This is a genomic window from Stenotrophomonas sp. STEN240 (genome assembly GCF_056756175.1).
Genome location: NZ_JBRRBO010000009.1, coordinates 57,162 through 114,593, shown reverse-complemented (window position 1 = coordinate 114,593; position 57,432 = coordinate 57,162). Strand labels below are relative to the sequence as shown.

Annotated in this window: 52 protein-coding genes and 1 tRNA gene (1 of these 53 cut by a window edge); 30 read left to right on the top strand and 23 right to left on the bottom strand. The window is 64.0% G+C overall.

The features are described from left to right. Positions 1-75 precede the first annotated feature (75 nt). The 6 genes from ACVOKO_RS06395 to ACVOKO_RS06370 all read right to left on the bottom strand — a co-directional run bounded on the left by ACVOKO_RS06395 (position 76) and on the right by ACVOKO_RS06370 (position 6,045). Positions 76-1,416: a sensor histidine kinase gene (locus tag ACVOKO_RS06395; RefSeq protein WP_346498100.1), complete on the bottom strand. Its 1,341-nt coding sequence runs from the start codon at positions 1,414-1,416 to the stop codon at positions 76-78. Further along, positions 1,409-2,086 carry a response regulator transcription factor gene (locus tag ACVOKO_RS06390; protein ID WP_057629745.1) on the bottom strand — a complete coding sequence of 226 codons (678 nt, stop codon included), beginning with the start codon at positions 2,084-2,086 and terminating at the stop codon, positions 1,409-1,411. Before ACVOKO_RS06390 ends, ACVOKO_RS06395 begins: the two co-directional genes overlap by 8 nt. Positions 2,087-2,234: 148 nt before the next feature. After that, positions 2,235-2,699 carry a hypothetical protein gene (locus ACVOKO_RS06385; protein ID WP_346498099.1) on the bottom strand — a complete coding sequence of 155 codons (465 nt, stop codon included), beginning with the start codon at positions 2,697-2,699 and terminating at the stop codon, positions 2,235-2,237. Between the two features lie 220 nt (positions 2,700-2,919). Further along, positions 2,920-3,795: a 30S ribosomal protein S6--L-glutamate ligase gene (gene rimK / locus ACVOKO_RS06380; RefSeq protein WP_346498098.1), complete on the bottom strand. Its 876-nt coding sequence runs from the start codon at positions 3,793-3,795 to the stop codon at positions 2,920-2,922. A gap of 145 nt (positions 3,796-3,940) precedes the next feature. Then, positions 3,941-4,014, bottom strand: a tRNA-Gly gene (locus tag ACVOKO_RS06375). Positions 4,015-4,257: 243 nt separating this feature from the next. Then, positions 4,258-6,045 carry an autotransporter outer membrane beta-barrel domain-containing protein gene (locus ACVOKO_RS06370; RefSeq protein WP_346498117.1) on the bottom strand — a complete coding sequence of 596 codons (1,788 nt, stop codon included), beginning with the start codon at positions 6,043-6,045 and terminating at the stop codon, positions 4,258-4,260. A 178-nt stretch (positions 6,046-6,223) separates the two neighbouring features. Here ACVOKO_RS06370 and thiS point away from each other — a divergent pair, with 178 nt between their 5' ends. The 4 genes from thiS to ACVOKO_RS06350 all read left to right on the top strand — a co-directional run bounded on the left by thiS (position 6,224) and on the right by ACVOKO_RS06350 (position 10,205). Then, complete coding sequence (gene thiS / locus ACVOKO_RS06365; RefSeq protein WP_346498097.1) at positions 6,224-6,424, top strand: sulfur carrier protein ThiS; 201 nt, start codon at positions 6,224-6,226, stop codon at positions 6,422-6,424. A gap of 262 nt (positions 6,425-6,686) precedes the next feature. After that, a complete protein-coding gene (locus ACVOKO_RS06360) occupies positions 6,687-7,481 on the top strand; it encodes a thiazole synthase (protein ID WP_346498116.1) in 795 nt (264 codons plus the stop codon). Beyond that, the gene (gene trmB, locus ACVOKO_RS06355; protein ID WP_346498096.1) at positions 7,481-8,233 is read left to right on the top strand and encodes a tRNA (guanosine(46)-N7)-methyltransferase TrmB; all 753 of its coding nucleotides are present in this window, start codon (positions 7,481-7,483) and stop codon (positions 8,231-8,233) included. The genes ACVOKO_RS06360 and trmB overlap by 1 nt, the downstream gene beginning before the upstream one ends. 124 nt (positions 8,234-8,357) lie before the next feature. Then, positions 8,358-10,205: an SLC13 family permease gene (locus tag ACVOKO_RS06350; RefSeq protein WP_346498095.1), complete on the top strand. Its 1,848-nt coding sequence runs from the start codon at positions 8,358-8,360 to the stop codon at positions 10,203-10,205. A 174-nt stretch (positions 10,206-10,379) separates the two neighbouring features. Here the strand turns inward: ACVOKO_RS06350 and ACVOKO_RS06345 are convergent, their stop codons facing one another. Then, complete coding sequence (locus ACVOKO_RS06345) at positions 10,380-10,727, bottom strand: Rieske (2Fe-2S) protein (protein WP_346498094.1); 348 nt, start codon at positions 10,725-10,727, stop codon at positions 10,380-10,382. Positions 10,728-10,900: 173 nt separating this feature from the next. Here ACVOKO_RS06345 and ACVOKO_RS06340 point away from each other — a divergent pair, with 173 nt between their 5' ends. From ACVOKO_RS06340 to mscL, 3 genes are all read left to right on the top strand, one after another. Beyond that, a complete protein-coding gene (locus ACVOKO_RS06340; RefSeq protein WP_346498093.1) occupies positions 10,901-11,182 on the top strand; it encodes a hypothetical protein in 282 nt (93 codons plus the stop codon). Between the two features lie 354 nt (positions 11,183-11,536). After that, positions 11,537-12,238 carry a fumarylacetoacetate hydrolase family protein gene (locus ACVOKO_RS06335; protein WP_346498092.1) on the top strand — a complete coding sequence of 234 codons (702 nt, stop codon included), beginning with the start codon at positions 11,537-11,539 and terminating at the stop codon, positions 12,236-12,238. A gap of 58 nt (positions 12,239-12,296) precedes the next feature. Then, positions 12,297-12,713, top strand: a complete 417-nt coding sequence (gene mscL / locus ACVOKO_RS06330) for a large-conductance mechanosensitive channel protein MscL (protein WP_346498091.1) — start codon at positions 12,297-12,299, stop codon at positions 12,711-12,713. A gap of 64 nt (positions 12,714-12,777) precedes the next feature. Here mscL and ACVOKO_RS06325 read toward each other — a convergent pair whose 3' ends face one another. Next, entirely contained in the window at positions 12,778-13,758 is a 981-nt protein-coding gene (locus ACVOKO_RS06325; protein ID WP_346498090.1) for a hypothetical protein, read from the bottom strand. 250 nt (positions 13,759-14,008) lie between these two features. On the opposite strand from ACVOKO_RS06325, the gene ACVOKO_RS06320 reads away from it, so the two are divergent. Continuing rightward, complete coding sequence (locus ACVOKO_RS06320; protein ID WP_346498089.1) at positions 14,009-15,430, top strand: M28 family peptidase; 1,422 nt, start codon at positions 14,009-14,011, stop codon at positions 15,428-15,430. Between the two features lie 131 nt (positions 15,431-15,561). Here the strand turns inward: ACVOKO_RS06320 and ACVOKO_RS06315 are convergent, their stop codons facing one another. Further along, the gene (locus ACVOKO_RS06315; protein WP_346498088.1) at positions 15,562-16,665 is read right to left on the bottom strand and encodes an ABC transporter ATP-binding protein; all 1,104 of its coding nucleotides are present in this window, start codon (positions 16,663-16,665) and stop codon (positions 15,562-15,564) included. Positions 16,666-16,983: 318 nt separating this feature from the next. Between ACVOKO_RS06315 and zwf the strand changes: the two genes are divergently transcribed. The 5 genes from zwf to eda all read left to right on the top strand — a co-directional run bounded on the left by zwf (position 16,984) and on the right by eda (position 22,889). Further along, the gene (gene zwf, locus ACVOKO_RS06310; RefSeq protein ID WP_346498087.1) at positions 16,984-18,423 is read left to right on the top strand and encodes a glucose-6-phosphate dehydrogenase; all 1,440 of its coding nucleotides are present in this window, start codon (positions 16,984-16,986) and stop codon (positions 18,421-18,423) included. Continuing rightward, the gene (glk, locus tag ACVOKO_RS06305) at positions 18,420-19,427 is read left to right on the top strand and encodes a glucokinase (RefSeq protein ID WP_346498086.1); all 1,008 of its coding nucleotides are present in this window, start codon (positions 18,420-18,422) and stop codon (positions 19,425-19,427) included. The genes zwf and glk overlap by 4 nt, the downstream gene beginning before the upstream one ends. Further along, positions 19,424-20,143, top strand: coding sequence for a 6-phosphogluconolactonase (pgl, locus tag ACVOKO_RS06300; RefSeq protein ID WP_346498085.1), 720 nt, complete (start codon positions 19,424-19,426; stop codon positions 20,141-20,143). Before glk ends, pgl begins: the two co-directional genes overlap by 4 nt. A gap of 137 nt (positions 20,144-20,280) precedes the next feature. After that, positions 20,281-22,191 (top strand): phosphogluconate dehydratase, encoded by a 1,911-nt coding sequence (gene edd / locus ACVOKO_RS06295; RefSeq protein WP_346498084.1) that lies wholly within the window; start codon positions 20,281-20,283, stop codon positions 22,189-22,191. A 38-nt stretch (positions 22,192-22,229) separates the two neighbouring features. Beyond that, entirely contained in the window at positions 22,230-22,889 is a 660-nt protein-coding gene (gene eda, locus ACVOKO_RS06290; protein ID WP_346498083.1) for a bifunctional 4-hydroxy-2-oxoglutarate aldolase/2-dehydro-3-deoxy-phosphogluconate aldolase, read from the top strand. A 466-nt stretch (positions 22,890-23,355) separates the two neighbouring features. Here the strand turns inward: eda and ACVOKO_RS06285 are convergent, their stop codons facing one another. From ACVOKO_RS06285 to ACVOKO_RS06245, 9 genes are all read right to left on the bottom strand, one after another. Continuing rightward, the gene (locus ACVOKO_RS06285; protein ID WP_346498115.1) at positions 23,356-26,505 is read right to left on the bottom strand and encodes a discoidin domain-containing protein; all 3,150 of its coding nucleotides are present in this window, start codon (positions 26,503-26,505) and stop codon (positions 23,356-23,358) included. Between the two features lie 128 nt (positions 26,506-26,633). After that, positions 26,634-27,485 (bottom strand): carbohydrate ABC transporter permease, encoded by an 852-nt coding sequence (locus ACVOKO_RS06280; protein WP_346498082.1) that lies wholly within the window; start codon positions 27,483-27,485, stop codon positions 26,634-26,636. Continuing rightward, positions 27,482-28,363: a carbohydrate ABC transporter permease gene (locus ACVOKO_RS06275; protein WP_057626068.1), complete on the bottom strand. Its 882-nt coding sequence runs from the start codon at positions 28,361-28,363 to the stop codon at positions 27,482-27,484. The genes ACVOKO_RS06280 and ACVOKO_RS06275 overlap by 4 nt, the downstream gene beginning before the upstream one ends. After that, positions 28,360-29,631 carry a sugar ABC transporter substrate-binding protein gene (locus tag ACVOKO_RS06270; protein WP_481558681.1) on the bottom strand — a complete coding sequence of 424 codons (1,272 nt, stop codon included), beginning with the start codon at positions 29,629-29,631 and terminating at the stop codon, positions 28,360-28,362. Before ACVOKO_RS06270 ends, ACVOKO_RS06275 begins: the two co-directional genes overlap by 4 nt. A 13-nt stretch (positions 29,632-29,644) precedes the next feature. Then, positions 29,645-31,219, bottom strand: coding sequence for a glucoamylase family protein (locus tag ACVOKO_RS06265; protein ID WP_430980724.1), 1,575 nt, complete (start codon positions 31,217-31,219; stop codon positions 29,645-29,647). A gap of 160 nt (positions 31,220-31,379) precedes the next feature. After that, positions 31,380-34,340, bottom strand: coding sequence for a TonB-dependent receptor (locus ACVOKO_RS06260; RefSeq protein ID WP_346498080.1), 2,961 nt, complete (start codon positions 34,338-34,340; stop codon positions 31,380-31,382). 54 nt (positions 34,341-34,394) lie between these two features. After that, entirely contained in the window at positions 34,395-35,435 is a 1,041-nt protein-coding gene (locus tag ACVOKO_RS06255) for a LacI family DNA-binding transcriptional regulator (RefSeq protein WP_346498079.1), read from the bottom strand. A gap of 144 nt (positions 35,436-35,579) precedes the next feature. Beyond that, positions 35,580-35,858: a BolA family protein gene (locus ACVOKO_RS06250; RefSeq protein ID WP_346498078.1), complete on the bottom strand. Its 279-nt coding sequence runs from the start codon at positions 35,856-35,858 to the stop codon at positions 35,580-35,582. Beyond that, positions 35,855-36,154, bottom strand: a complete 300-nt coding sequence (locus ACVOKO_RS06245; RefSeq protein ID WP_346498077.1) for a YciI family protein — start codon at positions 36,152-36,154, stop codon at positions 35,855-35,857. Before ACVOKO_RS06245 ends, ACVOKO_RS06250 begins: the two co-directional genes overlap by 4 nt. A 353-nt stretch (positions 36,155-36,507) precedes the next feature. Here ACVOKO_RS06245 and ACVOKO_RS06240 point away from each other — a divergent pair, with 353 nt between their 5' ends. From ACVOKO_RS06240 to ACVOKO_RS06230, 3 genes are read left to right on the top strand one after another with little or no spacing between them, the layout of a single operon-like run. Next, positions 36,508-37,404, top strand: a complete 897-nt coding sequence (locus ACVOKO_RS06240) for a segregation and condensation protein A (RefSeq protein WP_346498076.1) — start codon at positions 36,508-36,510, stop codon at positions 37,402-37,404. Between the two features lie 16 nt (positions 37,405-37,420). Next, positions 37,421-38,272, top strand: coding sequence for an SMC-Scp complex subunit ScpB (scpB, locus tag ACVOKO_RS06235; RefSeq protein WP_346498075.1), 852 nt, complete (start codon positions 37,421-37,423; stop codon positions 38,270-38,272). Beyond that, complete coding sequence (locus tag ACVOKO_RS06230; protein WP_346498074.1) at positions 38,265-39,920, top strand: pseudouridine synthase; 1,656 nt, start codon at positions 38,265-38,267, stop codon at positions 39,918-39,920. Before scpB ends, ACVOKO_RS06230 begins: the two co-directional genes overlap by 8 nt. A gap of 123 nt (positions 39,921-40,043) precedes the next feature. Here the strand turns inward: ACVOKO_RS06230 and ACVOKO_RS06225 are convergent, their stop codons facing one another. Then, positions 40,044-41,924, bottom strand: a complete 1,881-nt coding sequence (locus ACVOKO_RS06225) for an Ig-like domain-containing protein (RefSeq protein ID WP_346498073.1) — start codon at positions 41,922-41,924, stop codon at positions 40,044-40,046. A 413-nt stretch (positions 41,925-42,337) separates the two neighbouring features. Between ACVOKO_RS06225 and ACVOKO_RS06220 the strand changes: the two genes are divergently transcribed. Together ACVOKO_RS06220 and ACVOKO_RS06215 are read left to right on the top strand one after the other, a co-directional pair. Further along, positions 42,338-42,682 carry a type II toxin-antitoxin system prevent-host-death family antitoxin gene (locus tag ACVOKO_RS06220; protein ID WP_346498072.1) on the top strand — a complete coding sequence of 115 codons (345 nt, stop codon included), beginning with the start codon at positions 42,338-42,340 and terminating at the stop codon, positions 42,680-42,682. A gap of 3 nt (positions 42,683-42,685) precedes the next feature. Further along, entirely contained in the window at positions 42,686-43,321 is a 636-nt protein-coding gene (locus tag ACVOKO_RS06215) for an ATPase (RefSeq protein ID WP_346498071.1), read from the top strand. Between the two features lie 107 nt (positions 43,322-43,428). Here the strand turns inward: ACVOKO_RS06215 and ACVOKO_RS06210 are convergent, their stop codons facing one another. From ACVOKO_RS06210 to ACVOKO_RS06195, 4 genes are all read right to left on the bottom strand, one after another. Next, entirely contained in the window at positions 43,429-43,860 is a 432-nt protein-coding gene (locus tag ACVOKO_RS06210; RefSeq protein WP_346498070.1) for a hypothetical protein, read from the bottom strand. Between the two features lie 91 nt (positions 43,861-43,951). After that, entirely contained in the window at positions 43,952-44,767 is an 816-nt protein-coding gene (locus ACVOKO_RS06205) for an amidohydrolase (protein ID WP_346498113.1), read from the bottom strand. Positions 44,768-44,772: 5 nt separating this feature from the next. Beyond that, entirely contained in the window at positions 44,773-45,084 is a 312-nt protein-coding gene (locus ACVOKO_RS06200; RefSeq protein ID WP_346498069.1) for a hypothetical protein, read from the bottom strand. 14 nt (positions 45,085-45,098) lie between these two features. Continuing rightward, a complete protein-coding gene (locus ACVOKO_RS06195) occupies positions 45,099-46,247 on the bottom strand; it encodes a pyridoxal phosphate-dependent aminotransferase (RefSeq protein WP_346498068.1) in 1,149 nt (382 codons plus the stop codon). Between the two features lie 170 nt (positions 46,248-46,417). On the opposite strand from ACVOKO_RS06195, the gene ccmA reads away from it, so the two are divergent. The 12 genes from ccmA to ACVOKO_RS06135 form a co-directional block, all read left to right on the top strand. After that, a complete protein-coding gene (gene ccmA / locus ACVOKO_RS06190) occupies positions 46,418-47,077 on the top strand; it encodes a heme ABC exporter ATP-binding protein CcmA (protein ID WP_346498067.1) in 660 nt (219 codons plus the stop codon). Beyond that, positions 47,074-47,769 (top strand): heme exporter protein CcmB, encoded by a 696-nt coding sequence (ccmB, locus tag ACVOKO_RS06185; protein ID WP_346498066.1) that lies wholly within the window; start codon positions 47,074-47,076, stop codon positions 47,767-47,769. The genes ccmA and ccmB overlap by 4 nt, the downstream gene beginning before the upstream one ends. Positions 47,770-47,821: 52 nt before the next feature. Next, entirely contained in the window at positions 47,822-48,502 is a 681-nt protein-coding gene (locus ACVOKO_RS06180; protein WP_346498065.1) for a TetR/AcrR family transcriptional regulator, read from the top strand. 130 nt (positions 48,503-48,632) lie between these two features. Beyond that, the gene (locus tag ACVOKO_RS06175; RefSeq protein ID WP_346498064.1) at positions 48,633-49,676 is read left to right on the top strand and encodes a DmsE family decaheme c-type cytochrome; all 1,044 of its coding nucleotides are present in this window, start codon (positions 48,633-48,635) and stop codon (positions 49,674-49,676) included. Positions 49,677-49,730: 54 nt separating this feature from the next. Continuing rightward, positions 49,731-52,220 carry an MtrB/PioB family outer membrane beta-barrel protein gene (locus tag ACVOKO_RS06170; protein WP_346498063.1) on the top strand — a complete coding sequence of 830 codons (2,490 nt, stop codon included), beginning with the start codon at positions 49,731-49,733 and terminating at the stop codon, positions 52,218-52,220. Continuing rightward, complete coding sequence (locus tag ACVOKO_RS06165) at positions 52,217-52,981, top strand: c-type cytochrome (RefSeq protein ID WP_346498062.1); 765 nt, start codon at positions 52,217-52,219, stop codon at positions 52,979-52,981. The genes ACVOKO_RS06170 and ACVOKO_RS06165 overlap by 4 nt, the downstream gene beginning before the upstream one ends. Positions 52,982-53,051: 70 nt before the next feature. Next, entirely contained in the window at positions 53,052-53,504 is a 453-nt protein-coding gene (gene azu / locus ACVOKO_RS06160) for an azurin (protein ID WP_346498061.1), read from the top strand. Positions 53,505-53,643: 139 nt separating this feature from the next. Continuing rightward, a complete protein-coding gene (gene ccmC, locus ACVOKO_RS06155; RefSeq protein ID WP_057626105.1) occupies positions 53,644-54,396 on the top strand; it encodes a heme ABC transporter permease CcmC in 753 nt (250 codons plus the stop codon). Beyond that, positions 54,393-54,566 (top strand): heme exporter protein CcmD, encoded by a 174-nt coding sequence (ccmD, locus tag ACVOKO_RS06150; RefSeq protein WP_346498060.1) that lies wholly within the window; start codon positions 54,393-54,395, stop codon positions 54,564-54,566. The genes ccmC and ccmD overlap by 4 nt, the downstream gene beginning before the upstream one ends. Further along, complete coding sequence (gene ccmE, locus ACVOKO_RS06145) at positions 54,563-55,030, top strand: cytochrome c maturation protein CcmE (RefSeq protein WP_346498059.1); 468 nt, start codon at positions 54,563-54,565, stop codon at positions 55,028-55,030. The genes ccmD and ccmE overlap by 4 nt, the downstream gene beginning before the upstream one ends. After that, positions 55,031-56,965: a heme lyase CcmF/NrfE family subunit gene (locus ACVOKO_RS06140; RefSeq protein ID WP_346498058.1), complete on the top strand. Its 1,935-nt coding sequence runs from the start codon at positions 55,031-55,033 to the stop codon at positions 56,963-56,965. After that, a protein-coding gene (locus ACVOKO_RS06135) for a DsbE family thiol:disulfide interchange protein (protein WP_346498057.1) crosses the window boundary here: on the top strand, positions 56,962-57,432 show its 5' portion. The gene runs 150 nt beyond the window's last position; 471 of the gene's 621 nt are visible here — the first part of the coding sequence; the start codon lies at positions 56,962-56,964; its stop codon lies beyond the right edge, outside the window. The genes ACVOKO_RS06140 and ACVOKO_RS06135 overlap by 4 nt, the downstream gene beginning before the upstream one ends.

Genomic DNA, 57,432 nt, shown 5'->3' with positions numbered 1-57,432 from the left:
CGCAGCTGTGGCTCGCAAACTGCTCCTCTCACCACGCACGCACGCAGGAGGCCAGCACCTCTGCGATCACCATGATCAGGGCAGTTCAGGCGCAAATGTCAGCGTCGCAATCACTCCGCGCTCCTTGCCCGGCCGGATATCCACCTGCCAGCCATATAGCGCGCACAGTCGGCTGACGATCGACAAACCGATCCCCCCGCCCTGCGAATGGCCAGCGTGGGTGCCGCGATAGCCGCGCTGGAACAAGCTTGCAGCATCTTTCTCGCTCAGCCCCGGGCCGTTGTCGATGACTTCCACCGCATTTGCCCCCACCCGCACCAGCACCCGACCTTCCTGCGAATACTTCACCGCATTGCCGATCAGGTTGCCCAGCGCCACCGACAACGCCGACTCTGGCGCATCGACTACCAGCTCGCGCGATCCTTCCAGCACCAGCTCCAAGGGCTTGCCACCGAGCTGGGCGCGGTGCGATTCCAGCAACTGCTCGGCAACCCGGGCGACATTGCTGCTGCCCTGCGCGCGCTCGTTGCGCGACAGCAGGAGCAATGAGCCAATCAAGTCACTGCACTGCTGTTCGGCGCGCTGGATGCGCTGCAGACGCTGCAACACTTTTTCATCCAGATTTGGCCGGGCCAGCAACAGCTCGGTAGCACCGCGGATCACAGCCAGCGGCGTACGCAGCTCATGGCTGACGTCGGCATTGAACTCGCGGTCGCGCTGGACCACTTCGGTCAGGCGCTCGGAATAGTCATCCAGCGCCTCAGCCAACTGGCCGACCTCGTCGTCCGGAAAACGCGGTGCCAAGGGCTCGGGGTGCTTGGCACCGCCACGGTAGGCGCGCAGCCGGGATGCCAAGTCGGACACCGGCCGCATCACCCGCGAGGCGGACCACCAGCCCAACACCCAGGACAGCAGACTGAAGATGATTACCGACAGGAACAGCGCGCGGTTGAGTTGCTGCTCACCACGAAGCGCCTGGCCCATGTCGTAAGCAATGAAGAACCACGCATCCGGTGTTTTACGCACACCTACCTTGTAGGAGAAAGGTTTGCCTTCGGCATCCTCGCCATTGATCGTATGAATGCCGTCCTGCAACCCTTCCCATTCGGGATAGTCACGGCGCAGCCCGTCGAGCTTGTCCGGCCGGAACAAAAAGGCCCGCATCTGCTGCACCGGAGCAACCACATCGGTGCCGCCACTGCGCATGTAGCTCTGCCAGGAAGCGTCGAGGTTGCGATTCATCACATCCTCTACCAGCTGGTTTTCCACACGCATCCGCGCCCAGTTCGTGGCGAAGGCGAACAGCGTGGTCAGGCAGAAGCCCAACAATACGAACGAAACGATGATGCGGCTGCGCAGACGCCGACGGTAGCGCCCACGCCTGCGCACGACCTCAGGCAGGACTGTTTCAGGCATCGGGTGCAGAGATACGGTAACCAATGCCATGACGGGTCTGGATCATCGGCACTTCGAAGGGCTTGTCCACCACCGCACGCAGGCCATGGATATGCACGCGTAGCGAATCCGAATCGGGCAGCTCCTCACCCCAGACGCGGGTTTCCAGCTCCTGACGGGTAACCACAGCAGGCGACGCTTCCATCAACGCCTGCAGGATCTTCAGTGCGGTCGGGTTGAGCTGCAGCAGCTTGCCCTGCCGGCGCACTTCCAGTGTATCCAGGTTGTATTCCAGGTCCCCCACTTCCAGCACGCGGGTATGTGCACCCTTGCCACGCCGCGACAATGCGTTGAGCCGCACTTCCACTTCCTGCAGCGCGAACGGCTTGATCAGGTAGTCATCGGCACCGGAATCAAAACCGGCCAGCTTGTTGTCCAGCGAGTCGCGGGCAGTGAGCATGAGCACCGGCGTCTGCTTGCGTGCATCGTTGCGCAGCTTGCGGCAGACCTCGATGCCATCCATGCCTGGCAGGTTGAGATCGAGCACGATCGCGTCGAACTCGTGCACCACGGCCAGATGCAGGCCGGTCACGCCATCAGCGGCGAAATCGACCGTATGCCCGCGATCCTCAAGGTAGTCACCAAGATTGGCGGCAATGTCACTGTTGTCTTCGATTACAAGAATGCGCACGTGGGCGATTACCTTATGTCTTGAAAAGTACAGGCGGACTCAAAAGTCCGCTTGCGAGGAATTACAGCACACCCATCGTTAACTTCTTACATCCGGATGACGGCCGGTAGCCACACATTTATGCAGCTACCCACCTGCCAATCAACACTCAGTTGCCGACTTTTACGTCCTTGCCACTCTGCATAGACCGCATATAGCTCTGAGAGTTCTGCTTCATGCGCTCACGCTCGGCGACTGTAAAACACTGGCTCGTTGCCATCTGCGAGCCAAGAGTCTTCTCACGGCGACAGATCAGCCGGCTGTCTTCCCGTGCCTGGGTAAGCAAATTATTGACAAGTTCCTGGTCGTTGAAGGCCGCGACTTTTTTCTCGGGTGAAAGCGACTCGACGCTACCTTCACCGACGAGTGAGGACATGCGCTCAAGCGCCTCGAGCACCCGGCCGCGGTTCTCGGCAGATATCTCGCTATAGACCTCCCCACCCCGCAGATCGGCTTGAACCTTCTGCTGCTGGACCTGGAAAGACTCGCCGGAGCGCAAGGGAAGCTCTGCAGGCTTCGCAAAAACCACTACAGGGGTAGCCAAAACCAATAAAAGCAATAACTTACGTGCCATACCGACTCTCTCAGTGGATTTGACTAACTCTAGCGCTGCCGTCGTCATACAACAACAGCAGGGCAATCGGGCAAAAACAAGGCCCTGGCGAGAACCGCCAGGGCCTTAAAAATTCCCGATCACCGGACCCACTGAGGAGGGCTGGGCACAGTGGAAACAGGCTAGGGCCAGCCGGATTAAAGGCTTGTTAAAACCATGCAAACAAATTGCATTCCCGGCCTCAACGCTTGAGGCTGGTCACGTATTCGATCATGCGCCCGGCAATATCGTCCCCCGACACCCCTTCGATGCCCTCCAGCCCAGGGGTCGAATTGACCTCCAGCACCAGCGGCCCGCGCTTGGAGCGGATCAGGTCGACGCCGGCAATCCCCAGGCCCAGCGCCTTGGCCGAGCGCACCGCCACCTGCTGTTCGGCCTTGCTGCACTGCACCCGTTCGGCACTGCCGCCGGCATGAAGATTGGAACGGAAGTCACCGTCCTGAGCCTGCCGGCGCATGGTTGCCACTACCTGGTCGCCCACAACAAGGCAGCGCAGGTCCGCGCCCTGGGCCTCGGCAATGAACTCCTGCACCAGAAAGTTGGCGTACAGCCCCCGCAGGGCTTCGACGGTGCCCTTGGACGCGCTGAGCTTTTCTGTGAGGATCACCCCCCTGCCCTGGGTACCTTCGCTGAGCTTCACCACATGCGGCGGCGGCCCCAGCATCGACAGCAGGTCGTCGGTATCGTCCGGGTTGTCGCCAAACACCGTCACCGGCATGTCGATACCCTTGGCGGCGAGCAGTTGGTGGGCACGCAACTTGTCGCGCGCGCGCAGGATCGCATCGGAAGGATTGGGGGTGCGTGCGCCCATCATCTCGAACTGCCGCAGAACGGCCGTGCCATAGCGGGTGATGGACGCACCGATACGCGGAATCACCACGTCTATCCCGGTCAGCGCCTTGCCCTTGTAGTGCATGCCAAAGCCGCTGGACGTGATGCGCATATAGCAGCGCAGCGGATCGAGTATGCGCACCGTATGGCCACGCGAACGGGCGGCTTCGACCAGGCGGCGGGTCGAGTACAGCTTGGTATTACGGGAAAGAATGGCCAGTTTCATCGCGGCGGGAGTGGTCTGTAGGCGCGCAGCATATCGCGGCGTTACCGGTTCCGGATGATCTGAAACGAGGAGTTTGCAGCAGGACTTCAGCGCACGGTTGGCAAGCCTGTTGCTGCCCCCGACCCCTTCGATAATCGGCCAAGCATGGAGCGGGCGAAGGGAATCGAACCCTCGTCAGTAGCTTGGGAAGCTACAGCTCTACCATTGAGCTACGCCCGCGTTGGCGAGCGTGAAGTCTATGCGCCACGCTGGGACAAAGCAACGCCCGCAACTGTCCGTTTCCGCCGCTCCCAGGCCGCCTTGCGCGCCTGATCGGGTACCACTGGCGTTGCCCGGAAAGGCGGCACCAGCACCCGTCCTGCAGGCACATCAGCTGTTACCCCACATGCAAAAAGAGGCGATGCCGCAGATGCGGCACCGCCTCCCACACACAACGTCGTAGTCAATTGCTACTACGGCAACTCAGAAGCTGCCGCCGAAACTGGCGAACACGGTCGCATCACGTGCGGACTTCTGCATCGTGGTGGTGCTCAGGCCGATATTGCTGTCCAGGCCCCACAACTTGAGGCGGGCGCCAAGCACGGCGGTGGCGTAGTTGCGGTCGAACTCCAGCCCCGGCACCTTGTACATGCCCACGTCGGCCAGGGTCTGCAACCAGGCACCGGCCTGCTTGCCGTCCTCGAACTCGTGGTCATAGGTGACCTGCACGTACGGCTGCACGCTGGCGCCGTCGAAGCGGGCCTGCCAACCGATCCGGCCCACGGTCGAATCCAGGTCCTGGTCGCCATAGCCCAGCGCGGTGGCGCTGGCGTTGCTCTCCACATAGCCGTCCAGCTTCACCTTCTGCCAGATCACCGCCGCTACCGGACCGTGGCGGAAGCCACCGGCCTGGCCGAACTCGTAACCGGCATTGATGGCTGCGGTCAGGTTGCTGCCGTCCGGCGAGCCCTTGTGCTCACGGGTAGCCGGGCCCAGCTGCACTTTGCGGGTCACGTCATAGCCCAGCCAGCTGTAGCTCAACTGGCCGTTGACCCAGGCGCGCTCGCCGTACCAGCCAGCGAACAGGCCCAGGGTGGTGTCGTCCTGGGTGAAGTCACCCTTGCTGTTGCCGAAGTCGGCGTCCATGCGGCCGTAGCCGGCAAAGCCACCGAGCACCAGGCCGTCGCGCGTCCAATCCACACCGAACAAGCCAGCCGGGGCCATGCCGTCGTACAGGTCGGCATGTGCATAGCGCTGCATGTCGCCACGCAGGTTGCCCCACCAGCTCAAACCATCAGCGGGGCGCGGACCCACATGTGCACCCACCTGATCGGCGCGGGCGCGGCCGGTGGTCTGTGCCGAATGGCTCAGCACCTGCTGCAGGCGCGGTGCTTCCAGCACCGAGATGGCGTACTGGCCGAGGATCTGATGGGCAGCGGTGGTCGGGTGCACGCCATCGGCAAACACATAGGTGTTGTTTGCATTGGGTGCTGCCAGGCTCAGCGGCGAGCAGGTGACCGACGAGGCCGAGGTGCAGGCCATGTTGCTGACGTTGGTGAAGCCATAGGTGCCGGGGTTGCCGACGATTTCCTGCAGGATGGTGAAGGTATCCACCGGGATAACCTGCAGACCGGCCTGCTTCAGGCCACCAAACAAGGCATCGTTGTAAGCCTTGGCCAGCGCGGTGCCCTGCGCCATGCCCATGGCACCGCCGGCGCGCGAGGCCGGGGTCAAACCGATATCGGGCAGGTTCGGCACCATCACATACTCGGCACCCGCAGCCTTCAATGTGCCGACAATACCGATCTGGTCGGTCACGGCTGCACCGATGATGGCCTGCGCCTGCGCCGGTGCGGCCTGCACCGCAAACAGATCATTGGCACCGCCCCACACCGTGTACAGCGCATTGGCGTCGGCCTTGCCGCCATTGGCAGCCAGATAGGTCGCCATCTGCGTCTTCATCGATGGCGTCGCGCCCAGCGCACCCACCGAGTCCACACCCACGCGGGCACCACCGACGGCGTAGTTGTCACCGGTCTGGCCGTTGCCGTTGGGGCTGGCATTGGTGCCGTACTGGTCGGCCACATAGTCCGCCCACACCCAACCCGGGTTGGTGGTGAAGCGGCCAACAAGGGCGGCATTCGGGTCCAACTTCATCAGCACCGGGCGGAAGTAGCCGGTATCGGTCAGGCTGTCACCGAAGAACACCGTCTTGGAATACGGCGACTGCGCCATGGCCGGCGCTGCAGCCAAGGCGATGGCAACAGCCACGGCAGCGCGCAGCGGGCGAAGGGATAGGGACATGTTCAACTCCTGGGTGGGGAAAACCGGCGGACATACGCCGCCGCACGTTGTTATGTTTTCATTACTGCGTAAGACGCACACGCTGCGCTGCCGCAAACTGTGCCCGTGGCTGGGCTTTTGGGGCGGCGCTGGCGAGAATGGCGACATGAACATTCATCTGAATGGCGAACTCCGCCAAGTCGAACCTTCCCTGTCATTGATCGAGCTGCTGGCCGCCGAAGGGCTGGGCGAGCGCCGCGTGGCGGTGGAGATCAACGGCCAGATCGTGCCGCGCAGCCAGCATGCGGCCCACCCACTGCAGGACGGTGACGTGGTGGAAATCGTGCATGCGCTGGGTGGTGGTTGAGGGTCGCGCAGCGGTAGTGCCGAGCCATGCTCGGCAGAGGCGTTCCCAGCGATGTTTGAAATGCTTGTGGGAGCGGCGTAAGCCGCGAAGCTAGCAGCGTTGAAAGCCCCCTCCCCCTCGCTGCACGAAAGGCAGGGAGCGGTGGCTTGCTTGCTCGCTTCACCTGTAGAGCCCAGCCATGCTGCGCTGGGACATTGCCGGTCAGGCCTCTGCCGAGCATGGCTCGGCACTACGGGTCGGCGGGATGGGTGATAATTCGGGCATGAATGCACATGTCCCCACCGACTCGCTGGTCATCGCCGGCAAGACCTATTCCTCCCGGCTGCTGACCGGCACCGGCAAGTTCAAGGATCTGGAAGAAACCCGCCTGGCCACCGAGGCCGCCGGCGCGCAGATCGTCACTGTGGCCATCCGCCGCACCAATATCGGCCAGAACCCCGGCGAGCCCAACCTGCTCGACGTGCTGCCGCCGGACCGCTACGCCATCCTGCCCAATACCGCCGGCTGCTACACCACCGAGGACGCCGTGCGCACCTGCCGCCTGGCCCGTGAGCTGCTCGACGGCCACAACCTGACCAAGCTTGAAGTGCTCGGCGACCAGAAAACCCTGTACCCCGATGTGATGGCCACGCTCAAGGCCGCCGAACAGCTGGTCAAGGACGGCTTCGACGTCATGGTCTATACCTCCGATGACCCGATCCTGGCCAAGCGCCTGGAAGAAATCGGCTGCGCTGCGGTGATGCCGCTGGCCGCGCCGATTGGTTCGGGCCTGGGCATCCAGAACAAGTACAACCTGATCGAGATCATCGAGAACGCCAAAGTGCCGATCATTGTCGATGCCGGCGTCGGCACCGCGTCCGACGCGGCCATCGCGATGGAGCTGGGCTGCGACGGCGTGCTGATGAACACCGCCATTGCCGGTGCCCGTAACCCGGTGTTGATGGCCAGCGCCATGCGCAAGGCCGTCGAAGCCGGCCGCGAGGCCTTCCTCGCTGGCCGCATCCCGCGCAAGCGCTATGCCAGCGCCTCCTCCCCGCTAGATGGGCTGATCGGCTGATGACCAATCCTTTTGACAGCGCGGGCTCCAAAGCACCGCCCAAGCCCTTCACCGTGACCGAAGGCCGCCGCGAGATCCGCAGCTTCGTGCTGCGCCAGGGCCGCTTCACCCCGGCCCAGCAGCGTGCGTTTGACGACCGCTGGCCGCGCTTCGGCATCGACTTCAACGGCGAGCCGCGCGATCTGGACGCCACCTTTGGCCGCAACGCGCCCAAGGTGCTGGAAATTGGCTTCGGCAATGGCGCCGCGCTGCGCTACGCCGCACAGTTCGACACCAGCAAGGACTACATCGGCATCGAGGTGCACGCACCGGGCGTTGGCCGCCTGCTCAATGCGCTGGCCGATGACAATGCCGACAACGTCAAGCTCTACCACCACGATGCGGTCGAGGTGCTGGAGAAGGAAATCGCCGACGGCGCGCTTGATGAGATCCGCATCTATTTCCCCGATCCCTGGCACAAGAAGCGCCACAACAAGCGCCGCCTGGTGCAGCCGGGCTTCGCCGAGCTGCTGGTGCGCAAGCTGCGGCCGGGTGGTCGCCTGCACTGCGCCACCGATTGGGAGGACTATGCCGAGCAGATGTGGGACGTGCTTGATGCCACCGCTGGACTGGTCAACCGTGCCGGCCCACGTGGCGCGGTGCCGCGTCCGGACTGGCGCCCGCAGACCCACTTCGAGACCCGCGGGCAGAAGCTCGGCCACGGCGTCTGGGACCTGCTGTACGACAAGCCAGCCACCACCGACGCTGGCTGAGGACTGAGGGCGTGATGACAGTTGCAAGCCACAACCCGCTTGATCCACACGCTGGCCATGCAGCGTTGATGGCAGACTGCGTTGTCATCCCGTCCCTGCTCTCCTTCTCCAAGCACCTGCCCTGATGGATACCGCGCTGACGCTCACCACCGATATGAAGCTCGTGCTCGGGCTGGTGGGTTTCACGATGGCGATGTTCCTGTTCGAGCGCATCCGCGCCGACGTGGTGGCGCTGGTGGTGATGGTAGTGCTGGGCGTCACCGGCTTGATTGCACCGGAGGAAATCTTCGGTGGTTTCTCCGGTAACGCGGTGATGAGCATCATCGCCACCACCATTCTTGGCGCCGGCCTGGACCGCACCGGCGCCTTGAACCGGCTCGCGGGCTGGTTGCTGCGGCGCTCGCACGGGCTGGAACAACGGCTGTTGCTGTTGACCACCGCCACCGCCGGCTTGAACTCATCGTTCATGCAGAACCCGTCGGTGATGGCCTTGTATCTGCCGGTCGCCTCACGCCTGGCCTCCCGCACCGCACTCACCCTGAAGCGCCAGTTGTTGCCGATCTCGGCAGCGATCGTGATGGGCGGTGCGCTGACCATGGTCGGCAATTCGCCGCTGATCCTGCTCAACGACTTGTTGATGTCAGCCAACAACAACCTGCCCTCGGGCACTGCCACCATCGAGCCACTGCGCATGTTCGCGCCGCTGCCGATCGGTGTTGCCCTGCTGATCGCCTCGCTGGCTTATTTCCGTTTTTACGGCAGCCGCAAGCTCAAGGAAGAAGAGAGCGAGAACGAAGACGGCCAGGCACCGGCCCGCACCGAAAGCTATTTCGCCAAGTCCTATGGCATTGAAGGCGACGTCTTCGAACTGCTGGTGACCGCCGAAAGCCCGCTCGTCGGCATGACCGTCGGTGAAGCCGAGAACCTGTTCGACGCCCCGCTGCTGCTGGCACTGAAAACAGGCGATGACACCCGTTTGTCACCACCGGCTGACATGCGCATCTGGGTTGGCAGCGTGATCGGCGCCATGGGCCCGCGCCAGCAGGTGTCCGACTTCGCCCAGAACCAGTTCCTGCGCATGTCCTCACGGCTGAAGCCGCTGGGCGACCTGTTCAACCCTGCCCGCGCCGGTATTTCCGAGGCTGTGGTGCCGCCAACTTCGAAGGTGATAGGCAAGACCGCCGGCGAGCTGCGCCTACGCAAGGAACGTGGCATCAGCCTGCTGGCGATCAACCGCGACAAGCAGGTGATCCGCGAGGACGTGCGCAACACGCCGCTGCGCGCCGGCGACATGCTGGTCTTCCACAGCATCTGGCAGGACCTTGCCGCAGCGGCGGAAACCCGTGATTTCGTGGTGGTCACCGACTACCCGAAGGGCGAGCAGCGCCCGCACAAGTTCAAGATCGCGATGGCCATCTTCGCCATCACCATCATCATCGCGCTGACCTCGCACCTGCCGGTTGCGCTGACCCTGCTCACCGGCGTGGCCGGCATGCTGTTGACCGGCGTGCTGCGCATGGACGAGGCCTACGCAGCGATCAACTGGAAGACCATCTTCATGATGGCCGGCCTGATTCCACTGGGCTGGGCGATGGACAGCAGCGGCGCGGCGGCGTGGATTGCCGGCCATACCATCGACAAGCTGCCCAGCGGCATTCCAGTGTGGGTACTCGAAATCGCGCTGGCATTGTTGACTACCGCGTTCTCGCTGGTGATCAGCCATGTCGGCGCCACCATCGTGATGGTGCCCATTGCAGTCAATCTTGCGCTGGCCGCGGGCGGCAACCCCACCGCGTTCGCCCTGATCGTGGCCTTGTCGGCGTCCAACAATCTGATGACCGCCTCCAACCCGGTCATCTCGATGGCGATGGGCCCAGCCAAATACACCCCGCGCGAAATGTGGCGCGTCGGTGGGCCGCTATCGCTGCTTTACACCGCGATCGTGGTGATCATGATCAACATCATGTTCTGAGCAAGGGCCGGGGCATTTTGTGGGAACGGCGTAAGCCGCGAAACTGGCGATTCTTCCGGCGGTAATGACACAGCGCCATCCCCTGCGAATGCCGGCGTATCCTGGCATCAGGCATCTGTAGCTTCGCGGCTAACGCCGCTCCCACAAGGCTACAAGGGGGCGGTTGGATTCGGCTCAGCCCAGCAGCACCAATCCATCCTGCACCCGCACCGGCACAGCGCGCAGCGCATCGCCCTTGCACGGCCCCGCCACGCAGGTGCCGCCCTCAAGCTCGAACGAGGCCCCGTGCACCGCGCATACCAGATGCCCTTCGCGGCTCTTCAGGAACTGGCCCGGCGCCCAATCCAGCGCACGCCCGGCATGTGGACAGACGTTCAACCACGCCCGCACCTGATCCCCATCGCGATACAGCACCAGCGTTTCGGCGTCGCCCTCCATCACCGCCACCACCGAATGAAAACCTTGGTCAGGCACTGCGGCCAAGGGGCAAAGTTCGATTCCGGAAGCGATGGCGCTGGACATTGGAACACCAATACGAGAAAGCGAGCCATTGTCGCATGGGCGGCCAAGGCCGAGACAAAGCTGACTCATGGCCTTGTCGATGTCCCTATTCAGATACAAATTAACGACAACTTCACGCAATTGCCCCCCTCGCCCCTGATACTCCACGGCAGACTCAACGTCATACGACCTTCATGAATATCCGTTACGTCCAATTCGCCAAACTGCGCAACCTGTTTGAACCGCGCAAACCACGCAACCCCTTGGTGCGCATCGCCTTGGGCCTGCTCGGTATTGCGATACTCGCAGTGCTGGTGGTCGGCGGCGTGTTCATTGGCGCAGCGATGATCCTGGGCGGCATCGCCTGGAAGCTGCTGGCATCGCGCAAGGCCCGCGCGGTGCGCAAGGCCGACCCGACCGTGGTCGATGCCGAGTACCGCGTCGTGCGCAAAGCCGCGCTGCCGCACGCCCGCTGAGCCATCCGTAAGGACAGAAGCACCCTCATGTAGTGCCGAGCCATGCTCGGCAGAGGCTTTCCCCGTATAGCCCGTAGTGCCGAGCCATGCTCGGCAGAGGCTTTCCCCGTATAGCCCTGAGCCCAGCTCGGCAGCAGCCTCACCGGTGCGCGCCCAGCTTGTGGGAGCGGCGTAAGCCGCGAAGCCGGCCCAGCTGAACTACCGGGTTGCCTGCAATCTGACCGGCTATCTGCTTCGCGGCTTACGCCGCTCCTACAAAAGCTCGACCGGCCACACCCAAACGCGGCCAGCCAGCGCTCCACACAAGCACGCTCCGTCCGCTAGACTTTTGCGTCGTTTCACCTGGACGCAAACATGACCGATCTGATCCCCGCACTGCCCCAGCCCCGCATCCCGGTCGCCGGTGGCGGCACGTTCCCGGTGCACCGCATTTACTGCGTAGGCCGCAATTTTGCCGACCATGCCCGCGAAATGGGCGCTGCCGTGCCCGCAGCGACCGAACGCGGCCAGCCGATGTTCTTCATGAAGCCGGCCGACGCCATTGTGGTCGGCGATGCACCGGTGCCGTATCCCAGCGCCACCGCCGACCTGCACCACGAAGTGGAGCTGGTAGTCGCCCTGGGCAAGGACGCGCCTGCCGGCGTGCTCGCCACCGACCAAGCGATGGCACTGGTGCTGGCTTATGGCGTCGGCCTGGACCTCACCCGACGTGACCTGCAGGCGGCCGCCAAGGCCAAGGGCGGCCCCTGGGATATCGCCAAGGGCTTTGACCACTCCGCGCCGGTCAGCACGCTGGTACTGGCCTCGGAAGTCCCCGACCTTGCATCACTGGAGCTGTCGCTGGAGATCAATGGCCAGCTGCGGCAGAAGTCCACCCTGGACCAGATGATCTGGAACGTCGCCGATATTCTGCACGAGCTCTCCAAGCTGTATGCCCTGCGCGCTGGCGACCTGATTTTCATGGGCACCCCTGCCGGCGTGGCCGCGCTGCAGCCGGGCGACCGCTTCAGCGCCCGCTTGGGAAAAATCGCAGAACGCGCCGGCTTGATCGCCTGATGACATCCACTGGAGTAGGCTGCGCCAGCTCCCTTTCATGCACAGCTAGGACAAACACATGGGAATGATCAGCGAATTCAAGGAATTTGCGATGCGCGGCAACGTCATCGACCTGGCGGTCGGTGTCGTCATCGGCGGCGCGTTCGGCAAAATCGTCACCTCCCTGGTAGACAAGGTGATCATGCCGCCGATCGGCATGCTGATCGGCAACGTGGATTTCTCCAGCCTTGCCTGGACCTTGGCACCGGCCAAGATCGGCGCCGATGGCAAGGAAATCCCGGCCGTGGTGCTGGGCTACGGCGATTTCATCAATACCTTGATCCAGTTCATCATCGTCGCCTTCGCGATCTTCATGTTGGTCAAGGTAGTCAACCGCCTGTCACGCAAGAAGGAAGAGGCACCCGCTGCACCGGCCGAGCCGAGCGAAGAAGTGCTGTTGCTGCGGCAGATCCGCGACAGCCTCAACAAGCAGTAAGCGCTCACGCCTTGGCTGCTCATCAACGGCCGGGCCTTTGCCCGGCCGTTGACGTTTGGGCCGTCTAGAACGATACCGTCATCGAGGCCTGCGGGCTGACATAGCTGGCACTGTTGCGCCCGCCAGGCAGCGAGGCCTGCACGCCGACCAGGAACCCGATATGGTCGCTGAGGTTGTATTCCAACGCCGGTGCGACGCTGAAGCTGCGGCTCGCCCCGTCATGGCGTTCGACGTGCCCGCGCTGCCCGTCGGGATCCAGCGCGGTGCCATCGAGCACAGCACCTGATTGGCGGCTTGCGCTCAGGTCCATGGCGAGCGCCCAGTTCGCATTGATGCTGTATTCCAGTCCCAAGGCCGCGCTGAGCGCAGCGCCCGGGCTCAGATGCCCGCGAAAACTGCGGTCGGTACCATGGACGCTGCGGCCATGGACCGAAACATCCCGCGGTGACGGGCTCCAACGCGCCTGCCAACGCCAGCGCAGTGGCCGGCCATTCGGCAGCCAGTGATAGTTCTGCCCCAGCAACGACACGTGACTGCGCCAGGCGCCCTCGCCCTGGCCGTTGAGCAGGTTTTCTCCCAGCCCGTCAAAGCGCCCGGTAGGCAGGGACTGGCCAAGCATCACCGCAATGGCCGGCTTGCGGGTCAGTGCATCACCTTCGTGCAGCAGATACCGCAGGCGCACCGCACTGTCTGCCAGTCGGAAGCCATCACTATGCTGCCTGCCCTGCGTGGTCCTGGCACTGTCCAGCACCAGTTCACTGGCCAGGCGGTCGGTAAGGCCGGCGCTCAGCAGTACGCTCAACAACGAAGTATCAACCGAATTGTCCAACGCATGCCGATCACCATTGCCGTCATAGCGGCCGGTGGTATGCGTCTGGATCCAATAGGGCTGGGCATAGAAACTTCCCTGCGGCAGGGTCGACGGCGAAGGCGTCAACAGCGGTCCGGTGAAGCGCACATCCTCCAGCGAATGTGCCTGTGCCCCTGCAGCGGGTGCCAACATCACCATCAACAGCGTCCCTGCAGCCCTGTTTCCCAATGTCATCAAAACGTCCTGGTTCATCCACCCCATCGGTGGAAAACTCAGGCTCGCCCGCGAGCGACATGAGGAACACAGGAAAACTCCTGTTTACGTCGTAGCGATTTTCACCGCACTTATGCTCTAGCCGACGCGGAAAAGCAGCGCCATGAGGAAATCACCTGCATCAATTCAGCATTTCCCCCATACCAACTGGCACATTCCCCGAACGCGACTCACTGTTACTCTGATACCTCAATCCACCGTGGAACCGAACATGCGCCGCCGTGCTCTTGCTCTTGCCATCGTGCTGCTCTGCACTTCCGCTACAGCTGCCGCCGCTCCTACCCATATTTCCGACCAAGCGCTGGCCAAGGCTGCCGAACTGCGCGCGCAGGCGCTGGCCGACAATACCGGCTGGCAGGTAGTCGAATCGCTGACCACCGAGGTGGGCCCGCGCATGGCCGGCAGCGAGGCCGATGCACGCGCGGTGGAATGGGCCAAGGCCAAGTTCAAGGCACTGGGCTTCGACAAGGTATGGACCGAGCCGGTGACGTTCCCGAAGTGGGAGCGCCGCAGTGAGCACGCTTCAGTCGTCGGCAGCCACCCGCAGCCGCTGACCATTACCGCGCTGGGCGGCAGCCCGGCCGGCACCGTCGAGGCCGAAGTCGTGCGCTTCGAGGGCCTGGACGCACTGAAGGCGGCACCGGAAGGTTCACTGGCCGGCAAGATCGCCTATGTCGACTTCACCATGACCCGCAAGCGCGATGGCGCCGACTACGGCATTGGCGGAACGGTACGCAGCCGCGGCCCGTCCGAGGCGATCCGCAAGGGCGCGATTGGCTACATCATGCGTTCGGCCGGTACCGACTCGCACCGCATGCCGCATACCGGCATCACCCGTTTTGACGAAGGCCTGACGCCGGTGCCGGCAGCGGCCCTGTCCGGGCCGGATGCCGACCAGCTCAACCGTCTGGTCGCGCGAGGCCCAACCCGCATCCGCATCTCGCTCGATTGCGGTTGGGATGGCAGCTATACCTCGCAGAACGTGATCGGCGAAATCACCGGCCGCAGCCTGCCCAAGGAAGTGGTGGTGATCGGTGGTCATCTCGATTCCTGGGATCTGGGCACCGGCGCCATCGATGACGGCGCTGGCGTGGGCATCACCATGGCAGCCGGCCACCTGATCGGCCAGCTCAAGCAGGCGCCCAAGCGCACCATCCGGGTCATCGCCTTCGCCAATGAAGAGCAGGGCCTGCATGGCGGCAAGGCCTATGCCGCTGCGCGCGTGGCTGCCGGCGAAATCGTGCAGCAGCACATTGCTGCTGAAAGTGATTTTGGTGCCGGTCGCATCTATGCCTTCAACACCGGTTCGGGCAATCCAGCTGAATCACGCGAAGCGACCCGCCAGATTGGCGAGGCGCTGGCACCGCTGGGCATCGAGTACCGCGCCAACGAAGGCGGCCCCGGCCCCGACGTAGGCCCGCTGGCTGCCAAGGGCGGTGCCTGGGCATGGCTGGCGCAGGACGGAACCGACTATTTCGATCTGCACCACACGCCGGACGACACCCTGGACAAGATCGACCCGAAGGCGCTGGCGCAGAACGTAGCCGCCTACACGGTATTCGCCTACCTGGCTGCGGAGTCGGACGGCAGCTTCGGCAGCGAAGCCAAGGATGTGGTGCCGCCGCGGGAGTGATTCCCCCGCAGGTGGCAACAAAGGCGCCGCAAGGCGCCTTTGTTGATTTTGATTCCTGTAGTGCCGAGCCATGCTCGGCAGGGGCCTCACCGGTAAGGCCTCTGCCGAGCATGGCTAGGCACTACAACAGCTCAGCCCTCAATACGCCCACCACTGCTCGCATCAAAGAAATGCAACGCAGCCGGCGTAACTTCCACCGATATCTCCTGCCCGACCTGCGGCAGCTGCTGTGGTGCAACCCGCATGATCAGCGCCTGCTGGCCGTAGCGCAGGTTGACGAAGATCTCGTTGCCTACCGGCTCCAGGCCTTCGATACGCGCATTGAACGCCGAAGCCCCGGTGCCGGGCTGCAGATGCTCAGGGCGCACGCCAACCACCAGCGGCTTGCCAAACCATTCCGCAGCCAGCGATACAGCACCCAGCACCACGTCGGCAGCTCCATCCTGACCCGGCTCATCCAGCTGCAACACAGCCATACCGTCCGCACCACGGCGTAATTGGCCGCGCAGCATGTTCATCGCTGGGCTGCCAAGGAAGCCTGCGACAAACAGATTGACCGGCTTCTCGTACAGCGCCATCGGCGTGTCTATCTGCTGGATCACACCTTCGTTGAGCACCACGATGCGCTGCCCCAACGTCATCGCCTCGACCTGATCGTGGGTGACGTAGATCATCGTCGTACCCAGCTTGCGATGCAGCTGGGCGATCTCGGTGCGCACCGAGTGACGCAGTTTTGCATCCAGGTTGGACAGCGGCTCATCCAGCAGGAATACCTCCGGCTCACGCACCAGCGCCCTGCCCAGTGCCACGCGCTGGCGCTGGCCACCGGACATGGCGCGCGGCAACTTGTCCAGCATCGCCGTCAACCCCAAGGCCTCGGCTGCGGCCTGCACGCGGCGCTGCACTTCCGCCTTGTCATGGCCACGCAGCTTCAAACCAAAGCCCAGGTTCTCGGCCACGGTCATGTGCGGATAAAGCGCGTAGTTCTGGAACACCATGGCAATGTCCCGGTCCTTCGGCGCGACGTCGTTGACCACGCGCTCGCCGATCCACAGCTTGCCGGCGCTGATCTCCTCCAGCCCCGCCACCATTCGCAGCAGTGTGGACTTGCCGCAACCCGAAGGGCCCACCAGCACCATCAACTCGCCATCGGCGATATCGAAACTGGCCCCGGCAACGGCGACCTGCCCGTTGTCATACACCTTGCGCACACTGTCGAATTGAACCTTGGCCATCACCACCTCGTTGCGAGTCGAAACCTGGAGCAGCGGAACACTTGCGTTACAACAAGAGAACAGTTTCCTGCAATCGTATACATCCGAAACATTGTGCACGGTAAGCATATTCATATGGCACCATCGCTACTGCCCTTACATGGCACCTGCGCTGCGCTGCACGGACCTGTTTCCGCCCTCGCGACATGCTGCATTGCACAAGCCCAGGTTGCCCCACGCCCGCCCCCTCGCGCCGAAGGACGCGGGCGTCCCAATCGCGGCGCAGGCCTTGAAGACGAACAATTGACAACGATGTCATCAGCACCCGAAACTCGCGCAATGCACGACACCCTTTTCCTGTTCGGTGCCACAGGCGACCTGGCCCAGCGTTATTTGTTCCCGTCCCTGCTGCGCCTGCTCGGCGACGGTCTACTTCCCGAAGATTTCCGCGTCCGTGCGCTGGCCCTGTCGCCGCATGACACCGAAAAATTCCGCGACATCCTGCGCCCGCGCCTGGAAGCAGCAATGCCCCATGCCAGCCAGGAGGACATCGGCAACCTGCTCAGCCGCATCGACTACCGCTCGGTGGACCTGCGCAATGCCGAGTCGGTGGCCGAGTCGGTCAAGGATCTGGTGCACCGCACCTGCGTCAGCTACCTGGCGATTCCGCCGGGCCTGTACATCTCCACCTGCGAAGGCCTGGCCCTGGGCGGCGCATTGGCCGCGCCACACCGGCTGATGCTGGAAAAGCCGATCGGCTCGGACAGCGACAGCGCCGAGGAAATCCTGCAGTCGATCGGCAAGCTGATCGACGAAGACCGGGTGTTCCGTCTGGACCACTACCTGGGCAAGGCCGCCGTACAGAACCTGATGGCGCTGCGCTTCGGCAACACCCTGCTTGAAGCGGTGTGGAACCGTAACTACATCGCTTCGGTACACATCCTGGTCGCTGAAAGCGATGGCGTGGATGGCCGTGACTCCTATTACTCGCGCTCCGGCGCACTGCGCGACATGGTGCAGAGCCATATCCTGCAGCTGCTGTGCCTGGTGGCGATGGAACCACCGGCATCGCTGGAAGCGGACCGCATCCGCGACGAGAAGGTCAAGGTGCTGCGCGCCCTGCGCCCGCTCGACGCCAAGCACGCGGCCAAGGACAGCGTGCGCGGCCGCTATACCGCTGGCAGCATCAATGGCCAGCCGGCGCAGGCCTACCAGCCGCCGGAAGGCAGCGAAGCGGAAACCTTTGTCGGCGTCACCGCGCATATCGACAACTGGCGCTGGGCTGGCGTGCCGTTCCATCTGGTCACCGGCAAGCGCCTGCCGGAGCGCACCACCCGCATCGAGGTCAACCTCAAGCCGGTGACGCATTGGTTGTTCGAACGCCCGGACCGCAAGAGCGCCACGCCCAATCGCCTGACCTTCCAGTTGCAGCCGCAGGAGAACATCCAGCTCGGCCTGATGAGCTCCCTGGCCGGCCCGGAATGGGGCGCGCTGGAACTGCAGCCGCTGGAACTGGAACTGTCCGTACCCACCGGCCTGCATCGCCGCATCGCCTACGAACGCCTGTTCCTGGATGCCTTCAACGGCAACCACGCGCTGTTCGTGCGCGATGACGAAGTGCGCGCCGCCTGGGCCTGGATCGACAGCATCAGCGATGCCTGGAAGGCCGCCGACCTGCCGATGGAACCCTACCCGGCCGGTGGCTGGGGCCCGCAGCTGGCGCAGGACTTCCTGCCCGAATCCATCGCTGCCGATGCCGGTCCGGAGCAGGGGCTGTGAGCCCCAGCGCGGAGCTGGTACTGGTAGCGGATATTGGTGGCACCAACGCACGCTTCGCGCTGGCCGACTGCTCCACCAGCAGCCCGTTGGATCAAACCAGCATCGATGAATACCCGGTGGCGCAGTTCGCATCACTGGCCGATGCGGCCGCGCACTACCTGCAGCAGCGCGGCGCCAGTGCCGGCAGCGGCGTATTCGCGGTAGCCGGCCGGGTCGACGGCGACGAGGCGCGCATCACCAATCATCCGTGGGTGATCTCGCGCTCGCGCACCGCCGAACAACTCGGCTTCGAGCAGCTCTACCTGATCAACGATTTCGTTGCCCAGGCCATGTCGATCGCCTTGCTTGGCGTTGACGATGTGGTGCAGGTTGGCGGCGCCGGCTGGCAGCCTGCAGCCGCAGGCGAGCCGCGTAACTATTGCGTGCTCGGGCCGGGCACCGGTCTGGGCGTCGGCGGGCTGGTGGTACGCGATGGCCGCAACTACCCGCTGGCCACCGAAGGCGGCCACGCCGGTTTTGCCCCCAATTCGCCCGAGCAGATCCGCATCCTGGAAATCCTCTCGGCGCAGTTCGGCCGCGTTTCCAATGAGCGCCTGGTCTGCGGACCCGGTCTGGTCAATATCCATCGCGCCATCTGCGAGATCGCCGGTACCGATCCGGGCCTGCTGCAACCGGCCGAGGTCAGCGCCCGCGCCGCCGAAGGTGATGTGCTGGCAAGCCGTGCGGTCGAGGTTTTTCTTGAGATCTTCGGCGCCGTGGCCGGCGACGCGGTACTGGTGCAGGGCGCCTGGGACGGCGTATTCCTCACCGGCGGGCTGGTCCCGCGCCTGCTGCAGCAGCTGCAGCATTCCGGCTTCCGCCAGCGCTTTGAAAGCAAGGGCCGGTTTGCCGCGACCATGTCGCAGATCCCTTCAATGGCCATCACCCATCCCTGCCCCGGCCTGCTCGGTGCCGCCGCCTATGCGGTCGACATGCAGCGCGCCAACTCTGGAGTCACCGCATGAACGCCGCTGTTTCCGACCGCATCACCCTTGTCCGGCATGCCGACGAAGAGGCCTGGACCGAAGGTGTCGCCAAGGAAATGGCAGCGCTGTTGAGTGCGGAAATCGCACAGCGCGGACGCGCCCGCATGCTGCTGTCCGGCGGCACCACGCCGGCACCGATCTACGAACTGCTGTCTGACCAGGGCCTGGAGTGGGCGCGGGTGGAAGTCGGCCTGGCCGACGAGCGCTGGCTGTCGCCGCAGGACAAGGACAGCAACGCCTGGCTGGTACGCGACAGTTTCCTGCGCCATGCCGAAGGTGCGCATTTCGATCCGCTGGTGCGGGTTGGCCTGCCGATCGCCGAGTGCGTGCATACCGCCAACCTGCTTGCCACCCATTCGCAGCCGGCCTGTCTGGTGGTGCTGGGCATGGGCAATGACGGCCATACCGCTTCGTTGTTCCCGGGCTCGGCCGATCTGCCGCAGGCACTGCAGAGCAAACACCCATACGCCGCGCTGGACGCCACCGGCTGCCCGGTCGCCAAGAACTGGCCGCTGCGCATCACCCTGACCCCCCATGGTCTGGCCCTGGCTGGCCAGCGCCTGCTGCTGCTGCGCGGCAACCAGAAGCTGGAGGTGCTCAACGCCGCAATTGCTTCCGGCGACGTGCTTACCTACCCGATCCTTGCTGCGATCAATGCGCCCGGCAATCCGCTGCGCGTGCATTGGTGCCCTTGAACCGGCCATTGGAAAAGGCAACAGACCACCCCGCGCAGCTGCCCGTCACCTGCAGGCCAATCCACCTTTGATGCACCCAACCGACGCCTGCAAGAAACCCGTTCTGCCGCCCCCACCTCCTTTCCAGCCATAAAGCCATGCATCCGAAAATCCACGCCATCACCGAACGCATCCGCCAGCGCAGCGCCCCGTCGCGCGCGGCCTACCTGGCGGGTATCGATGCCGCATTGCGCGAAGGCCCGTTCCGCACGCGCCTGAGCTGCGGCAACCTGGCCCACGCCTTTGCTGCTTGTGGCCCGACCGACAAGGACCGCCTGCGCGGCGACGTGACGCCCAACCTGGGCATCATCACCTCGTACAACGACATGCTCTCGGCCCACCAGCCGTTCGAGCACTACCCGGAACTGATCCGCAATGCCGCGCGCGAGCTGGGCGCCACCGCCCAGGTTGCAGGTGCGGTACCGGCCATGTGCGATGGCGTCACCCAGGGCCGTGGCGGCATGGAGCTGTCGCTGTTCTCGCGCGACATCATTGCCCAGGCCACCGCGATCGGCCTCAGCCATGACATGTTCGATGCCACCATCTATCTGGGCGTCTGCGACAAGATCGTGCCGGGCCTTCTGATCGGCGCGTTGGCCTTTGGCCACCTGCCAGCGGTATTCGTGCCGGCCGGGCCGATGACCCCGGGCATCCCGAACAAGAAGAAGGCCGAGGTCCGCGAGCGTTACGCCGCTGGCGAAGCCACCCGCGAGGAACTGCTGGAAGCCGAGTCCGCCTCGTATCACGGCGCCGGCACCTGCACCTTCTACGGCACCGCCAATTCCAACCAGGTATTGCTGGAAGCGATGGGCGTGCAGCTGCCCGGCGCCTCCTTCGTCAACCCGGAGCTGCCGCTGCGCGATGCATTGACCCGCGCCGCCACCGCACGCGCACTGGAAATCAGCGCCCTGGGAAGCGATTTCCGCCCGCTCGGCCATCTGATCGACGAACGCGCCATCGTCAATGCCGTGGTTGCCTTGATGGCCACCGGCGGCTCCACCAACCACACCATCCACTGGATCGCGGTGGCACGTGCTGCTGGCGTCGTGCTGACCTGGGACGACATGGATGAGCTGTCGCAGATCGTGCCGCTGCTGGCGCGCGTCTATCCCAATGGCGAAGCCGACGTGAACCGGTTTGCCGCAGCCGGCGGCCCCGGTTTCGTGTTCCGCGAACTGATGGACGCCGGCCTGATGCACGCCGATGCCACCACTATTGTCGAGGGCGGCATGCGCGCCTTTGCGCAGGAGCCGCGCCTTACCGACGGCAAGGTCAGCTATGTGCCAGCCGCTGCGGTCAGCGGCGATGAAGAAGTGGTACGCCCAGCCGCCAACCCGTTCGAGGCCCAGGGTGGCCTGCGCCTGCTGCGCGGCAATATCGGCCGCTCGCTGATCAAGCTGTCGGCAGTGAAGCCGCAATACCGCACCATCGAAGCGCCAGCGGTGGTGGTCGATGCGCCGCAGATCCTCAACAAACTGCATGCCGCCGGTGCATTGCCGCAGGACTTCATTGCGGTGGTGCGTTACCAGGGCCCGCGTTCCAATGGCATGCCGGAACTGCACTCGTTGGCGCCACTGCTGGGCCTGCTGCAGAACCAGGGCCGACGCGTTGCCTTGGTCACCGATGGCCGCCTGTCCGGCGCCTCCGGCAAGATCCCGGCCGCCATCCACGTCACCCCGGAAGCGGCACGCGGCGGCCCCATCGCACGCATCCGCGAAGGCGACATCATCCGCCTGGACGGCGAAGCCGGAACGCTGGAAGTACTGGTTGACGCTGCCGAATGGGCGAGCCGTGGCATTGCCGCCAACACCGCACCGGCCGGCTCGGACATGGGCCGCAACCTGTTCGCGATGAACCGCCGCATCGTTGGGCCCGCCGACCAGGGCGCCATATCGATCTCCTGCGGTCCTGCACGCCCGGACGGCAGCCTGTGGGAATACGACGCCGAGTACGAACTTGGCCACGACCATGCCGCAGCCGCCGCACCGCACGAAGCCAAGGACGCCTGAGGCGCCTGCACCGGCAATAGATCATTGATGAGGACACTATGAGCATTACCCAATACCAGGACCGCGCTGAGCAGCTGTTGACTGCCGCCGGCATCCTGCCGGTAGTTACCGTGCACACCCTGGACCAGGCGCGCGCCGTGAGCGCAGCGCTGCTGGAAGGTGGCTTGCCAGCGATTGAACTGACCCTGCGCACGCCGGTGGCGATGGAAGCCTTGGCCATGCTCAAGCGCGAGCTGCCGGATGTGGTGGTGGGTGCGGGCACCGTGCTGACCGTCGAGCAGATGCAGCGCTCGATCGATGCCGGCGCCGACTTCATCGTCACCCCGGGCACACCCGCGCATATGGCCGTTGCGCTGGCCGCCGCGCCGTTGCCGGTGGTTCCCGGTGCGGCTTCGCCGACCGAATTGTTGGAACTGGTGGCGCGCGGCTTCCGTATCTGCAAGCTGTTCCCGGCCACTGCCGTTGGCGGGCTGGCGATGATCAAGGGCGTTGCCGGTCCCATCCCGGAACTCAAGCTCTGCCCCACCGGCGGCATCACCGAAGCCACCGCAGGCGACTACCTGGCGCAGAAGAACGTGGTCTGCATTGGTGGCTCGTGGATGGTGCAGGACAGCTGGATCCGCAACGGTCAGTGGGACGAAGTAAAGAAGTCCGCTGCCGCCGCAGCAGCCATCGTCAAGCAGGCCCGCGCCGGCTGACGTACCGCGCCTTTTTATGGGAGCGGCGTAAGCCGCGAAGCCGACGCCAATAGAACCACCTACATCCACTTCCCAAGGTTTCGACCAGGAGGTGGGTGCTGGTTTATGCAAGGCCTGCATGCACCACCAGCTTCGCGGCTCACGCCGCTCCCACAAATTTAGCGACCGTTGTAGGAGCGGCGTAAGCCGCGAAGCCAACAGCGACAAAACCACCTGCCTCTGTCGAGCACGGCCTTGCCTTGCCGCGGCTGCAGCACCATCAGCTTCGCGGCTTACGCCGCTCCTACACGCATTCCCGGGCAATGCCCCTGCCGAGCATGGCTCGGCACTACAGCTTTGCTTCCAGCCATTGGCAACAAGCCAACGGTAGGCTGGTGGTTTGGTTTTTTCAGATCCGACGGAAGTTCTTCCTCTCCCTCTCGTCGACTGGCCTGCGCCTCGGTATTCGAGGCGCAGTTTTTATGACTCAGCGCTTGCCGCGCTCACTGCGGCGCAGGTCCGCAGGAATCTCGATCTCGACCTTGGCCGGCAGGCTGCCGATATGCAGCTCATTGCCCAGCCATTGCGCCGGCTCGCCATTGATCGTCGCGTCTCCCGGCGTGCCTTCATAAGGCCATTGCAGCAACAGCCCCGCCGCCGGCAAACGCAGCCCTTCGGACACCTGCAGGGTGAGCTGCTTGTCACTGCGCTGCAGCGAATAGCTCAAGCTGCCGTGCGAAGTATTCAGATCCTCGATGGCGATGCCCTTGCCGGTCAGCCAGGCACTGGGCACACCTGCGGCCAGTACGATCGGCCCATCTACATCGCGCTCGTAGGCGAACATGTCCAACGCCGAGCGGACGAAATCCGACGCCACCCACGCATGCGGCAGGTCACCGACAAAGAACGGCTGACGCGGCGTTGAAGAAACCACTTCAGCCCACTGGTTCCACGCCGGCGGCGCGCGGTCCTTGAAGAAGAACTCGGTCGCCTCCCAGGCCCGTGCGCGCCAACCCAGGCGCACGAAGGCACTGACGTTGCGCCATTCGTACGGCGTGTAGTCCTTCCACTGGCGCTTGCCGTCACGGCGCTCGACGAAGTTCTGCCAATAACGTTCGAACGTATTGTCCAAGGCCGGTTGCGGCAACCTGCCCTGCTCGCCGCCCGGCGCCAAAGCGATGGTGGTCGAGGTGGCATCGAAGTCGCCCAACTCCACTGAGCCGGGCAGATAGTCGATCTTATGCGCAGCCATTGCCGCGTGCAGTGATTCGTCCAGATCCTGACGGAACTGATCGCGCGATGCAGCCATGGTTGCCGCTTCCGCTTCCAGCCCCAACGCAGCCGCCATGTCGGCCGCGTCCTTGTAACCCCGCAGCGCCCAGAAATTGTCCCAGTACGAATGCACTGGTTTGGCCGAATAGCCTTCATGGCTGATCGAGGCCGGCATCATGCCGTAGAAGCCGGCATTGCGCGCCCGGTTCTCCTCGGTGCGCTCGCTCAGCCGCAGGTGTTCCATATAGCTCCAGGCCTTCTGCACATGTGGCCACATCTGCTGCAGGAACGCGGTATCGCCGGTATGCCGCCAGTATTCGGCGATGGTGTAGATCAACTCGCCGTGGCTGTCGTTCTCCGGTACCGGGTCGCTGCCACGCGCATCCACGCAGCACGGCACCATGCCGCTTTCAAACTGATACGGCGCATACCAGTCCACGTACTGGCGCACCGCATCGGCGCGCCCCATCCGCAGCAGCCCTTCAGAAATCATCGCGCCATCGCGGATCCAGCTGCGCGCATAGGAACGCGTGCCCGGCTGCAGGCTCGGCCCCACCCGCGAAATCAACATATGCGCCAACGCCGTGCGCAGCGTATTGGCCAAGGGCTGGCCCGCTTCCGGCAGGCGCAGCTTGAGCTGGTCCAGCTTCTGTCGCCACATCGCGGCGACCTGTTGCTGTGCCTTGTCGGCATCGAATTTGGCCGGCATCTGCCAGTTGCCGGTCTGCGGCAGCACCAGCACCACCTCGCGGCGCTGGCCCGGTTCCAGTTTCCAGTTGTAGACCAGCGCACCGGAGGCAAGACCGGTGGCGTCGCGAACTTCCTTCGTGCCCGGCAAGGTCTTGTCGGCCAGGTGGGTGACATCCAGCTTGCTGTCGAAACTGCTGGCGAACACGGCATCGGCCGGCGCCGTTGCATACACGCGCGGCTGGCCGTTGACGCTGACCTGCGCCGGCTGCATCGCCAGGTTGTCGATGCGGCTGACGCCACCGACGGTGTTGAGGAACTGGCTGGGCGGGTTGACCTGGAACGGCCGTACCGCCAGCGCCAGGCGGTACTCATGCGCAACCTTGTCGGTATTGCGCAGCTCGTAGCGTGCAACCAGCTGCGCCTGCTCCGGCCGGCCCTGCACAAAGCCGCCGACATTCAAGGCGAAGCGTTCGTGCTGCCAGCCCACCGTCGGCATCGGCAGATAGCCGTCGAGCAGCACCTGCGTGGTCTTCACCTCGGCCCAGCCAATCACCTTGCCGTCGAGCACGACGAACGGCTCGATGCTGAAACCGGCCTTGGCCGCTTCCAGCGCGCCGTCCTCGCTGATCAAGGCCTGTTCGCGGCCGCCATCCAGGCCCAGGATCGTCCAGTAGGGTTGCTCGCCGCTGAAGCCACGCGGCAGGGCGCCACGCGGCAGATCGGCGGCGACTGAGCGGACGAAATCATTCGGCGTGGTCGCGAACGACAACGGCTTGAGGCTGATATCGCGGATGCCGTAGCGCCAGTTGGGGCCGTCAACCAGATCAAAGCGCAGGTAGCGTGCTTCGGTCTCGGGCAACGCCAGCCAATCCTTGCCGCCCGAACCGCTGCTCACTTCACGCAGGGTTTTCCAGTCGCGGCCATCGGTGGACGAACGCACCACGTAGCGCGACGCTTCCAGCCCCGGCGCCCACTGCACCACCGCACCGCCGAACTCACGCACCTTGCCCAGGTCCAGGCTCACGGTCTGCTGCTTGACGCCGCCACTGATCCACAAGGTATCCGCCCTGCCGTCGGCAATCCGCTGCTGCAGGGCGGTCGCGGTATCGGCAATCACCGTGGTGGTCAGCGCCGAGTTGTCTTCCTTGGGCAGTGGCTGCAGGTTCAACTGATCGAAGCACACCGTGCCGCGGCCACCTACCTTGCTGTAGATGGTGAACTCCACCGCCGCGCTGCGGCGCAGGGTCTTGTCCTGGCCCGGTCCCCAGGCCTTTTCGATATGCCGCTTGCGGTACGTGATGCGGGTCCAGTTCTTCGGGAAGTTGAAACCTGGGCGGTTGACCCACCAGACATTGTCGCCGCTGGCATCAACCAGCTTGAACTGCAGATCATTGGCCGGCGAATCGCCGCGCAGGTCGAAGGACAACTGGTAGTTTTCCGGCCAGGTCACATCCAATGGCCGGCGGATACCGACATAGCCGGAGACTTCGTGGAAGTCGTAGTCCAGGCACAGCGCACGGCCATTGTTGCCGGCAACCGGACGCAGCGAACCGCTGACCTGCGGCGAGGTGATCAGCTGCCAGGCGGCGATATCGTCAAACTTGGCCAGCACGGCTGCGTTGGCCGGCTGCACCCAGGCCAGCAGCAAGAACAACAGGCCGATCACAGTACGCATTTTCATCACCAGAATCCTGATTCATCGCCGGCAGCAACTGCCGGATTTTCGCAAAGATCACCGCCATTCGCGGCGGTATGTTACGTATGGAAAGACAGCATCGCCGCCACCTTTCGTTTGCTGCGGCCTCAGCCCTTGACGCTGCCCAGCAGCAGACCCTGGATGTAGTAGCGCTGCAGCACCAGGAACAGCAACAGCACCGGCAATACCGTGACAACCGCACCGGCCATCATCATTTCCACGTCCATGATGTGCTCGCGCGACAGGCTGGCCAGTGCCACCGGCAAGGTGTAGTGCTCCTGGTCGGTCAATACGATCAACGGCCACATGAAATCGTTCCATGCGCCCATGAAGGTGAAGATCGCCAAGGTCACCAGCACCGGCTTGAGCATCGGCAGCACGATCTGGAAGAAGATGCGCGCCTCGCTGGCGCCATCGATGCGCGCCGCTTCCAGCAGCTCATCGGGAATCGAGCGCGCGTACTGGCGCACCAGGAAGATGCCGAATACGCTGGCCAAGGCGGGAATCACCACGCCACCGAAGGTGTTGACCAGGCCCATCTGTTTCATCAGCAGGAACAGTGGCAGCATCGCCACCTGCGCCGGAATCACCAGTGCCGCCAGCAGCATCTGGAACAGGCGCTCACGGCCGGCAAAACGCAGCTTGGCAAAAGCGTAGCCGGCCAGGGTATTGAACAGCAGCGAGCCCAAGGTGATCGCAACCGATACCAGCAAGCTGTTGACGAAGTTGTTGCCCATGCCGGTTCGCGCGAACAAGGCTTGGTAGTTGGCCAGCGTGGTATGCGCAGGCAACAGTGGCGGCGGAAACTGCGATGCCTGCCCGCTGGGCATGAACGACACCGACAACATCCACGCCAACGGTGCCAGGCTGACCAGCGCCAGCAGCAACAGCCCGCCGTTCACCCACCACGCATGCCAACGCGATTGGCCGATTTCCCGACTGCCAGCAACGCCACTCATACCAGCTCCCTGCGCTTGCCGAAGCGCAACATCAACGTGGTCACCGCCAGGATGATCAGGAATAGCAGGAAGGCCACGGCCGAGGCGCGACCCAGGTTCCACCACTTGAAGCCTTCCTCGAACATGAAATACAGCACGCTCACCGTGCTCTGCAGCGGATCGCCACGGGTCATCACATAGGGCTCGGCAAACAGCTGGAAATAGCCCGACACGGTAATCACGCCGACCACCAGCAGCACCGGCCCCAGCATCGGCAAGGTGATATGCAGGAACTGCTGCCAACGCGAGGCGCCATCAATCCGCGCTGCCTCGTACAGGTCCTTGGGAATGGCCTGCAGCCCGGCCAGGAAGATCACCATGTTGTAGCCGAAGTTCTTCCACACCGCGAAACCAATGATGGTTGGCATCGCCCAGTTCGGGTCACCCAGCCAATCGATGGGATTGATGCCGATCTGGCCCAACCCCCAGTTCACCATGCCGTAGCGGGTATGGAAAAGGTAACGCCAGATCACCGCCACAGCCACCAGCGTGGTTACCACCGGTGCAAACAGCGCGGTGCGGAACAGCGCCTTGAAACGCGCCGCCGGCGCATTGAGCAACAGCGCTGCACCCAGCGAAACCGCGATCGACAAGGGCACACCGGCCACCACGAAGTACGCGGTATTGCCCAGCGACTTCCAGAACATCGGCGTCTGCAGCAGGTCGATGTAATTGCCCAGGCCGTTGAAGCGCAGATTGTGCGGGTCGGCCAGCGCGTAGAGATCGAAGTCGGTCAGGCTCAAGGCCAGCGCCGACAACACCGGCAGGCCGAAGAACACGCCGATCACGATCAGCGCCGGTGCGGCAAAGATCCAGCCAGCCAGCGATCCGCGCTTCATGGCGCTGCCTTCGTTGCGGCGGCCGCCTGCTGTTCGACGATCCAGCGGCGCTTGGCGAGGATGTCATCCACCTGTTGATCCAGCTGTTCTACTGCCCTGTCCTGCGGCAAACCACCGCGCACCACCTGTTCGGTCACCACCCGCATCTGCTGGGCAATACGCTCCCACTCCAGCACTTTGGGCGTGGGTTTGACGCGTTCGAGCTGGTCGGCGAAGGCGGCAGTCAAAGGATCATTCTGCAATTCCGGCGAGCGCCACGCACTGCGACGCGGCGGCAGGTCGCCAATGATCTTGTAGAAGCGCTGTTGGATCTCAGGCCGCGACAGGAACTCGATCAGCTTCCAGGCCGCTTCCTTCTTCTGCGAGGAACGGAACACCACCAGGCTGGTGCCGCCGGCAATGCCTGCGCCGGGACCATCGGGACCGGGCAGCGGCGTTGTGCCCCACTCGCCTTCCAGCCCGGGTGGCTGGCGCTGGCGGAACTCGCGGATATTCCACGGCCCGGACAGATAGAAGGCGGTGAAGCCACGGAAGAACTCGTCCCAGACATTGGAGATCTGGGTTTCGGACATCTTCGGCGCCCAGCCCTGCTCGAACATGTTGTCGTAGAAGGCCAGCGTGCGCCGGAAACCGGGGCTGCGGAAATTGCCACGGGTATCGCCGTCGCGCAGCAAGGTATCTTCCTGCTGCAGGGCAAACGAGAGTTGTGGTTCGAACTCGTTCAAGGGCATCAGCACCGGGTAGCCGCGTGTGCCCATGATCTTCTTCAGCGCCGCGTTCATCTGCTCCCATTCGGCCCAGGTGCGCGGCGGCTGCGCGTAGCCGGCCTTGCGCAGCAGATCCTTGCGATAGAACAGCAGGCGCGTATCCACGTACCAGGGAATGCCAACCAGCTCACCGTCGACGACATTGGTATCCCAGATGCCGGCAAAGTAATCGCGTTGATCGATACCGGTGGATGCATCCACCAGTGGCTGCAGCGGGGTCAGCGCCTGCAGGGTGGCGAATTCCGCGATCCAGGTATTGCCGAGCTGGCAGACATCCGGCAAGCCATCGGCAGCATAGGCGGTCAGCAGTTTTTCATGCGCGGCGGTCCATGGAATGTTCTGCACGTCGACATGGATGCCGGGGTTTTCGGCCTCGAACTCGCGCACCAGTTCGCCGACCACTTCGGCCTCGCGGCCCATCGCCCAGAACCGCAGGGTGGTGCCCTGCTCCGGCTTGCTGCAGCCTGCGAGCAGCAACAACAGCACTGCCAGCGCGCGGATCATTGGCCGCGCTTCACTGTTTCTTTGCCGCTGGCGGGGCCGACGGCTGGCTGGCCGCCTTTTGCTCGGCCGCCGCCGCAGCGCGCGACTCGGCAATGCCCGATGCCCGCGCCGATGCCGCCTGCTCGTCTTTCTGCAGTGGCTGGAAGCTGTCTTCCGGGGCAAGCCAGCCACCGGTGAACCCAGCCCGCTCCAGGCCCTTGCGGATGTAGGGGTTCTTTTTCATCACCTCCCACACGAATTCATCGCGGTAGTTGGCGATGCCGGCCAGGATCGGGCCTTGGTCGATGGCGATGTAATCGCTGGCAACCCAGCCGCGATCGGGGATCAAACGCCCGGTCTTGAGCGGAATGTCGTAGCCGAAGCTGGGATTGAACGAGTCCAGGAAGCCGTAGCTCGAATACAGGTAATCGCCGTAGCGCTTGTGCATCTCCACCGTGGCCGGGATCACCACTTCCGGTGCGAACGGCAATGAAGAGATCGCCGCCGAGGGCACGATGGTGCCGTCGTCGAAGTTCTCGCGCAGGCCCGCGCCACGTGCCGAATAGTGACGGAACTGACGCTGCTCGCCCTTGTATTCCTGGGTGGTGTTCTGCGGCCCGTCGCCGGCAGTCAGGCCCCAGACGTTGGCGCTGTAGTCCTTCCACTGCATCGGGTTTTCAATCGCGTATTCGCGTTGGGCAAGCGTGGCGCGGCGGCTGTTGAGGAAGTAATCGATGCCGCGCTCGCGCATGTACGGGTCCTGGATATCGCGGAAGTCGATCCAGACATGGCTGTATTGATGGCCGAACAACGGCCCAAACGACAGATACTCCTGGCCTTGGTAAACGCCCCAGTCGTTGTCGTAGGTGCGCGACCACACCGTCCACGCGTCGGGCTCGACCGGATGCGTCGGCGAACCCAGCGCCAGCACGTACAGCATCATCGCCTCGTTGTAGCCCATCCAGTCGTGCTGGATGAAGCCGCTTTCCGGGAACCAGCCCATCGAGACCAGCGGCTTGTTGCGTTGCAGCCACTGCCAATCCACGCGCTTGTAGAGAGTGTCGGCAATCTGCCGGATTTCCTTCTCGCGCGGATTGTCCTGGTCGTAGTACGACTGTGCGAACAGCACGCCCATCAGCAACAGTGCGGTATCCACGCTGGACAGTTCCACCCAGCTGTCATAGCGGCGGCCCTGCTGCATGTCCAGGAAGTGGTAGTAGAAACCCTTGTAACCGGCCTTGCCGGTACGCTGCGGCCCGCTGGGCAGGTCACGGAAGAACTTCAGCGTGACCAGGGTGCGTTCCACCGCCTGGTTGCGGCTGACCCAGCCGTTCTCGATGCCGATCGGATAGGAGGTCAGCGCGAAGCCGACCGAGGCGATGCTGGCAAACGGCCGTGACGGGTAGCGGTCGGGGGTGAGCCCGTTCTGTTCGTTGGTGGTGTCCCAGAAGAACTGGAACGTGCGCCGCTCGATGTCGTCGAACAGCGGCGGCAGATCCGGTTTCATCGGCCGTGGCGGCAGGTCCGCCTCGATCAGGATCACCTGCGGCAATACCTTGGGCATCGGAGGCTCCGGCGCCTTGCCACAGCCCCCCAACAACGCCAGCCCGATACCGGCGAGAACACAGGCCAACAACTGCGGGGTACGTGACTTGCTCAAGGCGACATCCATCTCGAAAACATAGCACCACATTCACGTGGCGAAGGCGTACTGCATATAGGAAAAGTCCCGGCCGCCAACTATAAGGCGACCGGGACGCTGGCACTTACCAATCCAGACCAAATGACAGCTTGAAGGTACGGGTGGCGTACTGATCCCAGCTGCTGACCACACCGGTGTCCCAGTTGATGCCGTAACCGCCCCAGTTGGTCCAGTTGAAGGCATTGAGCAGGTCGGCGCGCACCTTGAGCTTGAGGTCGGTGCCGGTGTCCCAGGTCTTGGTCAGCGACATGTCGAACTGCTTGAAGCCCAGGCTGCCACTCGGCTCCCAGCTGTGCGGACGCTCGTAGCCACCGTAGGCAGCGGTACCGTCGATATCCCAGCGCTTGATCTTGCTGGCCAGTGTCAGCTTGCCGGACGCGCTCATGCCCCACGGCAGATCGGTGAAGCCACTGACCACCAGACGGTGCTTCGGCGCCCAGGCACCATCGAACCAGCCGCCCTGCTGGAAGTACCAGCCGAACACCGGATCCTTTTCATGGATGTTCTGCTTGGCGTCGGTCAGCGTGTAGGCAACGTTGAGGTTCCACGGGCTTTCAGCCGTGTAAGGCTTGTCCAGGCTCAACAGCAAGGCGGTGTTCTTGGATTCGAAGCCATTGGTAGCGACGATCAGCGCGCCCAGATCCGGCAGACCCGGCGCGTTCCACGGGCTGCCGTTGGGGGCAAAAACGCCGCCATCGGCATAGCGGTTGCCGCGTGAGATCAGCAGGCCGTCCTTGTAACGGGTGTGCTGCACGGTGGCCGAACTGTTCCAGTCATGCCCGCCCATGTTGAAGCTGCTGCGGATGCCCACGCTGAACTGGTCCGAATACGGCGTTTTCAGCTTGTTGTCGAACATCCACACTTCGCGGCCGGCCTCGGTCGCATCCACCAGCGACATCAGGTAATCGCGATCCAGCAGCTGCGGATTCCAGTCCAGGCAGTCGCCGCCCACCGCACAGGCATGCCCGGGCGAGTTGATCTTGAAACGACGGGTCGGGAAGGACGCCTTGCTGCGTTCCAGCTGCAGGTAGTCGAACAGATTGCGGTCATAGGAACGGCCGACACCGCCGAACAGCACCAGCCGCTCATCGCCGCTCAGGTCATAGGAGAAGCCCAGACGCGGCTGGATCGCATCCTTGAACGGTTTGCGGTTGTTGCCGGTGCTGATATAGCGGTTGATGTCGATGCCGCCCAGCGCCAGCGTCTGCGCATAGGTCTGGCCAGCGCCGGCATTCGGGTCCTGGCTGGCCAGCGAGGCCAGCACGTCCGGTGCGGTGGCGTAATCCAGGTAGGACGGGGTCTTTTCGTAATCCCAGCGCAGGCCCAGGTTCAAGGTCAGGCGCTCGGTAACTTCCCAGTCGTCCTGGATGTAGATGCCGAACTGCTTGTTCTTGGAGGTGACCGCGCCGCCACCGGTACCGACCGCCGGGCTGCCGAAGCGCACGAAGTACGGCACGTCGCCGCCCTGGTTGATGTCGTAGTAGAACTGCGGGTTGTAGGGCTGCTGTTCGATCGTGTCCAGGTCCACCTGCTTGTACTTGACGCCGAACTTGAGCGTGTGCCCTTCCCAGCCGAAGAAGGTGGTGTCGTTCTGGAACGACCAGCCCTTCTGGCCCTTGTCCTGCAGGCCGCCGTCGCCGGCACCGATGCGGTAGATCTGCTTGCCGTCATCGCCGCTGCCGTCGGTCAGCACACTGCCGTTGCCGAAATTGACCGGCGCCTTGGTCCAGAACGCCTTCTCGTAGGTGAGGTGCGAATCGCTGAGCCAATTGGTGTTGGAGTACTGCCAACGCAGGTCGTAGCGGTCCTCGGTGACGCCGGTATCGGTGCCGTAGCTGCGCGCGCTCTGCCCGCCGACGTTGCCGATCTCGCTCTCTTCACGGCGCTTGTAGGTGAACTCAAGCAGGTTGGCATCGTTCACCGACCAATCCAGCTTGCCGAAGTACAGGTCTTCCTTGAACGGCGTCGCGGTGGCACCGAGCTGGTCGCGCCAGGACTGCGGCAGGTCGCTGGGCAAGCGGCCCTCACCGGGCTTGAGGTCCTGCGGCGCGTTGTATTCCTTGCCCTCGTAGGTGACGAAGAAGTGCGCGCGGTCCTGCACGATCGGGCCACCGAAGCTGCCGCCGTATTGTTTCTCGCCGGAACGGGTCTTGCCGACGCCGTTCTTCTCGCTCTCGCGCAGTTCGCGCCAATCCTGGTTGGTGTAATCCCAGAAGAACGAGCCCTTGAACTCATTGGTGCCGGACTTGGTCACCGCGGTCACCGCAGCCGAACTGATCTGGTCGTACTCGGCCTTGTAATTGGAGGTGATGACCTTGTACTCACCGATGGCCAACTGCGGGAACGGGTTGCCGCGGCTGGCATCCTGGCCGGTGATGCCACCCTGGGTGACATAGTTTTTCTGGCCCACACCATCGATGTAGACGTTGACGTTGTTGGCGCTCTGCACGCCACCGCGCAGCTTGGTGGAACCGTTGGACGGATTCTGCTCGAACACCATGCCAGGCACGGTGTCGGCGAAGGCCAGGAAGTTGCGCGTGCCCTGCGGCAAGGCCTGGATCTGCTGCGGGGTGATGTAGGTGGCAATTTCCGAGGTCTTGGTCTCGATCGGCGCCTGCGCCGTTACCTGCACCGCATCGAGCGTGGTTGCCGACCCGCCGCCGGTTTCAGCCACGCCGCCCACACCCAGGTTGACGGTGGCGGTCTGGCCGACGGCCACGGTGATGTTCTGGCTGCTGCTCTTGCCGCCGGCAACGACATCCACCTTGTAGGTACCCGGCGGCAGGCCAGCCAGCGAATAACTGCCGGTGCCGGTGCTCTGCACGCTGCGCGCAAGGCCAGTGGCGATGTTGGTGGCGGTGACCTGGGCCTGCGCGGCGGGGGCCGAGTCAGCCATCACCTGGCCACGGATGGTGGCACTGGTGCTCTGTGCGAACGCCGGCGCTGTGCCCAGCAACAGGCACGCAGCAAGCGCACCGCTGAGCAGCTTGCGTGGGGGCATGGCGTCATTCAATTTCTTGTTCATGTTTTACCTCTCCCAAGGCAGCGACAGGGAAGCCGCAAGGGTTGTGTGTGTGAGCTACCCCGGTCTATCGCCGGGTGCAGAAACGTCGCCCGCGACGGTGGAATCGCGTACGACCAAGGTTGGAACCAGCGTTACGGCGGGCGCCGCCTGTGTCTGATCGTTGTCGATCATCTGCACCAGCTGCAGCATCGCCCGCTCGCCCAACTCGGCGATGCTGACCTGCATCGTTGTCAACGCGGGGTGAACAAAACGCGCCAAAGGGATGTCGTCATAGCCGGCGAGTGCGATTTGCGCAGGTACTTTCACGCCTGCCTGCGAGAACGCATACAGACAACCCAGGGCCATCATGTCGTTGGCGGCAAACACCGCATCCGGCAGGCTTGAGCGCGCCAACAATGCCAATCCAGCCTGGTGGCCGGAGGCTTCGTCAAAGTTGCCCGGCAGCTCGATCGCTTCCACCTTGCCGTCGAACGCCGCCATCGCCGCACGGAAACCCTGCAGGCGTTGCTGTGCATCGTGGTTGTGCACCGGCCCCGCGATGAAGGCGATGCGGCGATGGCCGGCATCAAGCAGATGCCGGGTCATGGACAGCGCGCCGGCATGGTCATCGATGCTGAAAACCGGGTAATGAGCGTCCGCCAAGGGCGTGTTGATCAATACCGTGGGCAGCGCAGGCGGCAGGTTGTCGATCAGAAAATCAGGGTCGCCAGCGTAGGGCGACAGGACAAGCAGGCCATCCACGCGGCCACGCATCGCCTGCAGCACGGCACCCTGCTGTTTCTGTTCACCGTGGTAGCTGGACACCAGCAGGTGCCGGCGATGGGCACTGGCCACGCCGTCGATGCCGCGCATCAACTCGGAAAAGAACTCGCCGTAAAGGTCAGGAAGTACCAGGCCGACGGTCTGGGTACTGCGGCTGCTGAGGCTGCGCGCAGCCGCATGCGGGCTGTAGCGCAAGCGCTTGGCGACCTCAAGGACCAGCGCGCGCACCGGCGCGGCGACATTGTCGTGGCCATTGAGCGCGCGTGACACCGTGGCGACGGAGACATTCGCCTCGCGGGCGACATCCTTGATCGTAACTGCCGACTTCGCCACCGCCCTACCCTCCGCAATACAGGGTGAGGCGGACTGTAAACGTTTCCAATTGCGATTGTAAACAGTTCGTTAGGTCTGGATGTCCCGTGCGGACAAGTACTGTCCTGTCCAGCTTGCCGGGCGTCCTGCGGTCACCTTGCCCGTTCAGCCCGGAGCCCTCTGCTCCTGGGGGGTCAGCGCCTTGATCGAGAGCGCATGGATGTCCGTTTCCATCATGTCGCCGAGCGCGGCATAGACCGCCCGGTGGCGGGCCAGCGGCGCCTTGCCCGCAAATGCCTCGCTAACCACCATGACCTTGAAATGCCCTCGCCCATCACTGGCCCCAACATGGCCGGCGTGACGGTGGCTGTCGTCCCGCACCTCCACCAGCTGCGGGGTGAACGCCGCCTGCAGGGCGCTGCGGATCCGCTCGACCCGGCTCATGGCAACACCTTGCGGAATGGCCGCACATCCACGCGCACATAGACGCCCGCCGCCACGTAAGGGTCAGCCTCGGCCCAGGCCCGCGCGGCGCCCAGATTCTCGAAACTGGCAATCACCACGCTGCCGCTGAAGCCGGCCGGACCGGGATCTTCCGCGTCAACCGCAGGACAGGGACCGGCCAAAAGCAGCCGCCCCTGGTCAAGCAATGTCTGCAACCGCTGCAGGTGCGCCGCCCGCGCCTGCAGCCGCGCCGCAAGCACATCCGTACCGTCATAGCCCTCGATTACGTACCACACTGGCCTTTCTCCGCTTGTCTGCTGAATGGAACGATGCCAAGTCTAGCGTCACAATGCTGGACACCGCCCTGCCCGGGCGATTACTCTTTAGTCCATTGCACGCAGTCGGCCAGTTGCCGCTCGGTGCGGTGACGGGCCCAGACCCGCCACCCAACCACCGAAGCACATCACTTCCCGGACCGCGTAGACGACCTCCTCGTAATGACGTTGCCGCTGATACTGCGGCGCGCCTTGTTGTTTATGTGTGGAAGCGCGCCAAACAAGCGCGAGTAGCTCGTAATACAGGGGCTGGAACCCTCCCGGGCGAGAACCTGGGGTGTGTACAGCCCGCAATACCCCCGAATGTCGACCTGATGACTTCCGAACTCGCGCACGACGCGAACCCGCCAGCGCAGCAATCCTTACCTCAGCAGCAGGAAATGCCGCTGGCGATGGTGCATGGCCAGCCGGTTCTGCAGATCCCCCAGGATCTGTACATTCCGCCGGACGCACTGGAAGTCATCCTTGACGCATTCGAGGGCCCGCTGGATCTGCTGCTCTACCTGATCCGCCGGCAGAACCTGGACATCCTTGATATCCCGGTCGCCGAGATCACCAAGCAGTACGTGGAATACATCAACGTGATGCAGGAGCTGCGCTTTGAACTGGCAGCCGAGTATCTGGTGATGGCAGCCATTCTTGCTGAAGTGAAGTCGCGCATGCTGTTGCCGCGCCCACCCAGCATCGAAGGCGAAGAAGCAGACCCGCGCGCCGAGCTGGTACGCCGTCTGCAGGAATACGAACGTTTCAAGCAGGCCGCCGAGGACATCGACAGCCTGCCCCGGCAGGACCGCGACACCAGCATGGCGCACGCCTTCGTGCCCGAGCGGGTGCTGGTCAAGACCCCACCGCCGGTGGAACTGAAGGAAATGCTGCTGGCGCTGCACGACGTACTCAAGCGCGCCGAGCTGTTCAGCGGCCACGCGATCAAACGCGAGGCTCTGAGTGTGCGGCAGCGCATGGGCGATGTGCTCAGCCTGCTGGAAGGCGACAAGTTCTACCGTTTTGAAAGTCTGTTCACCGCCGAAGAAGGCAAGCTCGGCGTTCTGGTCACCTTCCTTGCGGTATTGGAACTGGCCAAGGAGCAACTGCTCGACCTCGTGCAGGAAGCCCCACTTGCTCCGATTTATGTGAAGTCCCTGGCCACCGGCAACACCAACGCACCGCTGCAGTTTTCCAGCGAGTTCGATGACGCCGACATTCCCGCCTGAGCAACCGACCCAACGCATGGATCAACCGCTGATCAACCGCATTGTCGAAGGAACCCTGTTGGCCTCCAGCCAGCCGGTAACCCTGACGCAGCTGCAGGGCCTGTTTCCCGAGGATGCACCGGCGCCGCCGGGCAGCATTGAACGGGCACTGGAACTGCTGCGCGAAGGCTGCGCTGGACGCGGCGTGGAACTGGTCGAAGTAGCCTCCGGCTACCGCTACCAGATCACCAGCGAAGTGCACGGCTGGGTGTCCCGGCTGTGGACCGAACGCAAGACCCGCTACACCCGCGCCACCCTGGAAACCCTGGCGCTGATTGCCTACCGGCAGCCGATCACCCGCGGCGAGATTGAACAGGTCCGCGGCGTGGCGGTAAGCAGCAACATCATCCAGGCGCTGGAAGAGCGCGAGTGGATCCGGGTCATCGGCCACCGCGATGTGCCCGGCAAGCCGGCCCTGTTCGGCACCACCAAGGGCTTCCTGGATTATTTCGGGCTCAAGCGCCTGGACCAGTTGCCGCCGCTGTCCGAACTGCGCGATATCGGCGAGCTGGAACCGCAATTACCGCTGGATGGCGACGGCCAGCCAGCTGCTCCGCTAGCCGCCGGCGCCGCCTCGCCCATGGGCCTGGACGCCGCCAACGATAGCGATACGACACCCGCAGCCACGCCAGAATCCACGGATTCAGACGCGGTCGCATCCGACACCGCCTTCACCGGCGAACCCGACGCCGCGCCGGGAGAGCGCGCGGCGGAAGTGGAACAAACTGAAAACAACGCCGTCGCGACGACGACCGTGGCTGTTGACGTAGCCGATTCCGAACCAGAGGCCGACGCGGAAAACGCCGGCCGGAGCCAAACAGATGAGTGACACCCCCCGTAAACCTTCGTTGAACAAGCTCTCGCTCAAGCGCGAAGCTGACACCGAACAGCAGCCCAAGCTCGAAGAGCGCCTGCACAAGGTCCTGGCACAAGCCGGCCTGGGCTCGCGCCGCGCACTGGAGCAGCGCATCGCCGACGGCCTGGTCAAGGTCAATGGCGAAGTCGCCAAGACCGGCATGTCGATCAAGAGCGGCGACAAGATCGACCTTGACGGTCGCAGCTTTGTCGCCAGCGCCCTGACCGACCCGTCGCGCGTTTTGATCTACAACAAGCCCGAGGGCGAAGTCACCACGCGTGACGATCCCGAAGGCCGCCCGACCGTATTCGAAGCGCTGCCGCCGTTGAAGGGTGCACGCTGGATCGCCATCGGCCGCCTCGACATCAATACCACCGGCTTGCTGCTGGCTACCACCGACGGTGAACTCGCCAACGCGATGATGCACCCGTCGTTTGAAGTCGAGCGCGAGTACGTGGTGCGCGTGCGTGCACCGGAAGGCGAAGAGAAGGTCTCCGACGAAATCATCGAGCGCCTCGGCCGTGGCGTACTACTGGAAGACGGCGGCGCCAAGTTCGACGAAGTCGAGCGCATCGGCGGCACCGACTCGCACGACTGGTTCCGCGTAGTGGTGAAGGAAGGCCGCAACCGCGAAGTGCGCCGCCTGTGGGAATCGCAGGGCTGCCAGGTCAGCCGCCTGAAGCGCACGCGTTACGGCAAGATCGAGCTGCCGCGCGAACTGATGCGTGGCAAGTCGGTGGAACTGACCACCCAGCAGGTTGACGCGCTGCGCGCCCAGCTCAAGCTGGAAGAAGGCACCCCGTCGGCACTGACCCTGCAGCCGGTGATCGGCCAGCGCAAGGCGGTCAAGACCACCCTGCGCGTGTCCCGCGAAGGCAGCCGTGGCAATGCCTACGTCAACGGCCACAACACCGCTGACGAAGGCCGCGAACTGCGTCGCTTTGACAACGTGCGCGAAGACCGCGGCGGCCGTGGCCGTGGCGGCAAGAGCGGCGGCGGCTTCAAGGGCGGCCTGACGGTCAGCGGCGAAGCCGCAGCCAAGCAGTCGCAGAAGCCGTTCAAGCAGCGCAAGCCCGCTGGCGACCGCAGCCTGCCGGATGGCAACCCGGCTGCGTTCCGCACCTGGTATGTGCCGGACGGTGTCAGCACCGGCCCGAGCGGCCACCGCAATGCAGGTCCGGGCGCAGCACGCGGCCCCGGCGGCAATCGTGGTCCGGGCCGTGGCCCGGCCGCCGCTGACGGCCAGGCCCGTCCCTACGGCAAGCCGCGTCCGGGCGGCGCACCCGGTGCCAGCCGTGGCGGTCCCGGTCAGGGCCGTCCGCAGGGTGCTGGCGGCCAGGGCGCAAGCCAGGGTCAAGGCCAGGGCCAGCGCAAGCACCCCTACGGTCACCCGGGCAATGCCCCGAGCTTCCCGTCCGACCACGCCAACCCGGGCTTCAGCCCGTACGGCGCGCGTCCGGCCGGCAATCGCCCGAGTGGCGGCAACCGTGGCCCGGGCGGCCCCGGCGGTCGTCCCTCAGGTGGCCCGCGCCCGGGTGGCAACCGCCCCGGCGGCGCAGGCCGTCCGGGTGGCGGTGGTCGTCCCGGCGGCGGAGGCAACCGCGGCCCGCGCGGCGCCTGATTCGCCAACGACCAGACTTCGCGTCTGGTCGCTTTAGCGAAATGAACAAAGAAAAAGCCCGGCGCCATGCGCCGGGCTTTTTCTTTGTCGCGGCAAATGCCTCACCGCGACTGTCAATCAGGATCAGTAAGCCTCAAGAACGATTTCGTACTGGCTCAACAGATCCGGACCGGAGTACGGCACATGGTTCTGGGGCGCAGCAGCGGAGGCCTGCGGAGCAGACGGAAACAACTCGCCACCCGTTTCCACCAGCACCTGCGACAACTCGAAACCAGCATCAACAGATGCTTTCTCGATGCCACGCGTACCCGATTCCACCGTTAGCTTGAACACTGCGCTGAGCGCACTTTCGCCGGTGAACTCGCGGGTTACCGTCGCCTGGAACTGGTGTACACCCTGACTCAGTGCGACATCAGGCGTGAACTCCCAATCACCGAATTCATCGGCAAGTACCTGACCAAGCAGCTTGCCGCCCTCGTAGATCCGGACGATGCCATCCGCATTGGCTGTCCCAGACAATGTCGGCGTTCTGTCGTCGGTGGTTTCTCCCGACAACAAGGTACCTACGTCAGCACCGACATTGTCGTCAGCACTGTAGATGCGGATGCGATCTGCGCTTGCATCAACCTCGAACTCAAATGGCGGAGATAGGAACTCACTCTGGTTGCCTGCGCGATCCATTACCCAGCAAGTGAAGATATGCGTACCATTCTTCAATGCTGCAGCCGGCGTGAAACTCCAGTTCCCCTGGTCATCGACTGCCGTACGGCCGATCTCCTTGCCCTTGTCGTAAACGACGACGGTGGCATTAGCTTCGGCGGTACCAACAACGGTCGGCCGGTTATCATCGGTAGTACCCTCGCTTCCGATCAAGCCGGTGATGCGACCTGCGTCATCAACGATGCCACCAACCACGGGCGCAGCAGGAAGGACCCTGTCAACGATGATCACGTAAGGCTCAGAAAGCTGACTGACATCGCCATCAGGATACTCATGAATGATGGTCAATTCATGCATGCCATCCGCCAATGGCAGTTTTGGAACGAAGCTCCAATCCCCGTTGCTGTCGACCTGGGCATTACCAATCAACTGGTGCTGATTGTAGACATGGACCACTACGTCCGGGTGCGCTCTGCCCGTAAGCGTTGGTCGGCCATCATCGGTGAAACCTCCATTTGCAACGGCACCCTGGATCGACCCTTGATCGTCCAGCACCGCACCGATGACTGGCGCCCCGGAAGTCGACGTGTCAACAATGATCACATGGGGCAGGGACAGATCACTGACGTCGCCATTGCCATATTCGTGTGCAATGGCCAGTTGATGCGTTCCATCAGCCAACGGCAAGCGGGGAACGAATGACCAGTTGCCATTTCCATCCGCCTCGGTGTTGCCGATCAATTCACCGCGATTGTAGATATGCACCACAACACCAGGCAGCGTTTTGCCCGTAATGGTCGGCTTGCCATCATCGGTGACTCCGCCATTTGCAATGGCACCCTGGATCGGGCCCTTGTCATCCAGAACCGCGCCAATGGCAGGCAGCTCCGGCGTAATCGTGTCGACAATGATCACGTACGGCGGCGAAGTCTCACTGATGTCGCCGCCCGGATATTCCACGATGATGGACAACTGGTGCCGGCCGTCGGCCAGTGGAAGACGCGGAGTAAAGGACCAGTCACCGCTGGCCGCTGCTACGGCGCTGCCAATCAGCTGAGTGTTGTTGTAGAAGTGCACGATGGAGCCAGCTTCGGCAGTACCGGAAAGCGTCGGCCGACCGTCATCGGTCCTGCCGCCATTTTCGACGAGACCTTGGTTGAATCCCTTGTCATCCGTCACCGCTGCGATTACCGGCGTGACGCTTGAATAGGCCATGGCGGAGACATCAATACTTGCAGCATCGATTCCGGCCGCAGCGTGAGCTGTCTGAGATGCGCTTTCTGCGAGCCAGTCTTTTTTAATGACGTTGGCTCGACCACCATCTGCGGAGATATTCGTATCCATACTCGTTGACCTCTTTGATCAATTTCAACTTCAAGGCCCAATATTTCGACCTCATGGCAGCCGAGGTCCGCCACATACGTGCCGCCCCCTGCTGTCAAACGAGTATGTTTTTCTCCATCTCACCGGTGATACAAGAAAAGCCCCAAAAGCCGAGAGTTTTCTGAAGGCAGATAATATTTTTAACGATTGCAACAATTAAGGGTCCGCGCAGATGCTCGACCACTCACCTGTGCAGCTGCCCCAGCCAACGTCATTCATCTGGGCAACAAATGCCGTTAGACGCTCAGCACTGCATCACCTTGGTCAAGGCGCGCCCCCATCAGCAGAGCATCACGACCAAGCGTTCGGCCCCATTAATTTCCCAAATTGGGAAATTTGGTATATTTTCCCAACATCCACTCACGGGCAGCGCCATGGACCTCTCTCTGAACCTGCTGGACCTTGAAAAGACGCCCGCCAGCGACGTCAAGGCCAAGGGCTGGCCTGAGCTGATGCGCAAGGTCGCCCGGCTCGGCGCCGTGGTGGTCACCAACCACAACCACCCGCAGGCGGTGGTGGTGTCTGCCGAGGAGTACCAGCGTCTGGTCGCTCAGGCCTCAGGCGCTTCGGCCGCAGCCCAGCGCGCGCAGTCACTCAAGCAACTGCAGGCTGAGTTCGACGCCCACCTCGCGGTGCTCGATGACGGCAAGACCCTGGCCAAGGCATTGGATCGCCCTGCCCGGCGGGGGTTGAAAATCATCCCGGGCAAGTCGCTCTGACCGATGGCACGGATCCTGGTATTGGCCGGCGTCAATGGCGCCGGCAAGAGTTCATTGCTGGGCATGATGCTGCAGCACGACGGCGCGACCTGGTTCAACCCCGACGCCTTCACCCGGCAACTGGTGGAACAGGGCTGGCCGCTGGCCGAGGCCAATGCCACCGCCTGGCAGGAAGGCACCCGCCGCCTGCGCGAGGCGATGCAATCCAACCGTGACTACGCGTTCGAAACCACGCTGGGCGCCAACACCATTCCCAAACTGTTGCATGAGGCCTGTGTGCAGCACGAAGTCACCGTGTGGTTCTGCGGCCTGGACAGCATCGGGCTGCACCTGCAGCGCGTTGCCGAGCGCGTGGCCGCTGGCGGCCACGATATTCCGGAAGACAAGATCCGCCAGCGCTACGACAGCTCGCGCCTGAATCTGATCGAGCTGCTGCCACATCTGACCACGCTGCACGTTTACGACAACAGCCGCCCGCCGGATGCCGACGGCGCGGTCGAGCCTCTGCTGGTACTGGAAGTGGACCGTAGCCGGATCCTGTGCCCGGTCAGCCAGGAAGAGTTCGGCCAGGTACCCGAATGGGCCAAGCCGCTGGTGTGGGCGGCGCTCAAGGCGTTCCCGGTGGCGGCTGACGAGTGAAACCCGAGGGGGTGAAAGCTCCCTTCATTCACCACTGCGGGCGCCCCTCTCCCGCACGCGGGAGAAGGAAGCGGCGCACTTCTGCGCCGGATTCCGCCGCTGGAAGATCAGCGGCGCTCGATCACGAACTTGCCGAAGCCGATACCCAGGCTCCAACCGCGCCCGGTGCCTGCCAAAGCCAGGGAAATATCGCCCTTGGTCATCGCCTGCGCATCATTGGCCCGCGAAGCGCTGGCATGGGCCTCGGCCGCTGCATAGGTACCCAGCAGGTCATCAAGCGAATACGCACCGGTAAAGCGGCCACGGCCGTCGGTGATGGTGGTGCGGCCAACGGTCAAACCACCGCCCTTGGCGCTGATCTTGACGGGAATGTTGGCGCCATTGTCACAGGTGATCGTGCCGGTACCGCTGGACGTCTTGTAGAACGCCGACCAACCCGACAGGTTGTAGTGCAACTCACAGTCGATATTGCCTGCCGCCTGTGCGGCCGGCGCAATGCCCAGCGCCAGCGCCACAACCACTGCCATCATCTTTTTCATCGCACACCTCTGCTTGGTTGGAGCCGGCACCGAGACTGACAGCCCCCTTGCACATTGCAAAGAGCTGCCCGTCGCAGCGCGCGGCCAGCGTTCAGCGAACCACCACCGGGCCGCCCAGGGTAAACGCATCGGCATCGAGCATTGCCGGGAACCGTTCGCGATGCGCAGCCAACGCCTGTGCCGAGACCGTAGTGGTGACCACCTGTTCGCGCTCGCGGATTTCCAGCTGCGGCTGACCCAGGAAATCGATCACCGCGCTGTCGCCGGAATAATGCAGACCGTTGCCGTCCACACCAATGCGGTTCACCACCGCCACATAGCACAGGTTCTCAATCGCCCGCGCACGCGCCAGCGTCTGCCAAGCGTAGGCGCGCGCCGACGGCCAGTTGGCCACGAAGATCTGCAGGTCGAAATCCATCTGCCCTGCCCGTTCCACATCGAAGCGATTACGGCAGAACACTGGAAAACGCAGGTCGTAGCAGATCTGCGGATTGATCCGCCAGCCCTTCCATTCCACGCATAGCCGCTCGTTGCCTGCGGCATAGCGCTTGTGCTCGCCGCCATAACGGAACAGATGGCGTTTGTCGTAATAGTGCAGCTCACCTTCCGGCGTGGCCCACAACAAGCGGTTGTAGACCTTGCCATCCACCCGCAGCTGCACGCTGCCGGTGACTACCGCACCCAGCGCGCGCGCCTGATCGATGACCCACGCAACGGTGGGGCCGTCCATGTCTTCGGCCTGATCGATCGCATCATTGGAAAAGCCGCTGGTAAACGTCTCCGGCAGAATCACCAGATCGGTATTGCCTGCGAGCGGCGCCAGCAAGGCACCGTAATAGGCGCGGTTGCCCGCCGGGTCGTGCCAGCGGGTGTCGCCCTGCACCAGGGAAATACGCAGGTCCTGCATTGTCGTCATCGTCCTGTAAGCCATGAAGAGAAAAGCGCGCTGGCGGCCGTGACCGCACCCAGCACCGGCAGCCACCACTGCAGCCGTGCAATCCAGCGATTGGCCGGCTGCCGCAGTTCGGCCTCATCGAGCAACGCCAGATAGTCACGGGTATAGCGGCCAAAACTGCCGCGAAACGCCAACCGGCCCTCGTCCACCGGCACCCCGCGCGCCTGCAGACCAGGCTGGACCACGGCAAGGAACAAGTAGCCTTTCAGCACTGCCGCAAGCACAAACGCGGCAAACGCCAAACCGAAAACCAGCAGACCCGTGTCCATCGGCGCGCCTGCTGTCAAAGCGCCCGCAGCCGCTCGATCGCCGCATCCAGGGTGGCATCGTTCTTGGCAAAGCACAGCCGCACCAGGCGCTGCCCGGCGGGCGGTGTTTCATAGAACGGCGACAGCGGAATGGCGGTAACGCCCTTCTCGATGGTCAGCCAGCGCACGAACTCATGGTCCGGCAGGTCGCTGATGGCCGAGTAGTCCACCAACTGGAAGTACCCGCCCGGCACCGGCAGCGGCTTCAAGCGCGTGGTCAGCAGCTGTTCGCGGAAGCGATCACGCTTGGATTGGTAGAACGCGCCCAGCTCCAGATGGTGCTCGGGCTCGTCGCGGATCATTGCGGCAAACCCGTACTGCGCCGGGCTGTAGGTGGTGAAGGTGTTGTACTGGTGCACCTTGCGGAATTCGGCGGTCATTGCCGGCGGTGCGATCGCGTAGCCGATCTTCCAGCCGGTGCAGTGATAGGTCTTGCCAAAGCTCGAAATCACGAAGGCGCGCTCACGCAGCTCCGGGTAACGCAAGGCCGACTCGTGCCGCGCACCGTCGTAGATGATGTGCTCGTACACCTCATCGGAAATCAGATAGATGTCGGTGCCACGCAACACATCGGCCAGGGCCTGCATGTCATCGGCAGTCAACATGGCCCCGGACGGGTTGTGCGGCGTGTTGACCATCAACATGCGCGTCTTCGGGGTGATCGCCGCGCGCACGCGGTCCCAGTCCACCGCGAAGGTCTGAGGGTCCAACGGCACATGCACGGCGCGCGCGCCGGCCAGATCAATGGCTGGCTCATAGCAGTCATAGGCCGGGTCCAGCACGATGACTTCCTCACCGGCGCGCACCACCGCATGGATGGCATTGAAGATCGCCTCGGTGCCGCCGGAGGTGACGGTGATCTCGGTGTCCGGATCAACCTGCGCGCCATAGCAATCCAGCGCCTTCTGCGCGATGGCCTGGCGCAACGGCGCCACGCCGGTCATCGGCGCGTATTGATTCAAACCATCGCGCATCGCCTTGGCGGTTTCATCGATCAAGCGTTGCGGGGCGGAAAAATCCGGGAAGCCCTGGCCAAGATTGACCGCGCCGTGCTCGGCGGCCAGCTGCGACATCACGGTGAAAATGGTGGTGCCCACCTTGGGCAACTTGGTCTGCGGATGCATGGGTACGTACACACCGGGGGAGAAAACCCCGAGTGTACGCAAAGCCGGCGCTACCGGCCTGCCTCCGCGTATCCGTACAGCGCGGGACAGCGCCGGCCCGGCGCTATACTGCGCGCCCCGATGCGCTGCCCAGCCTGCGCCACCTGCCATGGACGGAAGCGCCCGATCCGATGATTGAAACTGCAAACATCCCGCCGCTGCTCAACGCCCGCGGCCTGCGCTTCAGCCGCAATGACGATCCGGTATTCGGGCCGCTGGACCTGCACGTGGATGCCGGCGAAGCGTTGCTGGTGCAAGGAAGCAATGGCGCCGGCAAGACCACCTTGCTGCGCGTGCTGGCCGGTCTGCTGCGCCCGGACGAAGGCCAGATCGAAATCGACGCGCGCCCGGCCAGCAGTACCGACCGTTCGCGCTATATCGCTTACCTGAGCCATCTCACCGCACTCAAGCAGGACCTGGGCACACTGGAGAACCTGCACTTCCTGTGTGGACTGCAAGGTCGGCGGGCACGGCAGATGCCGGGCAACGCCCTCGCCATCGTCGGCCTGGCCGGTTATGAAGACACCTTGGTGCGGCAATTGTCCGCCGGCCAGAAGAAGCGTCTGTCGCTTGCCCGCATCTGGCTGTCGCCGGCACCGATCTGGCTGCTTGACGAACCCTATGCCAACCTCGACCTGGAAGGTATCAACCTGGTCAACCGAATGATCTCGGCGCACCTGCGCAGTGGCGGCGGCGCCTTGGTGACCACCCATGGCGCCTACGCCGCACCGCCGGTCCGCACCCGCACCCTGACCCTGCGCAGTGCGGCCGACCAGGAGGATGCCGCATGAGCCTGCCCGGTCCTCAACCCACGCTGCTCTCGGCCGCACGCGCACTGCTGGCACGTGACCTGAAACTGCTGTGGCGCCGCCGTGGCGATGCCGCACAGCCGATCCTGTTCGCCGTGCTGGTCGTGGCCTTGTTCGCGCTGGCGCTGGGCGGCGCCCCCAAGCTGCTGCAGAGCGTGGCCTCGGCGGTGCTGTGGCTGGCCATCCTGCTGGCCGGCCTGTTGTCGCTGGACACCTTGTTCCGCAGTGATGCCGAGGACGGCTCGCTGGAGCAATGGCTGTTGTCACCGGTGCCCTTGGCCTGGCTGGTGGCGGTGCGGGTGTTCTCGCATTGGTTGACCACTGCCTTCCCGCTGGTGCTGGTCAGCCCCCTGCTGGCCGAGCTGATGCACCTGCCCCGTGAACAGCTGCCGGTGCTGGTCACCGCACTGGCGCTGGGCACGCCCCTGCTGAGCCTGCTCGGCGCGGTGGTTGCGGCCTTGACCGTGGGCATGCGCCGGGCCGGCATCCTGCTGGCGCTGCTGGTCCTGCCGCTGTATGTGCCAGTGCTGGTATTCGGCGCCGGCGCGGTGGCGGCAGCGGCGCAGGGCTTCGATGCCAGCGGCCCGCTGCTGATACTTGCGGCTGGATTATTGGTCAGCGCGGTGCTGGCGCCACTGACCGCAGCGGCGGCAATCCGCATCGCCAACTCCTGAAGATCAAAACAGCGCTATTCTTGACGTTGACTTCACAAAACAAACCAAGCCCATGGCTGAGCGGTCCCCCACTGAAGTCCCGAGCGTAGCCAAGCCCACCTTGCCGCCCCGTCCGGTGGTGGAACTGCAGCGGCGTGGTGAGTTGCGGGTGGAGAAATTCCTGGCCGCCGCTACCGAAGTCTTCAACGAAAAGGGCTACCAGGCCGCGCGTCTGTCCGACATCGTCAAACGCGCAGGCGGCTCGATGGCCACGCTGTACCGCGCCTTCGGCGACAAGGAAGGCCTGATCCATGCCCTGATGGAACAGAGCATCAATGATTTCGGGCGCAGCCTGGATACCTTGCTGCAATCACCCCTGCCGCCCACCGAGGCCCTGGAAGAAGCCGGCAGCCAGATGGCCGAGGAAATCCTCTCGCCTACGCGCCTGGCCTGCCACCGGGTGGTCATCTCCGAAGGCATGAACCAGCCCGCCCTGCGCGACTGGTTCCAGGCACACGGCGTGGCGCCGATGGAAATCCTGCTCAGCCACTACTTCGCGCGTGAAACCGCAGCCGGCCGCATGTACATCGAAGACCCCGACCAGGCCGCGCATTTTTTCTACATGGTGGTCATCGGCGGCTTGATTCTGCGCTCGGTCAATGGCCGCATGGACAGCAGTGATCTGCCCCGCGCGCAGCAACAGGCGCGCGCCGCGGTACGCCTGTTCATGGCCGGCGCCCTGCCGCGGAACTGAACCGCAGCTTGCTGCAGCGCAGCTTGAACTGTACCCGGGCTCCTCACAGAATCGCGACGTAATCGTCATTACGTTCTGATTGCCCAGTTGTCTCCCACCCATCGGCAGGGACAACCCAAAGGAGGGGATCGTGCGGTTCTATCTCGCATTACTGGCGTTGCTTGCAACCGCGATCCTGATATCCGCCGCATGGCTGGCCCCGGTGAAAGCCGATGCCAGTGGGCAGGCGGTCAAACTCCCCGAAACCCATTTCGCTTCCACCCAATCCGGGCACGGCTTCAACGCCCCGCCCGGCTTTGCCGATGCCGTTCCCGCGCGCAACAAGGCCCACCCGCAGGCCAAGGCGGTCGGCCAGCAGGTCTGCACGGCCTGCCACAGCAAGGAAAACGACAACTTCGCACATACCGCGCACGCCGCCGGCATGCAGGTTGCGTTGGCGGCCAATCCCAATACCGCCACCTGCGAGGCCTGCCACGGGCCCGGCTCCGTGCATGCCGCCAACCCGACCCAGAAGGGCTCGATCATTGCCTATACCCACGATGGTGGCACGCCGGTGGCAAACCAGACCGAGAGCTGCCTGGGTTGCCATTCCGGCGGCCCACGCGATGCCTGGCTGGGCTCGGTGCACCAACGCAATGATCTGTCGTGCAGCGACTGTCACAACCCGATGGTCAAGTTTTCCGCTGAAGGCCTGACCGCCAAACAGTCGGTCAGCGAAACCTGCGCCACCTGCCACAAGGACATCCGCCAGCAGTTCAATCGGCGCTCGCACATGCCGCTGCCGGAGGGCGCGATCAGCTGCGTGGATTGCCACAACCCGCATGGCACGCTCAACCCCATCCTGCTCAAGACCGATACGGTCAACGAGACCTGCTACCAGTGCCACGCCGAGAAACGCGGCCCGTTCCTGTTTGAACACGCACCGGTGCGCGAGAGCTGCCTGAACTGCCACCAGGTGCATGGCTCCAACCAGCACGCGCTGCTGGTGGCGCCAATCCCGATGCTGTGCCAGCAATGCCATTCGCATACCCGCCACCCCAACGACCTGCAGACCGAGACCTCGCTCGGCAACGGACTGACCGCTGATGAACGCCTGATGGGACGCGGCTGCATCACCTGCCACGCCCAGGTACACGGCTCCAACCATCCTTCCGGCCCACGTCTGCACAAGTAAAGGGAGAACGACATGTGCACACGGAATCGTTCAAGGAACTGCCGCTGCTCATTGTTGTCCCTGGCTTTGATTGCCGGCCTGGCACAAGCCCAGGACAGCGGCGCCGGCATTGACCTGCAGTTCGGCAACTGGCTGGACGCCAGCGGCCGCATCGCTTGGGACGGCTGTGATCCGGACGGTGAAAGCTGGTTGAGCGCGGAGAACAAGCGGACCCCCACCGGCTTCCTGTACGGTTGCGCGCCGCAACTGGCCACGGCCAGGCCTTTCGGCGATAACGGCTGGGCCTGGTCGGGCAATGTCGCGCTTGGCTACCTGCACCTCAGTGGCGATGAGCGCAACACCAACTGGCGCCGCTTCCGCGACCCTGACGATGGCATCGTTCTGCAGGCCAACTTCAGCCTGGCGCGCGCTGAGGATGGGCGCTACGTCGATGTTCGCATGAGCCACCTTGACCGCGACAACCAGTACCTGCGCGCGGTGTTCGGGCAGGCGGGCCGCTACAAGGTGCAGGCCTTCGCGCGCAGTACGCCGAATGTGCTCAGTGGCAATGCGCGCTCGATCTGGGATGGCGTCGGCAGCGCACACCTGACACTGAAACCCGGCCTCGCTGCAGCCGGCAGCAGCGCCGCGCAGGTGGCAGCGATCTCGGCCGCGCAACCGCTCAGCAGCTTGCGCGTGGTGCGCGACAAGGTCGGGGTGAGCATCAACTACCTGCTCAACCCGCGCTGGACCGGCTATGCCAGCCTCAGCCACGAAGAGCGCAGCGGCGCGCGTCCCTTCGGCGGGCCGTTCTTCTTCAACTACCCCTTCCCGGCCAATGGCGGCGTTTATGAGATCCCGCGCCCGATCGATGACAGTACGCTCAACTTCATGGGCGGCGTCCGTTTTGTCGGCAATGTCTGGCGCAGCGATTTCAACTACACCGGCTCGTTCTTCCGCAACGCGCACAGTTCCTATGACTACCAGGTGCCCTACGGCCTGTACTCGGTGGCCGGGGCCTACACGCCACCGCTGACCCAGGGCTCGTTCGCTTACGAGCCGGAGAATGACTACCACCGCCTCGGCTTCACCTTCGGCCGCAGGCTTCCGTCCTGGAATGGCGATTTCTCGGTGAACCTGGCACTGACCACCATGCGCCAGAACGACAAGCTGTTGGCACCAATGGATTGCCAGGGACAGTTCGGGCAGGCGCTGGCACCGCCCTTCATCTACGACTGCGCCAACTGGAACACCACCGACGCACTGTCGCGCAAGCGCGCCGGCCTGGCCATCAACAACCAGAAGGTGGATGCGCGCCTGGTGCTGATGCCCAGTGACGATGTCACCTGGCGCAATACCGCGCGCTATCTGCGCGAGGACTACAGCGGCAGCTATTGGGCCTACAACCCGCTCACCGACCAGTATGGCTATATCGCCGAGAACGGCGCGCAGGGCAGCGTGGTGCCGGGCGAAATGGGGGTCTGGGATCGCGGCCCGAACGCCTCCGTGCTCACCCGCATCCGCAACCTGCCGCTGGACAAGGAAACTCGCGAGGTCTCGACCGGCGCCGACTTCCGCAGCAGCAACAAGAACACCTTGTCGGCCAGCTACACCTATACCGCGATCGAACGCGCCCACCGTGAGGTAGCCACCACCCACGACAACCTGCTCAAGCTGGGCTGGAACAACCGCGCGCTCGACTGGCTGACATTCCGCGCCAACTATTCCTACCTGGACCGCAGTGGCAGCAGGTATTACTACGACCCCTACGAGTTCACCTTCTCCAGTTCCCTGCCCGGCTTTGTCGAGCCCGCAGGTGGGCTGAGCCCGCATACGGTGTCCAACCTGCGCAAATACGACATCGCCTCGCGTACGCAGCAGAAGATGGACCTGATGGCCACCTTCATCCTGCCGCATGACATGACGATCTACGCCTCGGTGCGCGGTGACCGCAACCGCTATGACGCGCAGATTGGCCGGCAACGTTTTGACACCTATGCCGGCAGCGTGCAGTGGGAATGGCAGCCCAACCCCAACACCACTGCCAGCGCCTGGTATGGGTTGGACCGCTCCACCCTGGTGTTTGCCAACGTCAACGACGCCACCGGCTCGGACCCGGCGCTGGGCGGCCCGACCTATCCGGACGCCAATCGCTGGTGGATGGACGATGCCCAACGCAACCACTACGCCGGCTTGAACTTCACCCGCCGGCTGGGCCGCGCCACCCTGGACCTGGCCTGGAACTGGACCTATTCGCGCGGCAAGACCAGCTACCGGATGAACTCGCCCGACGCCCTGACCACGCCGGCCAATGCGGCACTGGCCACCGGCAGCTATCCGGTGATGGTGTACCGGGTCAACTCGGTGACTGCCGGCCTGTCCGTGCCGCTGAACAAGCGCATGCGCCTGCGCCTGTTTGATACCTATGAGCGCGGCAATCTGTCGGACTGGCATTACTTCGGCTTCGAGGACACCCTGGTCTATGACCATCGGGTCTATACCGATGGCGGGCCATCCAGCTACAACGTCAATCTGCTCGGCATGTTGTTCGAGGTGGCCTTATGAAGGCGCTCTGGTTGATCGCCGCGCTTGCGGCCACCCCACAAGCCGATCCACCGGCGAGCACCGATGCGGCCGCGGCCACGCCCGCCGCCGACAACGCTGCAGCGGCCACGCCACCACCGCCGGCACGCTACGACCTGCGCAGCGCACATGCCGCAAGTGGCGATGCCCAGGCCGGCAAGGGCAAGTCCGAGATCTGCGCGGCCTGCCATGGCGGCGACGGCATCGCCATCACCCCGGCCTTCCCGAATCTTGCCGGGCAGAAGGAGGCCTATCTGTACTGGGCGCTGCATGCCTACAAGAGCGGGCGCATGCCCGAGTCACCGATGACCGCGATGGCCGCGCCGCTGGAAGAACAGGACATCCGCGACCTGTCGGCCTACTACGCCAGCCTGCCGGTGCCGCCACCGGCCGCCGATGCACCGCCTGTCGAACTGGACCCGGCGCTGCTCAGCCAAGGCCAGGCGATCTACAGGAACGGTGATACCCGCAAGGGCATTCCGCCCTGCCAGGGCTGTCACGGCGTCGACGGCCGCGGCAACCCGCAGGCCGGTTTTGTCGACCGCAGCGGGCGCATGCCATATGCCGCCTACCCGGCACTGCGCGGGCAACAGAACGATTACCTGCAAACCCGTCTGCAGCAGTTCCACGACGATGCCATCGATGCCTCCAGCAACAGCCGGGTCATGCACGGCATCGGCCAGCGGCTGGACGCGGACAGCATCAAGGCGGTGTCCACCTGGCTTTCATCGCTCAAGCAATAACCACCCCACCCGCCACCGCGCGGTGTGTTCCCGCTGTCCTGTTCAAGAAGTCACCGATAAGGAGTCACCCATGAAGTCCCGTATTTTCCTTGCCCTGCTGCTGATCGGCGGCGCATCCGCCGCGCACGCTTCCGATACCTGCTCGGTCAGCCTGGAAGGCAACGATGCGATGAAGTTCAACGCCGTCAATATCGACGTACCCAAGAGCTGTGCGAACTTCACCATCAACCTGAAGCACGCCGGCAAGATGGCCAAGAACATCATGGGCCACAACGTGGTGGTGGCAAAAACCGCGGACATGGCCGGCATCGACAGCGACGGCATGAAGGCCGGGCTGGCTGCGGACTACATCAAGGCCGGCGACACCCGCGTCATCGCCCACAGCAAGGTGGTCGGCGGTGGCGAAACCACCTCCCTCTCGATCCCGGTCGCCCGCCTCACCGCCGCTGCCGCGCCACTGTCGTTCTTCTGCAGCTTCCCGGGCCACGCGACGATGATGAAGGGCACGGTGACCCTCAAGTAGGCCATCCCGCACCGCCGATATCCGGATTTGCGGTATCTTGCGCTAGTCTGAAAACAGCAACGGTGGTGCAGCCCGCACCGCCCAGCCGGCCAGGCCGCAGATCGCGGCCCGGCCATCGTCTTCCTCAGCGAGCGAGCGGATGTTCAAAGGTTTAGCAGGTTGGTTTCACAAGCTGGGCTCCCCGCCTTACTTCGATACCTTCGCCGCCCGTTGGTCCACCTGGTGTTACATCGCCGCCCTGCCCCTGTTCGGCTTCGGCCTGTGGCAGGCACTGGCGGTGGTGCCGGCCGACTACCAGCAAGGCGATAGCTTCCGCATCCTCTACATCCACGTGCCGTCGGCATGGATGAGCCTGTTCGTATTCGGGCTGATGGCCTTGTACAGCGCCATCGCGCTGATCTGGCGGATCAAGCTATGCGAAATACTGGCGATGGCCTGCGCGCCCATCGGCGCCGCATTCACCCTGATCACCCTGCTCACCGGCAGCATCTGGGGCAAACCCATGTGGGGCACCTGGTGGGACTGGGACCCGCGCCTGACCACCGAACTGATCCTGCTGTTCATGTACCTGGGCGTGATGGGCCTGTACGGCGCCATCGATGACCGCCGCGCCGCCGCGCGCGCGGCCGGCCTGTTGGCCATCGTCGGCGTGGTGATGTTGCCCATCATCCGTTACTCGGTGGTGTGGTGGAACTCGCTGCACCAGGGCCAGACCATCCGCGTGTTCGGCGAATCCAGCATGGACAGCAGCATGATCCTGCCGCTGTGGATCATGGTGCTGGCCACCAAGTTCTGGTTCGCCGGCTCGCTGCTCTCGCGTGCACGCGCCGACAACCTGCGCCGCGAGGTTGGCAAGGCCTGGCTGCGCGAACGGCTGGAGAAATCGGCATGAGCTATTTCAAATACGTGGCGCTGGCCTATGCGGTGTTCTTCATCGTGCTGGCCTGGGACTTCATCGTGCCGCGCCTGCAGATCCGTCAGCAGCTGCGCGAGGCCCGTGCGCGCATCCAGCGCGCCAGCCGTACCAGCAGCGCAGCGGTTGACGAGGAATTGAGCCGATGAGCCCGACTCAACGCCGCCGCCTGCTGTGGGTATTGCTGGTGGTGCTGGTGGCCGGCGCCGCCGTCGCCCTGGTCAGCACCGCCCTGCAACGCAATATCGCCTATCTGTACACCCCGGCCGAGGTCAAAGCCGGCAAGGTCGCGCCCGATGCCCGCTTCCGGCTCGGCGGCATGGTCGCCAAAGGCTCGTTCAAGCGCGAACCCGGCGCCCTGCTGGCGCGCTTCGAGGTCAGCGATGGCGATGCGGTGCTGCCGGTAACTTATGACCGCATCCTGCCGGATCTGTTCCGCGAAGGTCAGGCGGTGGTCGCCACCGGGCGCATGGCCAACGGCGTGTTCGTTGCCGAGGATGTGCTGGCCAAGCATGACGAGACCTACATGCCCAAGGAGCTGGCCGACAAGATGGGCGTGGCGCACGACAAGCACCAGGTCCCGGCCACCACCCCAACGACGGGAACGCCCTGAGTGCTTGGTGAAATCGGACAGGTACTACTGATACTCGCCCTGCTGGCAGCGTTGCTGCAAAGCGTCCTGCCACTGGTCGGTGCCCAACGCGGCATTCCGGCGCTCACCGCGATAGCACGACCGGCAGCGATGCTGCAGCTGACCATGGTGCTGGCCGCCTTCGTGGTGCTGACCATCGCCTTCGTGCGCCAGGATTTCTCGCTGCGCTACGTCGCCGACAATTCCAACTCGCTGCTGCCGATGATCTACCGCTATTCGGCGGTATGGGGCGCGCACGAAGGCTCGCTGCTGATGTGGTCGCTGGTGCTGGCGCTGTGGACTGCCGCCGTTGCCGCGTTCTCGCGGCAGCTGCCGTCGGAAGTGGTGGCACGGGTATTGGCGGTGATGGGCATGATCAGCGTTGGCTTCCTCGCCTTCCTGCTGTTCACCTCCAATCCGTTTGCACGCCTGCTGCCGGCAGCGTCTGAAGGCCACGACCTCAACCCGCTGCTGCAGGACCCGGGGCTGATCATCCATCCGCCCCTGCTGTACCTGGGCTACGTCGGCTTCGCGGTGCCGTTTGCCTTCGCCATTGCCGCATTGATCGACGGCCGCATCGACGTGCGTTGGCTGCGCTGGACGCGGCCTTGGACCAATGCGGCATGGGGCTTCTTGACCATCGGCATTGCCCTGGGCAGCTGGTGGGCCTACTACGAGCTGGGCTGGGGTGGCTGGTGGTTCTGGGACCCGGTGGAAAACGCCAGTTTCATGCCGTGGTTGGTGGGCGCAGCCCTGCTGCACTCCCAGGCGGCTACCGAAAAACGCGGCGTATTTGTCGGCTGGACCCTGCTGCTGGCCATTGCCGCGTTCGCGCTGTCGCTGCTGGGCACCTTCCTGGTGCGCTCGGGTGTGCTGACCAGCGTGCATTCGTTTGCGGCCGATCCTTCGCGCGGTCTGTTCATCCTGATTTTCCTGGGCATCGTCGTCGGCGGATCGCTGCTGCTGTATGCCCTGCGCGCGCCCGGCATCGGCGGCAACAGCGACGATCCACGTCGCGCCTTCGCCCTCAACTCGCGTGAAAGCCTGCTGCTGGCCAACAACCTGCTGCTCAGCTGCGCCTGCGCCATGGTACTGCTGGGCACCTTGTACCCGCTGCTGGCCGACGCGCTCGACCTGGGCAAGGTATCGGTAGGGCCGCCCTATTTCGGCACGCTGTTCCTGGTGTTGATGGCGCCGATGATCGTCTTGCTGCCGTTCGGCCCGCTCAGCCGTTGGCAGCGCGAGCAGGGCCTGCGCACGCTGGCGCTGCTTGCGCCCTGGGCCGGGCTCGCGCTGCTGCTGGGTATCATCGGCTGGTGGATGGCGCCGCAGGGCAAGTTCAAGACCGCGCTTGGCATCACCGGCGCTGCCTGGGTGGCCGGTGGCACCGGCTATTACCTGTGGGCGCGGCTGCGCAAGGGCGGCCGCCTCAATGCCGAGACCTGGGGCATGTTGATTGCCCACTTCGGCGTTGCCGTGTTCCTGGTTGGCGCGTTGCTGGTGGAAGCGCTGCATGTCCAGCACGAGGTCGCGCTGGCGCCGGGCAAGACCGTCGACGCAGGTGGCTATACGCTGCTGTTCGAGGGTGTGGACGCAACCGACGGGCCCAATTACCACTCCGACCGTGGCCACCTGCAGGTGCTGCGCGGCGACACTTTGATCACCCGCCTGCACCCGGAAAAACGCATGTACGCCAGTGGTGGCCAGCCGATGACCGAAGCCGGCATCCACCCCGCCCTGGGTGGCGATATCTACGTCGCGCTGGGAGAATCACTGGGCGACGGCTCCTGGGCCGTGCGCGTACAGATCAAACCTTTTGTCCGCTGGATCTGGCTGGGCGCGGCGCTGATGGCGCTGGGCGGTTTCATCACCGCCGTCGACCGCCGTTTCCGTCGGCTGCCTGAGAAATCGAAATGAATAGTCCCTCACCCAAAACCTCCCATCGGCTGCCGCCCGTCGCCATCGCCCTTGGCGTGCTGTTCTTCGTCGGCTTGATGGGTCTGATGCTGTATGGCGTCAGCCGCTCCGGCAAACCGGACCGCGACAGCCTGCCCTCGGCCCTGCTCAACAAGCCAGCGCCGGCGTTCTCATTGCCGGTGCTGCATGATCCCAGCGTGCACGTCACCGACAAACAACTGCGCGGCGCGCCCTATTTGCTCAACGTCTGGGGCAGCTGGTGCCCGACCTGCCGCGATGAACATCCCATCCTGACCCGCTTTGCCGAAACCAAGCGGGTGCGCGTGATCGGCTACAACTGGAAGGATGAGCCCAGCGAAGCGCTGCGCTGGCTTGAGCAGCTGGGCAACCCGTACATGGTGGTGCTGGCCGACGAGGATGGCCGCACCGCGCTGGACTGGGGCATCGCCGCCGCACCGGAAACCTTC

Bases quoted from the DNA above. Each gene is read 5' to 3' on its own strand.
- eda (WP_346498083.1), top strand. From the start codon at position 22,230: ATGAGCATTACCCAATACCAGGACCGCGCTGAGCAGCTGTTGACTGCC.
- azu (WP_346498061.1), top strand. From the start codon at position 53,052: ATGAAGTCCCGTATTTTCCTTGCCCTGCTGCTGATCGGCGGCGCATCC.
- edd (WP_346498084.1), top strand. From the start codon at position 20,281: ATGCATCCGAAAATCCACGCCATCACCGAACGCATCCGCCAGCGCAGC.
- ACVOKO_RS06220 (WP_346498072.1), top strand. From the start codon at position 42,338: ATGGACCTCTCTCTGAACCTGCTGGACCTTGAAAAGACGCCCGCCAGC.
- ccmA (WP_346498067.1), top strand. From the start codon at position 46,418: ATGATTGAAACTGCAAACATCCCGCCGCTGCTCAACGCCCGCGGCCTG.
- ACVOKO_RS06395 (WP_346498100.1), bottom strand. From the start codon at position 1,416: ATGCCTGAAACAGTCCTGCCTGAGGTCGTGCGCAGGCGTGGGCGCTAC.
- mscL (WP_346498091.1), top strand. From the start codon at position 12,297: ATGGGAATGATCAGCGAATTCAAGGAATTTGCGATGCGCGGCAACGTC.
- scpB (WP_346498075.1), top strand. From the start codon at position 37,421: ATGGATCAACCGCTGATCAACCGCATTGTCGAAGGAACCCTGTTGGCC.
- ACVOKO_RS06280 (WP_346498082.1), bottom strand. From the start codon at position 27,485: ATGAGTGGCGTTGCTGGCAGTCGGGAAATCGGCCAATCGCGTTGGCAT.
- ACVOKO_RS06200 (WP_346498069.1), bottom strand. From the start codon at position 45,084: ATGGACACGGGTCTGCTGGTTTTCGGTTTGGCGTTTGCCGCGTTTGTG.
- ccmC (WP_057626105.1), top strand. From the start codon at position 53,644: ATGTTCAAAGGTTTAGCAGGTTGGTTTCACAAGCTGGGCTCCCCGCCT.
- ACVOKO_RS06180 (WP_346498065.1), top strand. From the start codon at position 47,822: ATGGCTGAGCGGTCCCCCACTGAAGTCCCGAGCGTAGCCAAGCCCACC.
- ACVOKO_RS06260 (WP_346498080.1), bottom strand. From the start codon at position 34,340: ATGAACAAGAAATTGAATGACGCCATGCCCCCACGCAAGCTGCTCAGC.
- ACVOKO_RS06325 (WP_346498090.1), bottom strand. From the start codon at position 13,758: ATGACATTGGGAAACAGGGCTGCAGGGACGCTGTTGATGGTGATGTTG.
- ACVOKO_RS06320 (WP_346498089.1), top strand. From the start codon at position 14,009: ATGCGCCGCCGTGCTCTTGCTCTTGCCATCGTGCTGCTCTGCACTTCC.
- ACVOKO_RS06345 (WP_346498094.1), bottom strand. From the start codon at position 10,727: ATGTCCAGCGCCATCGCTTCCGGAATCGAACTTTGCCCCTTGGCCGCA.
- trmB (WP_346498096.1), top strand. From the start codon at position 7,481: ATGACCAATCCTTTTGACAGCGCGGGCTCCAAAGCACCGCCCAAGCCC.
- ACVOKO_RS06210 (WP_346498070.1), bottom strand. From the start codon at position 43,860: ATGAAAAAGATGATGGCAGTGGTTGTGGCGCTGGCGCTGGGCATTGCG.
- ACVOKO_RS06360 (WP_346498116.1), top strand. From the start codon at position 6,687: ATGAATGCACATGTCCCCACCGACTCGCTGGTCATCGCCGGCAAGACC.
- ACVOKO_RS06230 (WP_346498074.1), top strand. From the start codon at position 38,265: ATGAGTGACACCCCCCGTAAACCTTCGTTGAACAAGCTCTCGCTCAAG.
- ccmB (WP_346498066.1), top strand. From the start codon at position 47,074: ATGAGCCTGCCCGGTCCTCAACCCACGCTGCTCTCGGCCGCACGCGCA.
- ACVOKO_RS06240 (WP_346498076.1), top strand. From the start codon at position 36,508: ATGACTTCCGAACTCGCGCACGACGCGAACCCGCCAGCGCAGCAATCC.
- ACVOKO_RS06385 (WP_346498099.1), bottom strand. From the start codon at position 2,699: ATGGCACGTAAGTTATTGCTTTTATTGGTTTTGGCTACCCCTGTAGTG.
- ACVOKO_RS06225 (WP_346498073.1), bottom strand. From the start codon at position 41,924: ATGGATACGAATATCTCCGCAGATGGTGGTCGAGCCAACGTCATTAAA.
- ACVOKO_RS06315 (WP_346498088.1), bottom strand. From the start codon at position 16,665: ATGGCCAAGGTTCAATTCGACAGTGTGCGCAAGGTGTATGACAACGGG.
- ccmE (WP_346498059.1), top strand. From the start codon at position 54,563: ATGAGCCCGACTCAACGCCGCCGCCTGCTGTGGGTATTGCTGGTGGTG.
- ACVOKO_RS06350 (WP_346498095.1), top strand. From the start codon at position 8,358: ATGGATACCGCGCTGACGCTCACCACCGATATGAAGCTCGTGCTCGGG.
- thiS (WP_346498097.1), top strand. From the start codon at position 6,224: ATGAACATTCATCTGAATGGCGAACTCCGCCAAGTCGAACCTTCCCTG.
- ACVOKO_RS06335 (WP_346498092.1), top strand. From the start codon at position 11,537: ATGACCGATCTGATCCCCGCACTGCCCCAGCCCCGCATCCCGGTCGCC.
- zwf (WP_346498087.1), top strand. From the start codon at position 16,984: ATGCACGACACCCTTTTCCTGTTCGGTGCCACAGGCGACCTGGCCCAG.
- ACVOKO_RS06285 (WP_346498115.1), bottom strand. From the start codon at position 26,505: ATGCGTACTGTGATCGGCCTGTTGTTCTTGCTGCTGGCCTGGGTGCAG.
- ccmD (WP_346498060.1), top strand. From the start codon at position 54,393: ATGAGCTATTTCAAATACGTGGCGCTGGCCTATGCGGTGTTCTTCATC.
- ACVOKO_RS06205 (WP_346498113.1), bottom strand. From the start codon at position 44,767: ATGCAGGACCTGCGTATTTCCCTGGTGCAGGGCGACACCCGCTGGCAC.
- rimK (WP_346498098.1), bottom strand. From the start codon at position 3,795: ATGAAACTGGCCATTCTTTCCCGTAATACCAAGCTGTACTCGACCCGC.
- ACVOKO_RS06195 (WP_346498068.1), bottom strand. From the start codon at position 46,247: ATGCATCCGCAGACCAAGTTGCCCAAGGTGGGCACCACCATTTTCACC.
- ACVOKO_RS06275 (WP_057626068.1), bottom strand. From the start codon at position 28,363: ATGAAGCGCGGATCGCTGGCTGGCTGGATCTTTGCCGCACCGGCGCTG.
- ACVOKO_RS06250 (WP_346498078.1), bottom strand. From the start codon at position 35,858: ATGAGCCGGGTCGAGCGGATCCGCAGCGCCCTGCAGGCGGCGTTCACC.
- ACVOKO_RS06165 (WP_346498062.1), top strand. From the start codon at position 52,217: ATGAAGGCGCTCTGGTTGATCGCCGCGCTTGCGGCCACCCCACAAGCC.
- ACVOKO_RS06340 (WP_346498093.1), top strand. From the start codon at position 10,901: ATGAATATCCGTTACGTCCAATTCGCCAAACTGCGCAACCTGTTTGAA.
- pgl (WP_346498085.1), top strand. From the start codon at position 19,424: ATGAACGCCGCTGTTTCCGACCGCATCACCCTTGTCCGGCATGCCGAC.
- ACVOKO_RS06215 (WP_346498071.1), top strand. From the start codon at position 42,686: ATGGCACGGATCCTGGTATTGGCCGGCGTCAATGGCGCCGGCAAGAGT.